59 protein-coding genes (2 of these 59 cut by a window edge) are annotated in these 57,671 nt (G+C 38.0%); 21 read left to right on the top strand and 38 right to left on the bottom strand.

Features of this window, described 5'->3' with window-relative positions:
• The 4 genes from CH354_RS12670 to asd form a co-directional block, all read right to left on the bottom strand.
• Positions 1-346: the 5' portion of a FliO/MopB family protein gene (locus tag CH354_RS12670; protein WP_243396074.1), read on the bottom strand. The gene continues 464 nt to the left of window position 1, outside the view; only the first 346 of its 810 coding nucleotides appear in the window; its start codon is at positions 344-346; the stop codon falls past the left edge of the window.
• A 17-nt stretch (positions 347-363) separates the two neighbouring features.
• Complete coding sequence (gene fliN, locus CH354_RS12665; RefSeq protein ID WP_100726960.1) at positions 364-1,434, bottom strand: flagellar motor switch protein FliN; 1,071 nt, start codon at positions 1,432-1,434, stop codon at positions 364-366.
• A gap of 96 nt (positions 1,435-1,530) precedes the next feature.
• Positions 1,531-1,851 (bottom strand): DUF971 domain-containing protein, encoded by a 321-nt coding sequence (locus tag CH354_RS12660; RefSeq protein WP_100718993.1) that lies wholly within the window; start codon positions 1,849-1,851, stop codon positions 1,531-1,533.
• A gap of 1 nt (position 1,852) precedes the next feature.
• Positions 1,853-4,099: an archaetidylserine decarboxylase gene (gene asd / locus CH354_RS12655; protein ID WP_100726961.1), complete on the bottom strand. Its 2,247-nt coding sequence runs from the start codon at positions 4,097-4,099 to the stop codon at positions 1,853-1,855.
• 35 nt (positions 4,100-4,134) lie between these two features.
• Here asd and CH354_RS12650 point away from each other — a divergent pair, with 35 nt between their 5' ends.
• From CH354_RS12650 to CH354_RS12635, 4 genes are read left to right on the top strand one after another with little or no spacing between them, the layout of a single operon-like run.
• Positions 4,135-4,959, top strand: coding sequence for an LIC_11366 family protein (locus tag CH354_RS12650; RefSeq protein WP_100726962.1), 825 nt, complete (start codon positions 4,135-4,137; stop codon positions 4,957-4,959).
• Between the two features lie 39 nt (positions 4,960-4,998).
• Entirely contained in the window at positions 4,999-5,238 is a 240-nt protein-coding gene (locus tag CH354_RS12645; RefSeq protein WP_100718990.1) for a hypothetical protein, read from the top strand.
• A complete protein-coding gene (locus CH354_RS12640; protein WP_100718989.1) occupies positions 5,235-5,582 on the top strand; it encodes an arsenate reductase family protein in 348 nt (115 codons plus the stop codon). Before CH354_RS12645 ends, CH354_RS12640 begins: the two co-directional genes overlap by 4 nt.
• The gene (locus tag CH354_RS12635) at positions 5,583-6,002 is read left to right on the top strand and encodes an SRPBCC family protein (protein WP_100726963.1); all 420 of its coding nucleotides are present in this window, start codon (positions 5,583-5,585) and stop codon (positions 6,000-6,002) included.
• Positions 6,003-6,009: 7 nt separating this feature from the next.
• Here the strand turns inward: CH354_RS12635 and lpxD are convergent, their stop codons facing one another.
• Positions 6,010-7,029: a UDP-3-O-(3-hydroxymyristoyl)glucosamine N-acyltransferase gene (gene lpxD, locus CH354_RS12630; RefSeq protein WP_100726964.1), complete on the bottom strand. Its 1,020-nt coding sequence runs from the start codon at positions 7,027-7,029 to the stop codon at positions 6,010-6,012.
• A 102-nt stretch (positions 7,030-7,131) separates the two neighbouring features.
• Here lpxD and CH354_RS12625 point away from each other — a divergent pair, with 102 nt between their 5' ends.
• Positions 7,132-7,611, top strand: a complete 480-nt coding sequence (locus CH354_RS12625; RefSeq protein ID WP_100718987.1) for an OmpA family protein — start codon at positions 7,132-7,134, stop codon at positions 7,609-7,611.
• Here CH354_RS12625 and CH354_RS12620 read toward each other — a convergent pair.
• The 5 genes from CH354_RS12620 to CH354_RS12600 are packed head-to-tail and all read right to left on the bottom strand — an operon-like array spanning position 7,601 to position 12,384.
• Entirely contained in the window at positions 7,601-8,152 is a 552-nt protein-coding gene (locus tag CH354_RS12620) for a TIGR04282 family arsenosugar biosynthesis glycosyltransferase (RefSeq protein WP_338092389.1), read from the bottom strand. The genes CH354_RS12625 and CH354_RS12620 overlap by 11 nt on opposite strands.
• Positions 8,121-9,419: an MptA/MptB family glycosyltransferase gene (locus tag CH354_RS12615; RefSeq protein WP_100726966.1), complete on the bottom strand. Its 1,299-nt coding sequence runs from the start codon at positions 9,417-9,419 to the stop codon at positions 8,121-8,123. The genes CH354_RS12620 and CH354_RS12615 overlap by 32 nt, the downstream gene beginning before the upstream one ends.
• 16 nt (positions 9,420-9,435) lie before the next feature.
• Positions 9,436-10,161, bottom strand: a complete 726-nt coding sequence (locus CH354_RS12610) for a glycosyltransferase family 2 protein (protein WP_100726967.1) — start codon at positions 10,159-10,161, stop codon at positions 9,436-9,438.
• The gene (locus CH354_RS12605; protein WP_243396073.1) at positions 10,139-11,461 is read right to left on the bottom strand and encodes a multiheme c-type cytochrome; all 1,323 of its coding nucleotides are present in this window, start codon (positions 11,459-11,461) and stop codon (positions 10,139-10,141) included. Before CH354_RS12605 ends, CH354_RS12610 begins: the two co-directional genes overlap by 23 nt.
• A gap of 2 nt (positions 11,462-11,463) precedes the next feature.
• Positions 11,464-12,384, bottom strand: coding sequence for a sulfurtransferase (locus tag CH354_RS12600; protein ID WP_100727121.1), 921 nt, complete (start codon positions 12,382-12,384; stop codon positions 11,464-11,466).
• Between the two features lie 137 nt (positions 12,385-12,521).
• On the opposite strand from CH354_RS12600, the gene CH354_RS12595 reads away from it, so the two are divergent.
• The 8 genes from CH354_RS12595 to CH354_RS12560 all read left to right on the top strand — a co-directional run bounded on the left by CH354_RS12595 (position 12,522) and on the right by CH354_RS12560 (position 20,605).
• The gene (locus CH354_RS12595; RefSeq protein WP_100726969.1) at positions 12,522-12,998 is read left to right on the top strand and encodes a DUF4395 domain-containing protein; all 477 of its coding nucleotides are present in this window, start codon (positions 12,522-12,524) and stop codon (positions 12,996-12,998) included.
• Positions 12,999-13,008: 10 nt separating this feature from the next.
• Positions 13,009-14,301: a hypothetical protein gene (locus CH354_RS12590; protein WP_243396072.1), complete on the top strand. Its 1,293-nt coding sequence runs from the start codon at positions 13,009-13,011 to the stop codon at positions 14,299-14,301.
• Between the two features lie 4 nt (positions 14,302-14,305).
• A complete protein-coding gene (locus CH354_RS12585; RefSeq protein ID WP_100718980.1) occupies positions 14,306-14,917 on the top strand; it encodes an XRE family transcriptional regulator in 612 nt (203 codons plus the stop codon).
• A gap of 222 nt (positions 14,918-15,139) precedes the next feature.
• Positions 15,140-16,495, top strand: a complete 1,356-nt coding sequence (locus tag CH354_RS12580) for a rhodanese-like domain-containing protein (RefSeq protein WP_100718979.1) — start codon at positions 15,140-15,142, stop codon at positions 16,493-16,495.
• 81 nt (positions 16,496-16,576) lie between these two features.
• On the top strand, positions 16,577-16,942 hold the full coding sequence (locus tag CH354_RS12575; RefSeq protein ID WP_100718978.1) for a hypothetical protein: 366 nt from the start codon (positions 16,577-16,579) through the stop codon (positions 16,940-16,942).
• Positions 16,939-17,895, top strand: a complete 957-nt coding sequence (locus CH354_RS12570; protein WP_100718977.1) for a hypothetical protein — start codon at positions 16,939-16,941, stop codon at positions 17,893-17,895. Before CH354_RS12575 ends, CH354_RS12570 begins: the two co-directional genes overlap by 4 nt.
• 9 nt (positions 17,896-17,904) lie before the next feature.
• Positions 17,905-19,353, top strand: coding sequence for a rhodanese (locus CH354_RS12565; protein ID WP_100718976.1), 1,449 nt, complete (start codon positions 17,905-17,907; stop codon positions 19,351-19,353).
• 190 nt (positions 19,354-19,543) lie between these two features.
• The gene (locus tag CH354_RS12560; protein ID WP_243396071.1) at positions 19,544-20,605 is read left to right on the top strand and encodes a multiheme c-type cytochrome; all 1,062 of its coding nucleotides are present in this window, start codon (positions 19,544-19,546) and stop codon (positions 20,603-20,605) included.
• On the opposite strand, the gene CH354_RS12555 is transcribed toward CH354_RS12560, so the two are convergent.
• The 11 genes from CH354_RS12555 to CH354_RS12505 all read right to left on the bottom strand — a co-directional run bounded on the left by CH354_RS12555 (position 20,565) and on the right by CH354_RS12505 (position 32,552).
• A complete protein-coding gene (locus tag CH354_RS12555) occupies positions 20,565-21,737 on the bottom strand; it encodes a trans-sulfuration enzyme family protein (protein WP_100718974.1) in 1,173 nt (390 codons plus the stop codon). The genes CH354_RS12560 and CH354_RS12555 overlap by 41 nt on opposite strands.
• 96 nt (positions 21,738-21,833) lie before the next feature.
• Positions 21,834-22,505: an ABC transporter ATP-binding protein gene (locus tag CH354_RS12550; RefSeq protein ID WP_100718973.1), complete on the bottom strand. Its 672-nt coding sequence runs from the start codon at positions 22,503-22,505 to the stop codon at positions 21,834-21,836.
• Entirely contained in the window at positions 22,502-23,755 is a 1,254-nt protein-coding gene (locus tag CH354_RS12545; protein ID WP_100718972.1) for an ABC transporter permease, read from the bottom strand. Before CH354_RS12545 ends, CH354_RS12550 begins: the two co-directional genes overlap by 4 nt.
• Entirely contained in the window at positions 23,756-24,526 is a 771-nt protein-coding gene (locus CH354_RS12540; RefSeq protein ID WP_100718971.1) for an efflux RND transporter periplasmic adaptor subunit, read from the bottom strand. It lies immediately after the preceding gene.
• A gap of 53 nt (positions 24,527-24,579) precedes the next feature.
• The gene (mtaB, locus tag CH354_RS12535) at positions 24,580-25,869 is read right to left on the bottom strand and encodes a tRNA (N(6)-L-threonylcarbamoyladenosine(37)-C(2))-methylthiotransferase MtaB (RefSeq protein WP_100718970.1); all 1,290 of its coding nucleotides are present in this window, start codon (positions 25,867-25,869) and stop codon (positions 24,580-24,582) included.
• Positions 25,866-26,645: a tetratricopeptide repeat protein gene (locus CH354_RS12530; RefSeq protein WP_100718969.1), complete on the bottom strand. Its 780-nt coding sequence runs from the start codon at positions 26,643-26,645 to the stop codon at positions 25,866-25,868. Before CH354_RS12530 ends, mtaB begins: the two co-directional genes overlap by 4 nt.
• On the bottom strand, positions 26,642-27,076 hold the full coding sequence (locus tag CH354_RS12525) for a hypothetical protein (RefSeq protein WP_100718968.1): 435 nt from the start codon (positions 27,074-27,076) through the stop codon (positions 26,642-26,644). The genes CH354_RS12530 and CH354_RS12525 overlap by 4 nt, the downstream gene beginning before the upstream one ends.
• A 25-nt stretch (positions 27,077-27,101) precedes the next feature.
• Positions 27,102-29,654 carry an ATP-dependent Clp protease ATP-binding subunit gene (locus CH354_RS12520; RefSeq protein ID WP_100718967.1) on the bottom strand — a complete coding sequence of 851 codons (2,553 nt, stop codon included), beginning with the start codon at positions 29,652-29,654 and terminating at the stop codon, positions 27,102-27,104.
• A 60-nt stretch (positions 29,655-29,714) separates the two neighbouring features.
• Positions 29,715-30,437 (bottom strand): ATP--guanido phosphotransferase, encoded by a 723-nt coding sequence (locus CH354_RS12515; protein WP_239671336.1) that lies wholly within the window; start codon positions 30,435-30,437, stop codon positions 29,715-29,717.
• 71 nt (positions 30,438-30,508) lie between these two features.
• Positions 30,509-31,207 carry an ABC transporter ATP-binding protein gene (locus CH354_RS12510; RefSeq protein ID WP_100718965.1) on the bottom strand — a complete coding sequence of 233 codons (699 nt, stop codon included), beginning with the start codon at positions 31,205-31,207 and terminating at the stop codon, positions 30,509-30,511.
• Positions 31,200-32,552, bottom strand: coding sequence for an ABC transporter permease (locus CH354_RS12505; protein ID WP_207762685.1), 1,353 nt, complete (start codon positions 32,550-32,552; stop codon positions 31,200-31,202). The genes CH354_RS12510 and CH354_RS12505 overlap by 8 nt, the downstream gene beginning before the upstream one ends.
• Positions 32,553-32,612: 60 nt before the next feature.
• On the opposite strand from CH354_RS12505, the gene CH354_RS12500 reads away from it, so the two are divergent.
• Both CH354_RS12500 and CH354_RS12495 read left to right on the top strand, forming a co-directional pair.
• Entirely contained in the window at positions 32,613-33,599 is a 987-nt protein-coding gene (locus CH354_RS12500; RefSeq protein WP_100726970.1) for a hypothetical protein, read from the top strand.
• Between the two features lie 6 nt (positions 33,600-33,605).
• A complete protein-coding gene (locus tag CH354_RS12495) occupies positions 33,606-34,625 on the top strand; it encodes an LIC_10230 family protein (RefSeq protein ID WP_100726971.1) in 1,020 nt (339 codons plus the stop codon).
• A 2-nt stretch (positions 34,626-34,627) separates the two neighbouring features.
• Here the strand turns inward: CH354_RS12495 and CH354_RS12490 are convergent, their stop codons facing one another.
• Genes CH354_RS12490 through acpP form a run of 6 tightly spaced genes read right to left on the bottom strand, consistent with a single transcriptional unit; the run spans position 34,628 to position 38,805 of the window.
• Positions 34,628-35,368: a toxin-antitoxin system YwqK family antitoxin gene (locus tag CH354_RS12490; protein WP_100726972.1), complete on the bottom strand. Its 741-nt coding sequence runs from the start codon at positions 35,366-35,368 to the stop codon at positions 34,628-34,630.
• Positions 35,343-36,239 (bottom strand): mechanosensitive ion channel family protein, encoded by an 897-nt coding sequence (locus CH354_RS12485; RefSeq protein ID WP_100718961.1) that lies wholly within the window; start codon positions 36,237-36,239, stop codon positions 35,343-35,345. Before CH354_RS12485 ends, CH354_RS12490 begins: the two co-directional genes overlap by 26 nt.
• The gene (aroB, locus tag CH354_RS12480) at positions 36,232-37,332 is read right to left on the bottom strand and encodes a 3-dehydroquinate synthase (RefSeq protein ID WP_100726973.1); all 1,101 of its coding nucleotides are present in this window, start codon (positions 37,330-37,332) and stop codon (positions 36,232-36,234) included. The genes CH354_RS12485 and aroB overlap by 8 nt, the downstream gene beginning before the upstream one ends.
• Positions 37,329-37,790, bottom strand: a complete 462-nt coding sequence (locus tag CH354_RS12475) for an NUDIX hydrolase (protein ID WP_372487286.1) — start codon at positions 37,788-37,790, stop codon at positions 37,329-37,331. Before CH354_RS12475 ends, aroB begins: the two co-directional genes overlap by 4 nt.
• Complete coding sequence (gene rnc / locus CH354_RS12470; RefSeq protein WP_100718958.1) at positions 37,790-38,518, bottom strand: ribonuclease III; 729 nt, start codon at positions 38,516-38,518, stop codon at positions 37,790-37,792. Before rnc ends, CH354_RS12475 begins: the two co-directional genes overlap by 1 nt.
• A 53-nt stretch (positions 38,519-38,571) precedes the next feature.
• On the bottom strand, positions 38,572-38,805 hold the full coding sequence (acpP, locus tag CH354_RS12465) for an acyl carrier protein (RefSeq protein WP_002974954.1): 234 nt from the start codon (positions 38,803-38,805) through the stop codon (positions 38,572-38,574).
• Positions 38,806-39,182: 377 nt separating this feature from the next.
• Here acpP and CH354_RS12460 point away from each other — a divergent pair, with 377 nt between their 5' ends.
• The 3 genes from CH354_RS12460 to CH354_RS12450 all read left to right on the top strand — a co-directional run bounded on the left by CH354_RS12460 (position 39,183) and on the right by CH354_RS12450 (position 43,899).
• Positions 39,183-40,766 (top strand): sulfurtransferase, encoded by a 1,584-nt coding sequence (locus CH354_RS12460; RefSeq protein WP_100726974.1) that lies wholly within the window; start codon positions 39,183-39,185, stop codon positions 40,764-40,766.
• A gap of 105 nt (positions 40,767-40,871) precedes the next feature.
• On the top strand, positions 40,872-42,776 hold the full coding sequence (locus tag CH354_RS12455) for a DUF1538 domain-containing protein (protein WP_100726975.1): 1,905 nt from the start codon (positions 40,872-40,874) through the stop codon (positions 42,774-42,776).
• 4 nt (positions 42,777-42,780) lie between these two features.
• A complete protein-coding gene (locus tag CH354_RS12450; protein WP_100727123.1) occupies positions 42,781-43,899 on the top strand; it encodes a hypothetical protein in 1,119 nt (372 codons plus the stop codon).
• A 251-nt stretch (positions 43,900-44,150) separates the two neighbouring features.
• Here CH354_RS12450 and fabG read toward each other — a convergent pair whose 3' ends face one another.
• The 7 genes from fabG to cmk all read right to left on the bottom strand — a co-directional run bounded on the left by fabG (position 44,151) and on the right by cmk (position 50,217).
• A complete protein-coding gene (fabG, locus tag CH354_RS12445; RefSeq protein WP_100727124.1) occupies positions 44,151-44,912 on the bottom strand; it encodes a 3-oxoacyl-ACP reductase FabG in 762 nt (253 codons plus the stop codon).
• Positions 44,913-45,078: 166 nt separating this feature from the next.
• Complete coding sequence (gene plsX, locus CH354_RS12440; RefSeq protein WP_100718955.1) at positions 45,079-46,101, bottom strand: phosphate acyltransferase PlsX; 1,023 nt, start codon at positions 46,099-46,101, stop codon at positions 45,079-45,081.
• Positions 46,102-46,106: 5 nt separating this feature from the next.
• A complete protein-coding gene (gene rpmF / locus CH354_RS12435) occupies positions 46,107-46,307 on the bottom strand; it encodes a 50S ribosomal protein L32 (RefSeq protein WP_015679024.1) in 201 nt (66 codons plus the stop codon).
• Positions 46,308-46,374: 67 nt separating this feature from the next.
• A complete protein-coding gene (gene hisG / locus CH354_RS12430; protein WP_100721702.1) occupies positions 46,375-46,989 on the bottom strand; it encodes an ATP phosphoribosyltransferase in 615 nt (204 codons plus the stop codon).
• A gap of 3 nt (positions 46,990-46,992) precedes the next feature.
• Entirely contained in the window at positions 46,993-47,739 is a 747-nt protein-coding gene (locus tag CH354_RS12425) for a tetratricopeptide repeat protein (RefSeq protein WP_100729058.1), read from the bottom strand.
• A 4-nt stretch (positions 47,740-47,743) separates the two neighbouring features.
• Positions 47,744-49,444 carry a 30S ribosomal protein S1 gene (locus tag CH354_RS12420; protein WP_100726978.1) on the bottom strand — a complete coding sequence of 567 codons (1,701 nt, stop codon included), beginning with the start codon at positions 49,442-49,444 and terminating at the stop codon, positions 47,744-47,746.
• A gap of 20 nt (positions 49,445-49,464) precedes the next feature.
• Positions 49,465-50,217 (bottom strand): (d)CMP kinase, encoded by a 753-nt coding sequence (cmk, locus tag CH354_RS12415; RefSeq protein ID WP_100717709.1) that lies wholly within the window; start codon positions 50,215-50,217, stop codon positions 49,465-49,467.
• 144 nt (positions 50,218-50,361) lie between these two features.
• On the opposite strand from cmk, the gene CH354_RS12410 reads away from it, so the two are divergent.
• Complete coding sequence (locus tag CH354_RS12410) at positions 50,362-51,897, top strand: histidine kinase dimerization/phosphoacceptor domain -containing protein (protein WP_100727125.1); 1,536 nt, start codon at positions 50,362-50,364, stop codon at positions 51,895-51,897.
• Here the strand turns inward: CH354_RS12410 and CH354_RS12405 are convergent.
• From CH354_RS12405 to CH354_RS12395, 3 genes are all read right to left on the bottom strand, one after another.
• On the bottom strand, positions 51,889-53,457 hold the full coding sequence (locus CH354_RS12405) for a hypothetical protein (RefSeq protein ID WP_243396070.1): 1,569 nt from the start codon (positions 53,455-53,457) through the stop codon (positions 51,889-51,891). The genes CH354_RS12410 and CH354_RS12405 overlap by 9 nt on opposite strands.
• A 108-nt stretch (positions 53,458-53,565) precedes the next feature.
• Entirely contained in the window at positions 53,566-54,081 is a 516-nt protein-coding gene (locus CH354_RS12400) for a hypothetical protein (protein ID WP_243396069.1), read from the bottom strand.
• 31 nt (positions 54,082-54,112) lie between these two features.
• Positions 54,113-55,246 carry a helix-turn-helix domain-containing protein gene (locus CH354_RS12395; RefSeq protein ID WP_100726980.1) on the bottom strand — a complete coding sequence of 378 codons (1,134 nt, stop codon included), beginning with the start codon at positions 55,244-55,246 and terminating at the stop codon, positions 54,113-54,115.
• A gap of 256 nt (positions 55,247-55,502) precedes the next feature.
• Between CH354_RS12395 and CH354_RS12390 the strand changes: the two genes are divergently transcribed.
• Complete coding sequence (locus CH354_RS12390; protein ID WP_207762686.1) at positions 55,503-56,147, top strand: DUF6272 family protein; 645 nt, start codon at positions 55,503-55,505, stop codon at positions 56,145-56,147.
• 59 nt (positions 56,148-56,206) lie between these two features.
• Here CH354_RS12390 and aroA read toward each other — a convergent pair whose 3' ends face one another.
• Positions 56,207-57,493 carry a 3-phosphoshikimate 1-carboxyvinyltransferase gene (gene aroA / locus CH354_RS12385; protein WP_100727126.1) on the bottom strand — a complete coding sequence of 429 codons (1,287 nt, stop codon included), beginning with the start codon at positions 57,491-57,493 and terminating at the stop codon, positions 56,207-56,209.
• 87 nt (positions 57,494-57,580) lie between these two features.
• Between aroA and CH354_RS12380 the strand changes: the two genes are divergently transcribed.
• A protein-coding gene (locus tag CH354_RS12380) for a cyclic nucleotide-binding domain-containing protein (protein ID WP_100766497.1) crosses the window boundary here: on the top strand, positions 57,581-57,671 show its start. 2,447 nt of this gene lie beyond the right edge of the window; 91 of the gene's 2,538 nt are visible here — the first part of the coding sequence; the start codon lies at positions 57,581-57,583; the stop codon falls past the right edge of the window.

Here is a 57,671-nt window from a genome sequence, read left to right as displayed (position 1 = left end):
CTAATATCCAAGTAGCTGAAGGGGAATCATCTTGGTTTTCATTATAACGTTCTTGGATTAAATTGGGTTCTTCTTGTTTTTTCCCTTCGGCCGACTGATTTGTGTTTGCCGAAGCACCGAATCCACTCCCTTGTTTCCCATTTGATTGGTTGTTTGTGTCTAAATTAGAACCTGAATTTACATTCGAACCATTATCTGGTGATCCTGGTTTAGATTTGGATTCACCTAATTCTTGGCGTAAAATCTGATCTAATTCTTTGGTTTCTGTATTTTGAGAAAACACTGGGATAAAAGAAAAAAGTAAGAGTATAGAAAAGTACATAACTTTCCCACTTCGTCTTTTCATTTTCCTTTCTGTTTGGATCATTTTTCGCCTTTGAGTCTGTCGGTAGGACTAACGATATCAGTAACACGAACACCAAAGTTTTCATCAATCACCACAACCTCACCTTTGGCGATGAGTTTTCCGTTCACAAGTAAATCCACTGGCTCACCAGCTAACTTGTCTAGTTCGATGATGGAACCTTCTCCTAAACCCAAAATGTCTTTGATGTACATTTTGGTTCTTCCGAGTTCCACGGTAAGAGCCATTTGAACATCCATGAGAAGATTGAGATTGGTTTGACCTGGTCCACCACCAGCCGTAGCAAGAGAAGGGAAATTCACACCTTTAATGCCAACGGAACTCTGTCCACCCCCCATTCCCATGTTTGGTTGCATATTGACATTCATGCCACCAGACTGCTGTTGTTGTTTTTGGCCTCCACCCTTTTGGATATCAAGGATTGAGTTTGCCATCGATAATGCGATTACATAGTATACTTTAAAAGAGCCAACTCCATCGATGTTTAAACTGAGTGATGTTTTCACCAAACTACTGTCATCTGGAAGTTGTAAATCACGCCCTGAATTCACAAGGGAAATCTCTGGTGGGCTACCAGACATGGTTCCACCAAGTTTCATACCAATTTGCGCTGTTACGGTTCCAAGGATTGGAGCTAATGAGTCTTTTAGTGTTTGGAGTTGTGCGTTATCGAGTTGGCCTGGAGGGGCCATTCCACCCATCATCACACCTGCAATTTTTGCAGCATTTTCTTGCGCCATGACAAGACAAACTCGCCCCGCCAAACTGCCGCTAATTGTAGAATATAAACTTACCGACTTGGAGCCCAACTCTTTTTGGATGTCAGCAGAGGAGCTCGATTCGGTGGCAGGGTTCATAAAACGAGTGTTTTTTGCCAAGATCGTGCCAAGTGTGTTCCCCGCCACCTGGAATGCAGAGCCGATCACATCAGAAATAATGTCGCGGTCAATAGGAGATAGGTTGTCCGATGACGAACTGGATGCGCCACTTAAGGAAGAGAGGTCGAATGTATCATCCGCACCTTGTAGTAATGCGTCTATCTCGTCTTGTGAGAGTGAACCTTCACCCATGCCCTTTTATCTCCGGAAAAACTTAGGATAATGAGACATAATACGAATGTTTTTGTCACTCAGTTTTTTTCCGAATTGACAAAAAGTAACCAAACCTCAGTCAAAGGCGCCGGAATTTCCCTCAGCGTAGGCTCGTAAATGGTCATAGGAATAAATTCCCGTATTGTGGTAGTCACTCCATACGATAGAAATCGCATACCGACCTACTTTGGTCCAAGAGATGAGTTTGATGGAGTCTATATGGCCAGTGGCTTGCCCCACTTTCCCGCCATGACCACCCCGGCAAGTCGCACAGGGACATTTTTTACGTAGGTCTAACAACGAGTATTTGCTTCCATGCCCATCTTTCCACTCGATATAGAGGTAGTCGTCGTCGAAAGAAATTTCTTTTGGGAAGGTAGCAAGTTGTGAATTCATATTAGAATTTGACCGGTAGGCTTGTTTTTTTGGATTTAAAATGTCCGACAGTAGTTCCGTATTGGATTTTATCTCCGAGTTGGATGTTTGTCAAATCAATCGTATCGTTTTCGAACACTAAGATCACAGTGGAACCCATTTCAAAACGACCCATCTCGGAACCTTTCTCAATCATGATGGAGACGTCTTTGTAGTGGTGTTCCTTGGCAAAACGAATCCAATTATTGGTCACAATTTTATTGTCGTAAGTGACTCGGATTTTACCCACATTGGATGCCCCTACTTTGATCACGGCAATTTTCCCGTATTCGGTTTGTAAGAAGGTGATTAACCTTTCATTTTTTGGAAAAAGACCTCGGATATTGAGAACTGCTAAGTCGTTTACAGGGAATAATTTTCCTGGTTCATAATAATATCCTAAAATTTGTCCAGCAAATGGGCTGTGGATTCTATGATAATCTTGCGGGGAAAGATAAAAGGTAATGTATTTACCGTTCGTAAAATGTGGGTAAAACTTCTCAGAACCTAACAACTCTTTTACGGAATAATCAATTCCTTTTGCTTGGATGATGGTAGATTGGTTGATATTTCCGAAACTTGTGATTTTTGAATCTGTTGGAGAAACAACTGCATTGGGTGCAGAGTCAATGATACGGGCTTCGGCACGAAGAGCACGAGTGAAAAACTGATTGAGGGAAGCATACTCTTTGATTTCCAGTTCCGCTTCACTTAAATTGATCTTATAGGCTTTTGCAAATGCCTTTAGGATCGGGATCATCATAAATCTTGGCAGTTTGAGAGTCGAAAAATACCCAAAAATTTTGGAGATTAGGTTTTTAGGAAGTAAGGTTAAAAAGAGTAAATAAATATCTTTGAAAATTTCATACCTTGCCCCTGATTCAGAGAGGTATTTTTTGAGTTCCAGATTAGCAGATTTGCCAAGTAACATGAGAGACACTAGCAGTGGAACACTTGTGATGACAGCTGCCACATACCCCCAATGCATTACAAAGGATAAAACATCTACTCCAAACTTTACATATAAATATGCAAAACCAAGTGTTGACCCAATGAATAACATTCTAAAGAAGTTTGAAAACTTTTCACCAAACACATAAAAGGCGTTCTGTTCACCACTGTAAAACCAACCAGCCAAACTCAAAATTCCAAAACAAAGAAAGGATACAACAAACAAGATGACTGGAAGGGAATCTTTTTGTTCCAGAATTCGATTTGGGAACATTAGAATGGTTTCAAGGTTCACGGCACCATAAGAGTATAAAACATACCCAACCATTGTCGCCATGATAAATCCTTCAAAGAAAGATGCAAGCATACTCACTAATCCTTGTTTGGCGGCATAGTCAGTTCTAACAACTCCAGCAATCCCTGAGGACTTTCCAACGGCAGTTTCTGTTGATAAAAAGAAAGTACTTAAGGAAACAGAAAGAGCCCTTAATACCCCAAATGCTCCTCCACCCTGTAAGGCCTTAATTGAAAACGCCTCTTTGGTAACATCTGACAAAAACCCGAGAAAGGAAATCATCCCATTTGAAAAAAGGGAAATGTATCCAAATAGAAATAATAAAATTCCGATTGGTGCAAGGATACTTGCAGCTTTTCCAACTCGCCTAACACCACCTATCACGATGAATAATAAAATGACAGAGAGTGAAATGGGGCCCGATAATCCCGATAAACTGAGTCCTTCTTTTGTTAAGTAAGTGAGTCCAACAAAAGGGAATATCCCCCCAAATACAAGAACTGTCACAAGACTTGCCAAGGAAAAGGCAACAGCGAGCCACTTCGCACGAAGGGCTTTTTCGATGAAGTACATGGGACCTGAAAGGTAACGACCACTCGGAAGTTGGTTTCTAAATTTGACTGCTAAGGTAGAAGAAACAAACCGAATCGGCATCACAAAAAGGCTCATGACCCATATCCAAAAAAGAACACCAATCCCACCGTAGGCGATGGCAAGAGCAGTTCCGATGACCGAACCTGCAAGTAACGAGGAACCTATACCTGCAAAAAAAGCTTGGGAATGTACAAGTTGCCCTTTGGACCCTTTAAAATCCATGTTTCCAGTTAGAATTTTGAGGGATAAAAAGAGGAATCGGATCTGAGGGAATCCCAATCGAATGCTTAAGTACACTGATGCGATGAGGATGAGGTAAAAATATGGGCTTAGGATGTCTGATCCTAAAATGAGATTAAACTTAGATCCGTTTTGAAAGAGTGTTTCCATATAGGTTCTTCCTCACGAAATTGGATGAAATTGTTATGTCAAGATGTATTGTAATCCTTTCGTTTCCCGTTTTTCTATTTTCCTTTCTGACAAGTGGGGGTCTTACTGCAGAACCTTCTGGAATCGAAGTGGGGATGCGTTATGGTGCAGGCGAAAGAATTCCTGGAAGGTTTGATGGTGACTTAAGGCAATTTTCTTCCACGTTTAACCCTCTTGTTTTTTCCGATGTAAACCTCAAAGGTGGAAAAACAACCAACCTATACGAAGGATTTATACGATTTTTATTAGATTCGAGAAATCGAGTTGGTTTTTATATCGGCAGGAATGATTGGCAAATCCTACAACTAACTGAAGTTACAAGTGATTTATACTACACAAAATTAAATTCCGAAATTTATTCCTATCATGTCCTTGGGATGTATCATTTTTCAATGCCAATCTCGCGAAATTTTGAGTGGGAAAATGGAGTGGGAATGGGTTTTGCTTCTGCAGATTGGAATATTCGAGGGTATTCCATTGGAGAACCACTACCCAATACACAGTATTTTAACCAAAGAGGTAGGCTTAGAGGGAGCGGACTTGTTTACCGTGTGGAAACTGCCATCAATCGCAGGTTATACGAAAATACTTTTTTCCAAATAGGAATTGGATACCATCACATCGCTATTGATAAATTTAGTGGGAATTATAACGGAGAAACATCAAGTTTTTACATTCGGGCAGACGGTCGAGTGGGTGTCATTGATGATACAAGAATTATCGATGCGACTGTGAGCACTGCACAAACATTTCGGAGGTTAGATATGAACACAGGTGCATGGACATTGTATTTTTCAGCCTTCCAAAGGTTTTTGGATTGACGATCCGAAAGAAAGGATGAAATTCTTTAAGAAAATTACATGAAATCCCCAAAAATCATTACCATCGGTATCAAAGAATTGGCCCACCAAAAGGTCATATTGGCTGCTTGGTATAACTTTCTAAAAGAAAACTTCGATGCAAAAAAAGTTTCCGCAGATGAGTTTACTTTGTTTTTACAAGCACATGTTATGTATGATTTAGATAAAGATCAAATTGAATTGATGTTATCTGGATCTGAACCATTACTCGAAGAATTCAAAAAGTCTATCTTTGGATGAACCTCCAGATCTTCGGCACAAAAAAATGCAAAGATTCTAAAAAGGCACAACTCTTCTTTCAGGAGAGACGTATTCCTTTTCAATTTATCAACTTACAAGAAAAAGAAATGAGCAAAGGGGAACTCAGATCCATACTTGGAAGTGTCAGTTTAGATGATTTGATTGATACCGAATCTAAAGTTTATGAAGACAAAAACTTAAAATACATGTTATACGATAAGGAAGAGGCTTTATTAACAAATCCCCTTCTTTTTAAAACACCTATTGTTAGAGATGGTAAAAAAGCAACGATTGGATTTGTACCTGATGTTTGGAAACAGTGGTTGAACGATTCCAAAAAATAAATGATAGAAACAAAAGTAGAAACAATCATTCAAAAACCGGTTGCCGAAGTATTTGCATATGTTCGCAACATGGAAAATCAAATTTATTATAACAATAGCATACACGAAGCAAAGGCAACAAATCAAGACGCTACAGAATACAAAATCCAAATTGATTTGGGAATCTTCAAATTAAACGAAACTTATAAAATTAACGAAGTTGTGGAAAACAAATTGATTGTGGCAAGTTGCACAGCAAATGGTATGAAATTCACTGATCGATATGAATTTTCTGAGAATGGTACTTTTTGTTCAGTCAGTGTAACAGACAGGATGGAACTAAAAGGCCTATTCCAATTGAGTGAAGGCCTTGTCAAAATGAATCTTAAATCACAAATGATAGAGAATCTAAAGTCTTTAAAAAAAATTTTAGAATCTTAATTCCTTCTCACTTTTCAGAGTTTTTACGTTTTGCATGGTCTTTTACAAGTTCTGGTAATAAAGGTAATGAACTATGAATCCTATGCATTTCAAGGGCGGGCCTTGCAGGAATTCCGAAATATGCAGTTTTTTCCTTTGAATCTTCCGTTAGTCCAGATAACCCCAAAAGAATAGATCCTTTTTTCATCGTTAGGTGTTCTGCGACTGCGGATTGTCCTGCCAAAAAACATCCATCTTCGATAGTAACAGATCCAGCTAACACTGTTGCACCTGCAATATAAACATAATTCCCAACTCGGCAATTATGACCAACATGAACATGGTCATCAAATTTGGTAAAATTACCTATGGTTGTGGATTCTAAGGCAGCTCTATCTACCGTACAGTGTGCACCCATCTCCACATCATCACCTATAATTACATTTCCAATTTGAGGAACTTTGTAACGAACACCCGCATAATCATAAAACCCAAATCCATCGGCGCCAATGACAGTATTTGAATGAATCAAATTTCTTTTTCCTATTTTGCAATTATAATAAATGACAACACCAGACTTGATAACTGTATCATCTCCAACTTCTACATTTGGTTCTAATACAACATTTGGATACAATACAACATTATCTCCGACAATAACATTCTCTTGGATGACAACAAAATCCATGATCGTTACATTTTTCCCAATCTTAGCACTTGGATGGATACTTGCTTTGCCAGAAACAGAAGATTGAATACTGGGTTTTTTCTCAAATAATGAAATCACTTGAATGAATTTTACTTTAGATCCTTCTTCGGGAACAATGATAGTATTGGGAAATGTTGATGCTAACGAATCAATCGTCAGAGCAATTTTAACATCACTTGCTTTTTGATGTTTATTTAAATACTTTTTTGAGGCCACATAATAGATGCTATTCGGATCAACTGCCGTATGATGTTCTAAGTCTTTTATGCCATTTACTTCCAATTCACCATTACCAGTGAATTTGGCATTTAAACGTTCTGCTAACTCTTTCAGTTTCATATTCAACCTTTAGATGAGAAAAATTATGAGAAGGGACATATTTCAATCAAAATTTTTTATCACTATCTTCTGAAAAATTAGAAACTTACCGAAATTAACTATATGCATCTTCATAAAATCAACAAAGTACTAATTTGCATTTTGTTAACTTACACTGTTCAATACTTAACGTTGCCATTTCCAGATTTATTAGCAGAAGAAGGTGTCATTTTCGAAAATCCATATAAAAAAACTGAAAAACAAACAGATGTTACTCAGTTCACTATCTATTTTACTAAAAAATCTCATCTGATTCCTAAACAAGACCAAGTTCGATTGCAATCAGTTGCAGATTTTTTATACAGAAATCGAAACTTTGAGATTTTGATCAGTGCGCATGCAGTGGAAGGAAAAACAAACAAAGAGAATGTTTTGATCAGCGAAAAACGATCATTAGAAGTGGAACGTTTTTTACTCATCCACTCTGTAGAACCGAACCAAATTAGGCGACTTTTCTATGGAAACTCCAAATCTCCAAACCTAACAAAAGAACACGAAGCTCTTAATCGAAGAGTAGAGATCTTACTCCAACCTATTGGTTAATTTTCGCTACCCATTCTGACCAATCTTTCTCAGTATCAATATCATTTAATGCTGGTAAAACTGAGAAAGTAAGATTGAGTTCCTTTATTTTTTTGATGGTCAAATCGAACACCAATTCCGTACTCCAAGGAATTCCTTCAAACAAAGAGGGATAGAACCGATTCATACCCAATAAATAATATCCTCCATCTTTTGCTGGACCTATGACAATATTAGACTTTTCTAATGCACGGTATGCATCTTCAAAAATTTCTTTTGTTAAATAGGGACAATCTGTTCCAATGATCAAAATTTTACCAAATGACTCATCAAACTCTTCCCGAAAAGCATCCTTCATTTTTTTACCAAGGTCACCTTGGGATTGTACCTTGAAGGAATACCCATCCTGAAAATATATATTTGTATGATTTGGAATTTGGTCCCAATAAACTGTTTTCGAAATGTTTAGTTTGGATGTGATGTCCTGAGTGATTTGTAATAAATTTTGATAGATATTTAAGGTAGTTTGATCACCAAGTGTCCTCGCTAAGCGAGTTTTCACTTGCCCTTGGATTGGTTGTTTTGCGAAAATAATCAATTTCTTTAATTCCATATAAACCTATCACAAAAAAAGATAAAACCCAATATACGTAAAAATAATTTTCAGAAACATAAATCAGATACGATAAGAAAGTAAGTAATACAAGAAAGGACTGCCATATTAGACGTATCCGATTTACCACTCCCAGTAGAATGAATAAAATCCAATACCAAGGGTGTATGACGGGCGACCATAACAAAAAACAAAAGTATAAAACAAACAATTTTTTTTCCACAGGGAAATACCGAAAATTTTGGTGAAAGATTAGATAGTTAAATAGGAAACCACATATGCATAACGAAACAAATCCTGATAGGTATGCATGCCCCAGCTGATTCAATATCAAATAAAGGAAGGGTTCCAATAGTCCAGCAAAACGGAAGGAATGAAAAAACAACCCAATCCCCTTACTCCCTTGTGATTCTAAATTTGAAAATACAGTCAATTTCCAGAGGAAACAGGAAAACAGAATTCCAGCTAATATGGTTAAAATTTTTCGTTTCTCTTTTATGTAACCAAATACAAATATTAAAGTGTTAAACTTTAATTGTGTTAGGATTGATAAAACAATTCCTTGTTTCCAATTGTTATTGGTTTGAAGTAAGATTAGGATCCAAGGAACAAGTAAAATCTCAGGATGCATTTGGGAGATCCCTTCAATGAGTATGATCGGATTCGCAAAATAGATCCAATAAAACTCCATTGATTCTTTTGGATAAAAACGTCGTATCAGAGACAGATTTACCAAATCAACAAAAACAAAAACGATCTGAACTCCTAAGAACATCGAATGTAAAAATGAATTTAAGATAGACCCAATCATAAAAAACAAAAGTAAAAACAAAGGATACACCGAGTAATAATGAGAACTGTTCATATTCGAGTATAACCAGTTTAATTCATCGTCGGCATTGGTATGAAAGTTCATCCACTCAGTTGGAGTGAATTCATAAGGGAATTGGCCATTCAAAAGTATTTTTGCATCAAAAAGATACCGGTAAACATCATCACTAAAATGAGGAGTTGAACCAATGACAAAAAAGCGGAGTAAAAGATTGTATAAAAAAAACAACAGAAACTGATTTTTGAAAACGTGTAGTTTTTTTCCTAAAACAAAAAAATAAAAACTTAGGCTGAATGCTGAAATGATAATAATAAAAAATGAATTTCGATCAAATGCATTTACCACAAAAAACAAAAGAAGAGGATAAATGAAAAAGAGTAACATTTTCCTCCCAAGTTTTTCACTTACCAAAAATTAGTAATTTAAAAAATGTAAAAAGAATTTTACTCCCGACTCTAAGTGACATAGAGAGAGTCCCTGAGATTTTGGAAACTCCAGCAATCCGTTTTCGATACTGTACAGGGATTTCTATTACCTTCATATTTTTTTGTAAGGCTTTGATATGCATCTCAATGTTCCAACCCCAAGTTCTATCTTTCATTCCAAGTGTTTGTAAGGATTGGTATTTGATGATCCTAAGTGGTCCCATATCTGTGTAACGCCTCCTAAAAAACACTCGAATGAGAAAACATGTTAAGGCATTGCCAAAAATTTGAATGGGAGAAAGGGATCCTACCTCTGCATTTCCGATTGTCCTTGAACCAATCACTAAATCAGAATTTGTTTCGCTGATAGTCTGGATGAGGGTTTGGATGTCATTTGGATCATCTGATCCATCTGCATCACAAAAAAGAATATATTTTGGATGTAATTGATTTTTTTGGATCCAATCTAAAGCAAGAAGACAAGCATTTCCATATCCGATTTGAGGACAGTCCAAAACTTTGATACCCATTCGATTGACGATGGAGGATGTTCCATCCTTTGAGGCGTTGTTCACAACAAGAAAACTTTTGGATGATAATCCTGAATTTTGGATCAGACCAACTAATGCCCGCTCAATCCCTTCCTCTTCATCCCGTGCTGGAATGATACAAAGTAAATTATTCTCCTCTTCGTTCTGCATTTCGTTTGAATAAAATTTCCAAAGGTGTATCTTTCCTTAATTTACTTTTAACATCATAAACACTTTCGATCACAATGGAACTATGAGGGTATATCTCCTTAATTTGTTTTACTTTGTTTCGATAGGTTTCGGGGACATCGTTTGCAGATTGAACCATATAATCAGAAGTGATACCTTTCAGACGTACATGGATTGCTTGGAACCGAAACTTGGTGATTAAATTTGATTTTGGGATAGAAGGTAATTCCCATTTAAATGTCTCACCAAATGGGATACGTGAGTCGCTGATTTTTTTTGCTTTGGGAGACCACTCCCATTCTTGGCCAATTTTTGATTCGTTCTTGTAAATTACGTTTCCAAACTGATCGATTCCTTCTATCACAAAACGATAAAATCGTTCTGGATCACCTGAGGTAACATGATGGTTTGCATTTTGATTTTGTAATCGTAAGTGAATGTTGCCATTTTGCCATTTAAAATCAGAAAGGACAAGCCCTGGTTTGTAACCCAGCCGAATTTGTTCTTTGTACAAATCAAAACGTTTGGGAACTCCACCACCGATAAAACCATGTCTGTGGGCTACTCGCACAGGACGATGGAGAGAATGTTTTACGAAAGATCGTTTTACCTCAGGTAAGTGGCAAGATACACAAGACTTGTCTGAACCATTATTTTTTAGTTCTGTCCCAGTTTGAAAGGAACAAACCAAACTTTGATTCAGTGTATAAGTTTCATTATGACAATCATTACATCTGTTTTTTAAAAACTCAGGATTAATTTGAACTGGATGAGGAGGAGATGTGCCACCTGATCCTCCTATCACATAACTTTGATTTGATTTTTCATCAACTCGAACATGGCATGTAGCACAGGTAATGGCTTCTTCCTTCATCTCAGGATTAAAATTAGGATTAGGGACTTCTATTGGTTTAAAATAATTCCCTCCACGTAAAGCGATGGTAATCATTTCTCTTTGGTTTTGGACTGGAATATGACAATTAAGGCAAATCCATTTGGGAGAACTAGATTTTGCTAATTCAGATTGAAATTGGACATCACTCAGAGCATTTGCATGTGTGGAAAGTTTCCACTCTTCATAAATTTCTGTATGGCAATTACCACAGTTCTTCGCAGTTGGTGCACCTACTCCTTTAAGATCGGGAAGTGTAAGAATTGGTTTTGCCCAATTTTTCCCAGGAAATACTTCTTCTATTGGTACTTCCCTTTGAATTTCATAAAGATAATATCCAATGATAATGGTTACCGAAATGAATAAGAATAGTTTGAAATACTGTTTCAAAATTATTTTTCCAACGGTAAGTCTTTGTAGGAAGACCATTCCCACATTGAACCTGAATAATTATATGCGTTATAACCATAAGATCGTAAGATACCAACAACAAATGCAGATCTTACACCACCTGTACAATAGGCAATGATTGGTTTTGACTTTGTAATACCTAACTGTGTCAGTGTGTTTTCCACTTCCTCTTTTGTTTTGATTTTGGCATGGTCATCAAATAAATTTTGATAAAAAAATGATTTTGCGCCTGGGATATGGCCTCCTCTGAATTCTCCATAAGGTGTAGATCCAGAAAATTCTCTCGGTTCTCTTGTATCCAAAATTTGGTAAGACCCTTGGCTTAATTGTTTGGTGATTTGATCCTTTGTGATATCTGTATGGAATTGGATTTCTTTTTGTGCTAATAGTAAAAACTGATTCGTTTTATCTTGGGAAACCATTTTATCTTTTCTTTGATTTATAACTTCTTTGAAATTAGACACGTCTCCATCAAACCAAAACGTCTTTGGATATCCAACTTCTCGTAAACTCCAAACAATCCTACCTTCTTCTCCCCATCCATTTTTTCCATCACCTAACACGATGATGATGTCCGATGATTCCAATCCTAAACTAGAAAGTTTTTTATGTAGGGTTTTTGTCTCGAGTAATTTTCCGCGATTTGGGGTTTCCTTCTGTGATAAGTCTTCCCAGTTAAGGACAATTGAATTTGGCAATTTTTCTTTTACCCGAGAAGGAAAAGACCTAGTGTCAATTGTTTTGAATTCGGGTAGCGTTAGGGTCTCGTTCGCTCTCAGGAACCAAGTTTCCACCTTGGCTTTGGGATGAGGATTGGATGGACCTGCCGTTAATTGTAACCAAAGGGCCCAAAATAAAGAAATGGCAAAGAGATAAATTCCATACGTTTTCTGGATTTTCATACAATTCCCCTCCAAATTGAATAATAAGACTCTTTTAAGACGAAATTCCGTCAATAAAATAAACATTTCCTCCAAGAAAGCGAATTTTTCTTGTCATTTTCAGCCCAATCTATAGGTTCATATTTAGGAGGATTCTTATGAAACTCGGGTTTTATCCAGATGTCGTCAATGAAAATGTCACAAGGATTGTCGCATCTACGGTTGTTGTCTTAGGGGTCATTGCCATCTTATTTCCGAATCTCGTTGTGTTAGGATTACTGCTTTTGGGATTTTTACTCCGTGTGAGTTATGGGCCTAAATGGGAACCATTTGCTTTTTTAACCTCTCGGTATTTAGTTCCTTGGCTCGGGATCTCATTTGTTCCAAGCGCCGGACCACCAAAACGTTTTGCCCAACTCATCGGATTTTCGTTTAGTCTAACAGCGATTATATTGTTTGTGAATGGTCTCTTTTTTTCTTACCAAATTGTCCTCGCAACCCTCGTGTTTTTTGCATCACTTGAATCATTTTTAGGTTGGTGTGCTGGTTGTTTTATGTTTGGACTACTCATGAAAGCAGGAATCATCCCAGAAGAAGTTTGTGAACGTTGTAACAATTTAAACTTTAATAAATAGTGACAGTCATTTGATTGATTGGTTTTACTTTTCTGCTACAATTGTGGTTACTGCTTTTTTTTTAAAAGTAGTAACCTTACCAAACCAATTTTTTAAAATTCATATTAAATCTTTATTTTTGATAGGTCTCGGATTTAGAATCCTTTGTTTATTTTTAAATCCGATTTGGGAAGATGATTGGGCACGGTACCTTTGGGAAGGGCAACTCATACGAAACTTAATTTCGCCTTATGAGGTTTCTCCTTCTCAATTTTTTTCAGTTGATTCAATTGATTCATTCTCATCGGAAATTCTCTCTACAATCAATCATCCAGATTGGACAACGATTTATAGTCCTTTTGTATTATTTTATTTTTCCCTCTTTACCTATGGAAAATCAACATTTCTACTTAAAACTAGTTATTTCATTTTAGAAACGATTACCTTTTGGTATTTCAATCGATCGCATTGGAAAAAACCCATTCTTCTCTTCTGGTTATATCCAATTTATACCAAAGAAGTGTATGCCAATATGCATTTTGAAGTTTTGGTAATCACATTCTTTTGGATGTATTGGTATTTCTTAAAGAATAAAAAATACAAACAGAGTGGTATTGTTTTTGGGTTACTTTTACATACAAAATTATTAGCAGTCATCTATGGGATATTTTTAGTCCCTTACCTTTTTATCCAAAAGAAAAAACGATTCTTAAATCAATCTTTAAGTTTCCTTTTTTCATTTTTGATTGGATTTTTTAGTTTTTACCTTATTTACCTTCTCGTATTTCCAAAAATTACAGATTTTGGTATCATCAACTTGCAAAGATTTGGTGATTCATTTACCTTTAACCAAATTTATGAACCAATTTGGAGGTTTTGTTTTTCAATAAACTTGAGAAGTGTTCCCTTTTTCTTTCAATTTCTTCTTTTGTATATTTATCTTTACTTACTCATCCCTCAAAACAATCGAAACAGAAGGTTCATTTTGTTATGTAGGAAATACCATTTTGTTTTTTACTTGGGGTACTTTTTACTTACCCTACTTCCTGTTTACAACCCTTGGTATTTTTTAATCCTGATCCCTCTCATCACCATTTCTCGTAGTCAATCTGTAATCCCTTGGATTTTAATTTCCGTTCTCCAGTTTTCTTACCTAACAAACATTCGATTACAAATACCCTTCCAATTTTTTTACGAAATCTCAGACCAAATCCTCCTCCTCCAAGCACTGATTTCCATTATTTGCCTATTCTACTATTTCTACCAAATATTCATTTTACTTTACAATTTATCCAATATATCGAACATGACTAAGAAAGGATGATGTCATGGAAGGACAATACGAGGAAAAAACAGAACGAAACGAATCGGACCAAACGGTGGAAGAGGTCTTAACAGTCGTACTTGGCGAAACTTTAAAACGAAGAAGGCTCGAACTTGGACTTTCCATGGAAAAACTTTCACAATTATCAACTGTCAGCCGGGGTATGCTTGGGCTTATTGAATCTGGAAAAACCACGCCAAGTATTGGAATTTTATGGAAACTTTCCAAAACTCTGAGAATCCCAATTGGTGAAATGATTCCTGACTTGTTTTCACAATCCCCTCGTTTTCTTGCATCCAATGAAGGAAAAGTTTGGGCATCTCAAAAAAACCCAATAAAATCAAGGGTTTTATACCAAGAAGAAAGGGAACGATTCAATTTAGTGGAATGGATTTTAGAACAAGGAAAATTAACCCAATTCCAACACCTCCCACAAGCCCATGATATCAAAATTTACCAAGTCAGTGGAACTTCTAAAATCAAACTGAAAAACAAATCCTTTCAATTAGAGGTTGGAGATAGTCTTTTTTTTCCCATATCAGAACTTGATTCGATTGAAAATGGTTCTAACATTCCAGTGAAATTTTTATGGATCTCAACTAAGAAATTTCGATAAAATATTTAGATCGTTCCTTTCCCAACAATCTCCTTTGATACTCTGCTCTAATCTTTGGAAATTTGTCCAAAATAATATACGCTATTGCAGAGTTTTCCTCTGTTAAATCAAATTCAAACTTTTTCCTTCACCCCCTGTTTTTAACTTTGGGTAACCAATCTCCTCATTCTTTGGTGCAAGCCCCTACAGAGAAAGGATTGGAATTCAAATGAAGGATTCAATATGAAAACAAGTCTTCAACATCAGTTGGTAGCACTTTTTACCGCGGGGTTTCTCGGAGCCTGCGGTGGAAACAACCAAAATGATGATCAAAAAAACCTACTCTTAGCGGCATTAGCGCTTTCGAATGGGATCAAAGTAAATACAGCAGTAGATCTTGCCAAAGAGTCTAACGACGATTATAACTTAAATGAATATGGACTTATCACTCCACAAACCTTAGGTAAGTGGGTTAATAATTGGTCATCTACTAAACCGAATGGAATCACAGGTAAACTTGTCATTTTACAAAATGGTCCGAGTGCCACTGTTGGAAAAGAATACATAGCAGGGAATGGAAACGATGTCGTTGTGTATTCCTTTACCTTCTCAGATGGTGCTAACGCGTTAGACGGCGGAGATGGCTTTAGTCAAAAACGAAATAGTGGTCTCAGCGATACTGTCTCCATCATTGCCAATGGACCTAAAATCGATGCAATTCTAAATCGATTTGGGATTGATCCTGTTAATGATTTAGTTGTCTTTGTTTCCTCAGCAAATGCATCAAGCCATGTCCAAGGAACACTTCGTGGTTTTTATTCCTTTCGGTATTGGGGATTTGATCATAAAAATCTAGCATTCTTAAATGGAACACTACCTCGACTAGCTGTTACTGATGGAAATTTTGTTCCATTTAGTACAACAACAAACACTCCACCTAACTTAAATAACCGATACAGTGTCAAAAGTCTAAGGGTAGACAATACTATCCTTATGTTACCAGTTGAAGATGTAATTAAGGCTGTAAAAGATCCAAACAACGTCAATATAGCGGGGATCACATCGAGTGTATTTGTCTCTGATGCAAGGTCTTCATCAGGGAGTAGCAACGAATACAATGGTGTGATTCGAAGCACAACTTCAGAAGTCTCTGGAAAATACGTAGGATTTGAAGGTCATATCAAAGGAGCGAAAGACGTACCTTGGACAGGTTTATTGGACACTGAATTTCGATTCAAACCTAAATCGGATCTCAAAGCATATTATGATGCAAGAGGGTACCAAAAGGGACAAACAGCAATCCAACTTTGCAGAACCAATAATCGATCCCAAGTTACTGGGTTTTCCTACATAGCGATATTAGGTTATCCTTCTACTTATTATGATGGTAGTTGGATTGAATGGGGTAGTTTAACAGGTGGTGGACCAGCGCCAAAACTCCCACCAGATTCACCCTATAGAACCGATATTCCAGAATTATCGGATATTATCACTTACAATGTGGCTGGTGACGTTGATCCAAACTTACCAACTAACTTAAATTCGTTTGCAACTACATCTCGAAAAATCATCGAAGAAGACAAAGCTTACAAACGATAAACCAACATAACCACCAAGTGAATGTATCCGCTATTCTCTTGGTGGTTTTAAACGAATTTATAAAGAAATAGGGAAAGTTTTATGAAATATATAATCCAATTTTTAATCGGAAGTTTATTGCTGACAAATATTATATTTGCATCAGGAGGTATCGGTGGTGGTGGGATCGCCAATATTCCGCAAGGCCAAGATCGTGAGAAATACCATCTAGGGAAAGCAATCTTTAACCAAGAGCTTAGTCTTGAAAAACAATTAAATGTTAACTCAAATGATCAAGACGAAAGATTGGAATACTTACAAGGCAGTCTACCCAATACAGAAAAACGTAGGGTCAACTTACCAGACTTATCTGGTAAACTCACTGAAGAACAATTACAAGCATTGGAATACTTTGTCCAAGTCCGATTTAACATTAAGTTACCGGAAAAAAAGAAGGATAAAGAATGAAAATACTTTTTCCATTATTAAGAATATCCTTACTTGTATTTTTTCTTTCTATAACGAGTTTGTATTCCCAACAAGCTTGGGCACCGTATGAAAGGCAACTTTGGGTTCGTCCCGTATTCATTCATTCCGAATATGACAGTGCTTTTCTTGCCGGACAAAAGGCAAAATATGATGACAATGTTAGAATCTCCGTTGCGAATTTAGCCTTGGAATATGGAATTACAGATCGCCTAACTGCTGACCTAACGATAGGTTTTGGTAAACTTGGAAGGCATAGAATTTTTAATCGTTATTTCGGATTACAACAAACTCCAGAAGTACCCGACAAATACGGTTTTATGGATACACGGTTTGGATTACGTTACAAACTAGTCGATGAGTTTGATTCAAAATACAGATGGATGCCAACGATATCCTTACGTGTAGGAGGCATCAAACGAGGTGATTATGACCGCAACCCTCAATCATTGGGAGATGGAGCTAGTGGTGGTGAGGTCAATTTGTATCTGGCAAAAGACTTTGGAGTTTGGGGAATGGGTGGACTTGGAGAATTGTCTTACCGAAAAAGAGAAAACCCTGTTCCAGATGATATCCTCTATTATTCAGCCCTTTACAAACGATTTTTTGAATCCTTATTTCTAACAATTGGTATGCGAGGACAAATCGGGCAAGGAGGTTATGCGTATGCTGATCCAAGACAACAACCTCCTTGGAACTTAGTACGTTACCCACAACCGAGTGTTTATGGTATCAATCCTTACGATGTTTACGTACAAAATGAACGACCAGCATGGGGAAGGAAAGAGATTTATCATAATGCAGAAATAGGTTTTAGTTACGTTGATAGTTTTGGAAACTTCTACACGCTATTTTATTCAGAAACCATTGCAGGTTATAACACAGCAAGGTTACAAACTGTTGGTTTCGCCATCACTTTACCTTATAACTTATAGGAGGAAACAATGCGATATTCAAAACATAAACTACTGGTACTTTTTTTATTTTCTATTCTAAGTTGCAAAGGCCAACCTGAGTATGCTTTTTTACCTCAGAGTCTTAAAATTGATCTAACACCTTTTCTTTTTAAAAATTATACACCGTTAGAACTTGCGACTCTTTCCAATTACGATTACAACCAGAACCAAAGTGGGCTCATCACAGGGACAAAACTTTCGAGGTTTTTATCTAATTGGTCAACAAACAAACCTAATACTGTTTTTGGAAATCTAATTGTATTCCAAATCCAGTCATCAGGTTCAAGCGGAAGGTTTGTATTTTTTGATGGGAAACAAACATATGCATACCCTGTTACGAATTTAAATGATTTGTTAACTGATACAAGAGATGATGGTGTTTTGTCTGTAGATGGAATTGTTGGAAAGGGCAAAAAAGTCTCTGATTTTTTCGCTATTTATGGAATAGATCCGGCGATTGATTATGTTGTGTTTGCCCAAGACACTTCAAATCTCTCAAATTTATCATCAGCTACTTTCGCCTACTATGCGTTATTGTATTGGGGATTCCCAAAGGAAAGATTGGCGGTTCTGAATGGATCGATTGCAGATTTAACTGCTTCCAATACTCTTTTTACGACACCTACATATAATTACGCAAATAGCAATAGAGCTGGTCTTACCAAAACTTTGTTACGTGATCATACATCGATACAACTCACGATTGGAGATCTCATTCATTCCATAAAGAATGGAAATTCTAACCTAGAAGAAGTAGATCCCGTGCCCGTTGAAGGTTATTACTTAATTGATGGCAGACCAAATGCTGCATTCACTGGTACAACTAACTCTACAGCATCAGGTACAAAATACACAAACTGTACAGCGAAAACAAATGCTAGTTTTGTTTCCAATTCCTGTGTAACTACGTATGAAGGAAGAATAAAATCAGCATCAAATTTGATTCCAACTGATTTGTATGACGGTACTAGTTTTCAATTCAAGTCCTTTTCACAACTTGGAACTTACTTAACTAATACTGGTTATATTGACCAGAAATTAATCTATTTGTACGGGGAAGAAGGAATTCGCACTTCGGTTGTATGGTTTGCCCTACACCAGATTCTAGGAAAACCAACTCGATTTTATGAAGCAGGTTGGAAACAATTCGGTGCTCTAGGTTTACGTTCACCAAGTTCTGGCTCTAGCCCTAGTGCCATCACCCAACCCGCATCCTATTGGAGAACGGACTTATCTGCACTTGCAGAATCCATTACAACAAATGCAGATGCCAATGTACCTAACTATCAATTGGACTTTACCAGACAATTTACAAAATCTTCGAATAAAATTAGGTCAGAAGATAAATTGTTTTTACGTGGTAATAGTTCAAGTGGAGGAACGAGTGGTGGAGGTGGTGCTCCCTCAGGAGGTGGAGGAAATGCTTGCGGTGGATAATCATTCGTAAATAACATCCAAAGAAATGAAGTTTCTTACTTTACAACTGTCGTTATTGTTTTGTTTTTCAATCAATTTATCCAGTTGTAAAGAGAATTCATTTCTTGTTGAACATTGGAATCATCCCTTACCTCTGTTAAATGGTTCCAACCAGGGAAAACAATTACAACTTTCCTCTATGGAATCCAACATGGATCCAAAACAATGTGCCACTTGCCACGAAATCCAATGGAAATCATGGAAAAGTAGTTTCCATGCAAAGTCCATTGGGAATGGACTTCTCTGGCAAAAAACAAATTTAGAATCAAAAGAATATAATAATTGTTTAAACTGCCATTCTCCCTTACAAGAAACCAAGGCAGAACTATCCGAAACTTTTCGAACAAAAGAAATCATACAGTCTCAAAAAGAACATTTCCCAAAAGGAATTTCGAATCCATCCATCCAATGTGCAAGTTGTCATATCCGAAATCAAACTTGGTATGGACCTCAAAGAAAAAATTTTAATCGAAATGAAACAGAAAATGATTCCTTTCCACATAACGGATTCAAAGCGATATATGATTTTGAATCTTCACTCTTTTGTAAATCCTGTCATGAAAGTCCAGAGAATGGTGTGTATTTAAATGGAAAACAACTGATGGAAGTTTACAAAGAATGGGAAAATTCATCATTTGCCAAACAAGGGATCCAATGCCAAAATTGCCATATGCCAGACCGGGAACATTCTTGGAAAGGAATCCATGATCCTGATTTCGTGAGGAACTCAGTAGAACCTTCCTGGAAACTAGAGACAATATCCAATGGTGAAATTCGTATCTATGCAGAACTTAAATCTATCGCCGTTGGTCACAAATTTCCAACTTACTTGGTTCCAAAAATTTATTTACGATTTTATACAATCGAGGCAAACGGAAAAAAAATATTAATCGAAGAATCGATTATTGGAAGACTTGTCAACACAAACCTTTCAGAAGAATACTATGATACAAGAATTTCACCTAACGATAAACATACACTAGATTTTACATACAAACTGAACAATAGAAGGGTAGAAAAAATAGTATGGGAAACGATAGTAGATCCAGATGAACACTATGTTCGTAGTTTCGAAGAGAGTTTACAGATAAAGAGTAAGTTTCTATCAGAGGAAACCAAAAAACAATTAACACTTTCTCTTTCCGAAAAAAGAGAAAGTGAATTCAAATTGTTTACTTTGAGTTTGCCAATGCCTGTTTTACTTCGGCAATGATATCGTCTATGTGTTCCAGTCCCACTGACACTCGGATGAGACCTGGTTTAATCCCCACTGCCAACCTTTCCTCTTCCGTCAGTTTGGAATGTGTGGTTGTAGTTGGATGAGTCACAGTGGTTCTTGTATCTCCCAAATTTGCAGTTAAAGAAAACCATTTGAGTGCATCCAAAAATTTTTTAGCCCTATCGACCCCACCTTTGATCACAAAGGAGACAATTCCTCCTCCAGATCGCATTTGTTTTTTTGCAATCGCATAACCAGGGTCATTTGGTAAAAATGGATACCTTACTAGTTCCACATCTGGTGATTCTTGTAAGAATGTAGCAAGTTTCATCGCATTTTCTGCATGGCGGTCCATTCGAACTGCCAAAGTTTCCAAACTTTTAGAAATGATCCAAGCATTCATAGGTGAGAGGGAAGGACCTGTGTTTCTAGCCATATAGCGGATCGGTTGGATGAGTTCCTTTTTACCTAAAATGACACCTGCTATCACTCTACCTTGTCCATCTAAGTATTTTGTTGCAGAATGGATCACAATGTCAGCTCCGAAGTCTGCTGGTCTTTGCACATAGGGAGAACAAAAACAATTGTCAACAATGAGAATGACCTTTTTCTTTTTACATAAAGCACCTACCCATTCCAAATCCACAATATCAAGCCCTGGATTAGAAGGTGTTTCAATGTAAAGGATCTTGGTATTTTCTTTAATTGCGGATTCCCAATCCTTTGGTTTATCCATGTCAACATAAGTTGTCGTTACACCAAACCGTGGTAATATGTTCGCAAAAATTTGATGAGTGGATCCAAAAATTGCTCTTGCAGATACGATGTGATCCCCTGATTTTACAAGTCCAAAGATAGAGGTAAAGACAGCAGACATACCAGACGCAGTGGCGATTCCATCTTCTGTGTGCTCTAACGCACATAATTTTTCAATAAGTTCGGTTGTATTGGGATTGGAAAACCTTGTGTATTGGTTCCCTGTTACTTCTTCTGCAAAAAGTGCCCTCGCATGTTCGGCATCATCAAACACAAAGCTAGATGTCAAAAATAAGGGAGTTGAATGTTCTTTTTCCCCAGTACGTTTCGTTTGGATGCGGATGGCTTCGGTTTCAAAATGTTCAAACATGTCTGTTACCAAACTGATTGAAGAGCTTACGAATTCATCATTTTTTTTGGAAAATATCTGCTATAGAATCAGATTTAGACTACTATAGCAGAATTTCTATGAAATTTCAGCAATTTTTCCATCCACCATGTGGATCCTTTGGCGAGCAATTGCCGCATAATCGGGGTCATGCGTAACAAATAGAATCGTTGTTCCATCTTCTTTGTTGATGCGTTTAAAGATCTCCATCACCTTGTCTCCGTTAGCCGTATCTAAATTCCCAGTGGGTTCATCAGCAAACAAAAACTTAGGTTTTTGGACAAGAGCACGTGCAATCGCAACCCTTTGCCCTTCACCACCTGACATCTGACTTGGAAACTTATCCTTACAATGAGAAACAGAAAAACTTTCCATCAAATGAAGAGCATACTCTTCTACTAATTTTTGTTTCCCAGTTTTACGGGCAGGCATCGTGATATTTTCTAATCCTGTTAATTCTGGTAACAGATAATGGAATTGAAAGACAAAACCAATGGATAAATTTCTAAGTTCATGAAGGGCTTTACTATCCATCTGCAATAAAGATGTACCTCCCAGTTTCACATCACCGCTTGTCGGAAAATCAAGTCCACTCACAATGTACAAAAGTGTAGACTTACCGGAACCAGACTTCCCTGTGAGAGCAACAAAGTCACCTTCTTTGATCTGTAAGGATACATCTTGTAATACAACCTGAGGAGGTTCACCAAATGATTTATAAATTTGGTTTGCTTCTATTCCCAGACTCATGTAGCACCTCTGATGATGTCTACGGGAGACAAACGACTTGCCATACGGGCGGGAATATAACTTGCAATAGATGCACTAAGAACTGCAATTGAAAATCCTTTAACATAAATCATCACATCCCAAGAAATCATCATTGTTTTCATGAGTGCTTTTGAGTTTTGTTTGGGATCGCCAATGGGAATTCCATCTATATAATAACATCCAAGTATTCCTACAAAAATCCCAATGATGGCACCCATTGTACCGAGAAACAATCCTTGAAAGATAAACAATTGGATGGTATCCTTTTCATCAAAACCAATGGATCGCAAAATGGCGACTTCTTTCTTTTTTTGATTTACCACCATATTGAGTATATTATAAATTCCGAAAGCTACAACAAGGATGATGGTAAATGTTGTTGAGTTCCTAACAATATCTTGTGTGCGAAACACTTGTAAGATACTCGCGTTCACTTCGTCCCAACTTTCAACCTTGTCTTTACTAAAGTATCTCCAATCTTCAGCAATTTCTTTTGCCATTCGAATGTCTTTAATTTTGACAATGATCTGTGAAATTTCACCACTGGACTTTGTAATACTTTGAACAGAGGATAATGAGGAATAAACTGTCACTTCATCTATCATTCGATTCCCCGTACTTAATATACCAACAATTTTGATCGGGATGAGATCTGTTCCAGGGATATAAACAAAAATAGTATCATCTAATTTAGCACCGAGTTTATTCAGAACTCCTTCTCCCGCAATGGCAAGAGAAGTTCCTCGTGATAGATCCGCCAATTTTCCTTCCACAATGTAATCACTGAGATTGGTGACCTTTGGTTGGATATTCGGATCCACACCCACAAACCTTGCAGGTGCAGTTGATTTTCCGTTCACAAAAATAACTTCTTTTGTGAGTTGAGGAGCATAGGATATCACCCTATGGTCATTGGACAATTTATCCATCCACCCAAGAACATTCGTTAACCTTGAGTTATCGGTTCTTCCAGAAGGCGGTGAGAGCCATCTAACTTCTTTCCCTTGAAAAAATACATCATCAAATGTACGTTCGGTGACAAGCTCATCTTTAGGAGAAATTTTGATTTGACCATCTGAATTCACAAGTTGGTCAGTAATGACTGCTTGGAAACCAAGCATAATTCCAGAAAATACAATATATCCAGCAGTCCCAAGAACAATCCCAATCAGAGTCAAAATAGATTGTTGGGGTCTCGATAAAATTTGGCGAATCGCAAGGAATAACATTTAATTTTTGACTAGGACCTCATCCCCTTCGATTAAATCCCCTTGGATGAGCTCACCAAACTCTGAATTAATGGCACCAATTCGAATTTCGATTTTTTCGCGTTTCCCATTTCGATAACGTGTAAGTTTCCCTCTTTCCACAGCAACGAGAGGCACAAGGATCACATTGTCTTTGGAAGAAACTTCGATGGCAACATCTGTTGTCATTTCAGGCAAAATTCCTTGGGGCAATTCATGTGGTTTAATTCTCACAAGAAACTGACCGTTCGATGGATAAATTCGTTCAACTTCGCCTTTGTAAACATTCCCTCGGATGGACTCAAAACTGAGTTGGGCATGTTGTCCTGGTTTCACTCGTAATGCTGATTCTTGGTCGAGAGAAACTGAGATGTACACTTCTTTTAGATTTTGGATTTCCAATATAGGTAACCCAGGCATTGCCGTTTCGTTTTTTGCAATGCTGAGTTTGGTTATGGTGCCACTAAACGGTGAACGGAAAGTAATTCCTGAATCATTCACTAGGAGTGGATCTCCTTTTTTGACTGATTGTCCTTCTTCCGCATAAATCTCTCGGACCGATGCTGCGATTCCAAACTTTAAGATAAAACTATCCACTGGTTTCACAGTGCCCAGTGCATAGACAGCTTCCACTAACGAACCTTTTTTGATGACAATCAGATTGGACTTTGAACCTCGAAAGAAAAAAACAAGGGACAAAATTAGAATGATCACAATTAAGGATACGAACCCGTAGAGTTTTTTACGATTCATGATGACCCCATCATGATCACTTCGATTGATTTGGAAATCTTTTTTCTTGTGAATTAACGAGCAAAGGTAAAGAGAAATTCACCTTCTTTGTCTTTGGCGGGGAAATATTCTTCACACCTAACATCAACAAACTGCCCTTTTTGTAAGGTATCAATTGGGAATGATTCAGGAAGACGTCCCTTCAAATAATGATCCGTCACAAGCCTTCCATCGTTTTCTAAAATTGCTTCAAAGGTTTTGCCAATAGCTGTTTTTGCATAGGTTTCGTGTAACTTAGAGCTGAGTGCCATAAGGTCCAAAACACGACGTTTTTTTTCATCCCCAGGGATAGGATCTCCTAAACTTTCAGCAGAAGTTCCTTTTCTTACAGAATAAGGGAATACATGTAATTTGGCAAACCCAAGTTCAACTAACAATCGCTTGGTTTCTTGAAATTCCACCTCGGTTTCAGATGGAAAACCCACAATTACATCAGTTCCTAAAAATAAATTGGGAAGTTTTGATTTTGCAAGTTCGATACGTGTTCGAAACGCATCGGGGTGGTAGGTTCGTCTCATATCTTTTAAAATTTTACGACTTCCACTTTGGATGGGAACATGTAAAAATTTACAAAACCTTGGGTGTTGCATCAGATCGAGTAAACCAGATCCTACATCAGGAGGTTCAATGGAAGACAAACGAATCCTTGAGTATTCTAAAACTTTTAAGATATCTTCCACTAAATTGAGAAAACCCTTTTCTCCATTTTCCAATCGGTACCAACCCAAATTAACGCCTGTTAATTGGATCTCACCTACTCCATTGTCTTGTAAGTATTTAACTTGGTCGATAATGTCCCCGTAGTTTCGGCTGACTCCAAGTCCCCTCGCTGCGGGGATTTTACAATAAGAACATTTACGGTTACAACCATCTTGGATTTTTAAATAAGCTCTGGTATGTCCTTCCGGCAAAACATCTGAATAGGAAAAACGATCTAAGTTTTGCGGTTGTGAATAGGTTTTCCCTTCCCAATCCGCCAAAATTTGGTAAGGAAGGCTACTCTTTTCGGTATTCCCAAAAACACCAAACACCCCAGGGATATTTTGTAATACTTCTTTATCTGTCTCCGCATAACAGCCTGTAACATATACTTTTGCCCCAGGGTTTGTGCGAATCGCATTACGGATAATGTTTCTGTTTTTAACATCAGCTTTGTTTGTAACCGTACAAGTATTGACAACGATGTATTCAGCGTTTTCATCTGCCGTCGCAAGAGTAAACCCTTTGTCTTTTAGGACAGTGTACATTCCATCTGTCTCAAAAAAATTGAGACGGCAACCAAGAGTATGGAACTTAATTTTCACAGGGCCGCGAGTGCAGTAATCCTTTTCGAATTTTCTTTGATGGTATTACTTTCACCATTGAGAGAAGATGCCTTTTCTATACATGTTTTAGCTTCTTCCAAATAGGTATTGGCCTGATTTTTTTTGCCTAATTTTTTATTCGTTCTGTATAATGACTCTTGAACAAGCGCTAGGTTATTCCAAATTTCTGCAGAGTTTTGGTTGATACTTGATGCCCAACGTAAACTCATATCAGCCTTATCATAGTTTTTTAATTGGTAATAAATTTTACCTTCTAACTCTAACATACGGACATCACTCGGACTTCCGGCTTTTGCTTTTTCAATTTGAGAAAGAGCTGTTTTGGAAGCTCCCTTTTCAGAAAGTGCTAAAGCATAATAATATCGAATCTCTGGATTTTGAGGGTACATGGGAATCGCTTTTTCAGCGAGCTCAATCGCAGGTTTCCATTTTTTATGTCGAGTTAAGATGGCAAGGCTTCCTTGTAGGAGATCTTCATCATCTGGTTTTCGTTTTCTAGCTTCCAACATGTTTTTATAAGAATTATCAAAGTCGTTTAACTTATCATAGTTGTAAGCAAGTAATGCATAAAATTCGTAGGAAGACTTACCATCAACGAGTAGGCTTTTGACTAGTTCGATCGATTTAGAGTAGTTTTTGGTTTTGTATTCATCTACCGCTTGGAAATAAGCAGAACCAACTTGTTCCTTCTCTTGCGCATATAGTGAGGATACAAGTAGACAAATAACAGCAGTGATGTGAAAAAAATGTTTCATAGTAAATCCGAGGGAACCGTAATGGAGTTCAAATTGACCGTATCGATCCTGGAATGGTATGGTTCAATAGGGTCCAGGTATAGGAAAACGCTTCCCCCTTTGGAAAGCAAGTAATGTTCGATATGTTCTTCCGTAATGATTTCCAAATCTCCTACATAGAGGATTGGATTTTCCCCAGGACCCAAATGTAGATGGAATTCTTCCGTAGGCAAAAAATCTGATAAACCCAAATACCCAGAACCATAATACAAACCCGATTGGAAGTAGTATTTGTAATGAACTTTGGCTTCAGGCAGGATTAAATTCGGGCGAATGTAACCGAGTTCGATGCGCTCAATCGTTCCCACAGTGCGAATTTTACGAAGTTGGAACCAGATTTTACGAATGAAAAAATAAGAAAATAGGAAGACGAGGGGAATGAGAATTGCCATTTCCTTTCGCCTTCCTTCTCACTCTCTATACGAGAGCTAAGTCTTTTTCCTCAGTGTTTGGAGAAGAACCGTCGTCTTTTTTCGGTACTTCTTTGTAGTCGGACCAAGGAGTTTCGGAATACACGAGTTTTCCATCTGCCAAATCTACCAAAATTTTGGTAGGGTTGTCATATACCCCTTTTAGAGACTGCACTGCCATATAATCTTCCAACTCTCTCTGGAACACACGTCTGAGAGGTCGTGCCCCGTAGTTTTGGTCGTATCCAATGGTGGCAAAATGTTCTTTTGCACCTAACGTGAGTTCCACAAGAACCTTTTTCTCCGTCAAACGTTTGTTAAAATCTTTTAACATGATATCCACGATGCTAACGATTTCTTCTTTTTTGAGAGGAGCAAAATAAACCACTTCATCCACACGGTTGAGAAACTCTGGATTAAAATGTTTTTTCAATTGTTCTCTTGCTTGTTCTGCTTTGTAAGTTTCTCTTTCTTCCGCAAAATCTTCAAAACCCAATCGTCCACCTTTGGAAATTTCCTTAGCAGCGATATTAGATGTCATGATGATAATGGTATCTCGGAAATTGACCTTACGACCTTTGGTGTCTGTTAAATTTCCCTCTTCCATAATTTGGAGTAGGATATTAAACAAATCATGGTGAGCCTTTTCAATCTCATCGAGTAACACGAGGCTATATGGTTTTCTCCTCACAAATTCAGTGAGTTGGCCACCATCATCATACCCAACATACCCTGGAGGGGCTCCAATGAGTCGTGAAACTGCATGAGGTTCCATATATTCGGACATATCAATACGAAGCATATTGTCCTCAGAACCAAACAACTGCTCTGCGAGAGCTTTTGCCAGTTCTGTTTTTCCCACACCTGTTGGTCCAAGGAAAATAAAAGAACCCGTAGGCCTTTTTTCACTTTTGAGACCTGTGCGAGAACGTCTGACAGCTCGTGCCACCTTTTCGATGGCTTCTGTTTGGCCAACAATACGAGATTTGATGTCCTCTTCCAAATTGAGAAGTTTGGTGTTTTCGGACTGTTCCATTTTTTTCAAAGGAATCCCTGTCCATAAACTGACCACAGAAAGGATGTCTTCTTCTTCGATCGAAACAGCATAGCCTTCCATACGTTCTTGCCATTGTTTGGTTTTTTCTTCCAATTGGCTTTTTTTACGATTCACTTCATCTCGAACTGCTGCGGCCTTTTCATACTCTTGGCTACGTACTAGATCTTCTTTTTTGACAGATAGTGCTTTGATCTCTTCTTCAATCTCTTTGATTTCATTGGGTCGTTGGCAATTCGCAAGACGTGCCTTCGCTCCCGCTTCATCAATGATATCAATCGCCTTGTCTGGTAAAAAACGATCATTGATATAACGATGAGATAATTTCACAGCTTGTTCGATTGCTTTTTCCGAATAACGCACCTTATGGTGAGCTTCGTATGCTTTTTTCAATCCATCTAAAATGAGAACCGCATCATCCACAGAAGGTTCGAGAACCTTCACCATTTGGAATCTTCTTTCCAAAGCAGAATCTTTTTCAATGTACTTACGGTATTCGTTATTGGTGGTGGCACCAATACATTGTAGTTCCCCACGAGCGAGTGCAGGTTTTAAAATGTTGGCTGCATCCACTGCCCCTTCTGCCGCACCTGCTCCAATGAGAGTGTGTAACTCATCGATGAAGATGATGATGTTTTGTGAAGTGACGATCTCTTTCATGATCTTTTTCAATCGTTCTTCGAACTCACCACGGTATTTGGTTCCTGCAATAAGGCTTGCCAAATCCAAAGATAACACTCGTTTATCGAAAAGTAAATCGGGAACTAATTTTTCCACTACCGCTTGCGCAAGACCTTCTACAATTGCAGTTTTACCCACACCTGATTCTCCTACGAGGACTGGGTTATTTTTTGTCTTACGAGATAAAATTTGAATCACTCGTTCGATCTCTTTTGACCTTCCGATGACTGGATCCAATTTTTTTTCACGAGCGAGTTGTGTTAGATCACGCGCAAATTCGTCAAGGATCGGAGTTTTACTTTTTTCTTGTCTAGGAGTTGCCGTTTGTGTTTGGCTTTGTCCTGTGGTTTGAGAACCAGTTGTTCCACCACCCACAGCACCCGAAGGTGGTGCTCCGAGTAGACGTAAAATTTCCGATTTGATGACATTATAGTTCACACTGAAGGAAGATAAAGATCCGCCAGCGATGTTATTATTATCACGGAGTAATGCGAGTAAAATGTGTTCGGTTCCCACATAATTATGTTTGAGGCGTTTTGCCTCTTCTTTGGAAACTTCGATCATTTTTTGGTACTTGTCTTGCCCTTGGCTGACATCGAGTAACAAAGCACCCGAACCCTCACGGGTACGTTTCTCCACTTCTTTACGGAGTTCGTTTAAATTGATGTTTAGATTCGTTAGAATCTTTATCGCGACAGAGTCCTCCTCCCGGAGAAGCCCAAGTAGAATGTGTTCAGGACCGATAAAATCGGAACCTAAACGTTTAGCCTCATCTTGGGCGATTTCGTTGATGACTCTTTTTGCTCTTTTGGTGAATTCCAACATGCCGCACCCTGCCTTTAGTAATTAGACGAACGTCCTTGTTCCCATCATGACCGTACTGGTTCAAAGGGAGCCTCGTAAACCAAGAATTTTGTAAAACTGACGTTTTTGGACCGCGAATGCGTTCTTCCACGAGATTTTTACGACAAGTCCGCGGAAGTTTCCCAGGGACTCTCTTCTATGATCGGTGGAAGGAGCAATTTCTATACCAAATTCAGAAAGTTTCTCGAAAAGTGAAAAGAACCTGGGATCCACTCCCTCTTTGATTCCGAGAAGGAGAGAATCCCTCCTTCCTTTCCCCAAATTGGTAGGACAAGAGGAAATAAACCCAATCCCCTGGCGGTAAGCCCAATGTTTCCGACTGTAGAACAAACGTAGGAGGGACCTTTTTTCTTTCGAAAGCCTTGCCTGTAAGGTTTTCTTGGCGTTTTGCAATTGTCCGTAGTTTAGATCCAAAATGCGAAGGATTTCCAAACGTACATGGTCTTCCGCACCTAAATACAAATGGTAAATTGGACTGATTCCTTCTTTTGAGACAGTAAAACTGTTTGGTCCCTCTTTTGGATCTTTCCAAAACCCACTCTCGGCTAACAGGCGTCTTGCCTCCATTTCCTTTGGTTCATAAAAGGGAAACAAAGAATGGGCCAAATTCCTTGTGATCCGAGTTCGATACGACAGGAATTGGATTTTGGATTGGCTATTCGAAAAAATTTCCTCAATTTCTGTTAAAAGAGAATTGGGTATCCACAATCGACGAGATTGTTTGGGAACAGGAAACACTGTCACACAATGTTCACACCCATATTTACCAGAAATTTGAAATTGCGAATCCTTTGTGCCACAAATCCGGCAATACATTACAGGCTAACAGGCGATAGTTTACCGGAAACAATTCGATTCCTCTTATGTGCCATGGAAGCAAGTTCCAAGTCATGAGTCACAAGGATGAGAGAAAACTTAAATTCGTTTTGTAAATCTTTGATGAGATCCATGAGATGACGTGAATTGTCCCGATCTAAGTTCCCTGTTGGTTCATCTGCAAGGATGAGTTGCCTTCTTCCCACAAGGGCACGCGCCACACCCACACGAGCACTTTCTCCCCCTGAAAGTTGGGAAGGAAAACTTTCGGTTCGTTCACCAAGACCTACTTTTTTTAAAATTTCAATGGCTTCCGCCTTTGCTTGTGATGGATTCATCCTAGCAATGAGAAGTGGCATCATCACATTTTCTAAGGCAGTAAAATCGGGAAGTAGTAAATGTTGTTGGAAGATAAACGAGATTTTTTCAGCACGAAAACTCTCTCTTTGTTTTTCGCTGAGGTTTTTTAGTGAAACTCCACAGACTTCCACCTCACCGTCGTCAAACGAATCCATGGCGCCGAGGATATTCAGGAGAGTGGATTTTCCAACACCAGATGCACCTTCCACAGAAACGATTTCACCAGGTAACACTTCAAAGTCGAGACCTGAAATGATATGGTATCTTTTGTCCACAACTTGGTAGTACTTTTCTAATTTACGAACAGAAACAGTTGGTTTGATTTCAGAATTAGTCATTGCGAATGGTATCCACTGGGTTTAGATTTGCAGCCATACGTGCAGGGAAATACCCAGCAAGGCCTGAGAGAATGGTAGCAGCCGTTGTCACCATAAAGATAAAGGAAATATCAATATCGACAGGGATGTGATCAAAGTAATAAATATCTTTTGGAACCAGTTCCACAGGATCCCAATCCCCAGGATTTAATAGACTTCCCACTCCATTGATGATTTCCGAAATCGCGTTGATGATGACTTCTAACTTTGTCGCAATAAAAATCCCAGTCATCCCTCCCACTAACGAAGACAAGATGCCCACAATCATTGCATTCAGTGTGAAAATGAGAAGGATATCATTGGAAGCAAGTCCAAGTGCTTTTAAGGTTCCTATGGATCTACGTTTCGCGCGAATGAGAGAGTGGACAGTTGCCACCATTCCAAGTGCCGCAAGGACAATGAAAAGAAACACAATGATGGAGATGATGGTTTTTTCCAACCTGAGGGCAGCAAGGAAGTTCTCTTGTTCTTCCGCGATGGTCCTTACCGACCAAGATGTATCATCTTGGATTTTTTGGTTCCAATTTTCTTCGTTTAACCGAGATAAGATTCTATGTTTGGTGAGTTTTAAATCATCCAGAGAACGAACCTTAATGGCGATTTGGTTCACAGCACCTTTCATCTTAAAAAACTCTTGGGCCTGGGGGAGAGATAAAAAGACAAACTTAGAATCGTAATTATAATAACCAGTTTTGAAAAGTCCCACCAATCGAAAGGATTGTACGTTCACTTGTACTCCCCGTTCGACCGTGAACCTGCCACCAGGAACTGCCATCGTGATCTCACGTCCAATCCCGTACCCATAAATGGCACTCATTTCCTTTCCAACAACTACGAGTTTTTTTGTATTGATCGCAGGGATTTCGTCACGGTTGTACTGCAAAATGCGAGGGAAGTTCGGGAGTCCGTTTTCTACTAATTTTTCAATCGAGTCAATGGGAACCGCACGGATCATAATCGGGTTAAAATTATTATTACTTTGGATGAGACCGTGGCTTGTGATATTCCCTTCCACAGAAACAAAGGATTCTGCGAGTTTCGGATCGGATTTCAAATGATTGATGACTGTTTCATAATCATAAATGGCCCCTGAACCGTAGGAATTTTCGATGGTGATGTGTGGACCACCTTGCCAAAGGGATTCTTTCACTTGTTTTTGGAACCCATTAAAAATGGAAAGAACGACAACAAGAAGCCCCACTCCCACTGCCATCACGATGAACGATAGTCTGGATTTAATGGAGAGGAATCCCAAAACGCGGGACCCTCGGATGTAACGAATAGTGATTAAAGAGACGATTCCCATGATGACCTAATCTTTTTGACAGCTTTCTTCGAAAGATGGATACTGTCAAAAAAGAACCTTATGCCTGAAACACCAAACTATTATTCTGTCAAAGTCAATCTTCGAGACGAAGCCAATATGGTGTACACCATGGTTTCTGCCATCATTGACCCGGTTGAAATCAAATCGGTGAAATTTGAGGGTGTTTCGTGTACAAGTCCCCTCTCACTTCTGCCCGTTCGGTCCACCTTCCAAGACTTCTATAACCGAATGCAAAGGGTGATCTACAAAGGGGAACAACAAAAAAACATTACAAAGTCCTTACAGGAACTCATCAAAACCAAGTTTGGTTCCGAAAGTTTTTTAGAAGAGATCCTCCATTACATGGATCACAATTTGACTGACCGATTGGACTTTGTTTTCAGTGAAATTCACAAACGAACTGCTGGAAATTCAGAACCAAAAGTGGAAGTTCATTTTGAACTGATTGATCCAAACGACATGACAAAAACCACTGTGGACGAAGAGGAAATTGCCAAAAAAGAAGCACCTCCCGTCACACCGGTTCCACAAGCATCTGGATTTCTCATCCCTGCTGACAAACAAATTGTTCAGTTTAAATTCCAACTCTCACCAGTGAATGGTGTGCCTCTCGTAGAACTGAAAGCAGGTGACAATGTATATGTACGATTAGTGCCTGGAGATTCTATCACAGATTCCATCATCAATACTTTGGAACTCAAAGAAGAGTCGGGTGCGATCAAACAAATCCCAGCCAAAATTGTAAACATTTCGAATAACAAAAACTTTTCGGAAGTTGTGATCAAAATCAATGAACAAATCTATGGAAAAATCATAGAAGAAGAAAACTCAGTAAAAATTAAAACCACTGATAGCAATATGGGTGCTGCCAATATTATGAACTCTGTTGCCTCTCCAACAGCCAAAATAACGAAAGCAAAACAAAATCCTAATTTGGCCGCTGATGAAAGTTTCCATTTGATGCCTTATATCATCATGCTTGTTGTACTTGCAATCGGTATGATGACAATTTTTGTAATTCTCTAAACTCTAATGACCCAATTCAGAAAAAAATTACCAATTCTATCTCCATTCTTCATCGCACTGGTTGTCCTCCATTCGCTTTTTGTGGACTATACAGTGCAATTCCCCGATTTTATCTCTTCTGAATCATCGGAAACCAATTTGGAAACGATAAAACCCAAGGTTATCGCCGAAAATGGTGTGATCGGGAGAATCTCTTATCTTGAATCTTTTTTAGTCGAAATCGAATCAAAAGAATTACCAATTGATACAGATTTAGAGGACACAAAAGATAATGTCAAACGAGTGCTAATCGGCCAAAAACTATTACTTGGCCTTTTATTGTTTTATCTTTTTTTAACCTTTTCAACTGCAATGACTTATATGTTCCGAGTTTGGTTTCACAAATCAATGGCACATGTTTTGTATCCAGTTTCACTCGTTGTATTATTGCCAAAAATATTTTTCCAACTGAACTTAATGGTTCAAAAAGATATTTTTTCCTATTTTTATTTTCTCTTCCTACTTTGTACCTATATCTTTACAATCTTAGCGTATCGTACCATCATCAAAGACAAGGAACCATATGAAGGATTTCAATCCTTACAATTTTCCTCTTCTTTGGAAGAAGAAGGAAGATCTCCTAACCAAACCAAAACGGGAACCTATTTTGTCCCCATTTTCCATGTTCTTGTGATCATACTGATTGGAATTCTAATTGGGAATTTAATTTATATCCCACTGTTTCTCTTACAAAAACACTATGTAAGTGAATTTAGTTACTTTATATTCTTTTTAATTGGACTCTTGTCTGTATTTTATATCTTCAATTATAACAAAGTGGGTGGTGAGTCCCAAAACAAAAATTGGCAAAACCTTTCTGTCAGTTTTGCCTACTTACAGTATCGTTTTTTACGAAATGGATTTTTTTCCATCTTCACAACGATACTCATCATTTTGTTTGTAACATTTTTGTTTAGTTTATTACTCTTTAATATTGATCTCATCCAAAACAATTTAGGATTATTCGGGAAAACAACAGAGTTTTAAAATCAATTACATTCAGGTGTTTTGTTTTGTTTTACAATACACCATGGGTTCCCATTCGGATAATACGTGTTACGTGAAATAAGCTCCCCAGAATCGGAATACACTTCGGATGCTTCTTTAACACCCGTTGGGTAATAATAAAACCACTCACCAATTTTTTTGTCTTCTGAATAACTGCCCTTAGCTTCTACTTTTGTATCTGGGTAATACCTCACCCAATCACCTGTTCGAAGTCCTCCGTCATAAAATCCCTTTTCATTCAAACGTCCATTGCGGTAATAACGAAAGTAAGCTCCGTTTTCATTTCCAATTTCAGCAGTTTGGATCCAAAGTTGTTTTTTTCGATAACCAGCTTTATAGTTTTGTTCTATATAAATTTTGCCATCTGAGAAATAGAATTTCCAAAGTCCATCTCTCTCTCCATTCACCATCTTTCCTTCCATAATGGTGGTTCCATCGATATAGTTTAATTTTTTACCAATCCCTTCTGGTTTTCCAAGTGCATTTACTGGGACAATTGTTATCAAATTTCCGTTTTCATACCATTCACGAAAATAACCTTCTCCAATCATTTGGTAGTGATTTGTTTTTTTATCAAAACTTGCATCTTTTGGAACTGTATTTGGTCTTTCACTTTTTCCTTTGCATGGTCCAAATAAATATCCACCAAGGAAAATTACTAAGAGAAGGGAAATAAAAATCCAAACAGGACTGTCTTTAATGGGTGTAGATGTAGATGTCATTTTCTTCTCTAAATTTTGTTAAGATTTCTTTTGAGATTAAGATTCGATTCAATCGTTTGGAACGAATTGGTGTAAGATAACGCAAACACATTAAAATGGTTCCTTCTGGTTCCAATGATGTGTAAACAATCGGTGTTGTTTTGCCAAGTCTGACGAGATAGTTTTTTGACATTTCTCGAATTTTGGATTCTACTAGTTCCGGAGCGAGCACCAACTCTTCATGTAAAATTTGAGAACAAATTTTTTCTGCTTTTTCCCAGTTGGATCTAAGTTCCAAGTATACACGAAATTCATCCCAAACAAAATCCATAGTTTCGGATACGATGAAAAAACGGTGTAATACAATATTATAATTTGGGAAATGAATCAGACGATTTGTCGATTGTTCAAATCTTGGGTCTTGTGCAATTTCAAGTAAGGTAAACTTAAAAAATCCAATATTAACAACATCACCCTTGATTGAATCAATTTCGATCCGATCACCCACTTTAAATCCATTGGCACCCATGATCATAAACCAACCAACCATGTTGAGCCATACTTCTTTCAGTGAGATCACAATCCCTGCACCAGCTAGACCAAGTACTGTTGGAAGGAGTGATAAACTCGAAAAAATGATAGGTAAATAGGCTATCGCAAAAACGAGTAAAAAACCCATCCTAGCTACTTTTCTACGATTGTATTCATGTACTGGATCGAGAGCAGGTTTAATTCTCTCGACAAGGAACATTGTGATTTTGTAACAAATCACTGCAAACACAACCATATAGGCAAATAAAATGAGTGTTTCAGCAAATTCTCTATTATTGCTTCTCAATAGAGTTAATGGATTTAGATCTAAATAAAATTCTTTTATACTTCCACTACCCATTGAGTTTGATTCCTTTGTGGCGTTTCAATATATCTAGAATTAGTTTTCTTTCGACCGGAACACCAAACTTTGGTTTACCGAAGTCTTCCAACAGAACAAACTTTAAAGTATTCCCATCCTTTTTTTTATCATGTTCCATGTGTTTTAAAACCAAATCCGGTTTTTCTTCCAAAACAGTTGGTAATTCTAATTGGGACATGAGTGATATGGCTTTTTGGAAGTTGGATTCAGAAAAACCAACTAATTCTTTTGATAATAACAATGCAGTCACAAGACCTACAGAAACTGCTTCTCCATGTGAATATTTTTTGTAAAGTGTGAGTGATTCAATTGCATGGCCAGTTGTGTGTCCTAAATTGAGGACGGCACGTAATCCCGATTCTTTTTCATCTTGGGAAACAATTGATGACTTTACTCTTACGGATTCTTCGATCGCATAACGCAGAATATCTGACTTTTCAAAAAAATCAGAACGTTTGGACTTGGAAATTGTTTCAAAAAAATTCCCACCATCCAAAAAAGAATGTTTTACCACCTCTGCAAGACCACAACTCCATTCTTTTTTTGGTAAGGTTGAAAGTGTAAAGAGTGGAGCAAAAACAAATTGAGGTTGGTAAAAAGCACCCACCATATTTTTGCCTGAATCAACATTTACCGCGACCTTTCCACCAACAGAAGAATCCACACAAGCAAGTAAGGTTGTAGGGACTTGGATGAACCGAATGCCTCTCTGGTAAGTAGCAGCGATAAAACCAGCAAAATCTCCCACCACTCCGCCACCAAAGGCAATGATCACCGCATTTCGATCGGCATCAGCTTCAATGAGTTGGTGGTATACTTTTTTGACACGGTCAATGTGTTTGTTTTTTTCACCTGACTTTAAGTAAATAAAGGAAAATGGAAGAGAACTGTTTTTGAGTTCTCTAATGATATACTTTTCATAAATGCCTGCGATTTCACGGCTTGTGAGAACAAAGACATGTGATATTTTTTTGAGGTTGTTCAGTTTTTCAGAAAGACCAACAAAGTCTTCATGTAACTCGACAGGGTAAACAAATCCTGAACCGACGACTTCTCGTTCTGATAACTTCATGGTTCATTCACCCATGGGCTTGAAATATATCTAGGTTTATTTGTGCTTTTGGTCCGAAAGAAATGTTTTATATCAGGTCTTAAATCCATAGATAGAATTTCTTTTGGTGTGAAATAACCAAATCCTGATATTGCTTTTTCTTTCGCATTGAGTACTGGCAAAAGTTCTTTTACCTTTGTTAAAAATACAATTTGTATCAGGTGTCTTTTTTTGTTGGGATCAATGGATTCATTTAATAATAAAAATTCAGTGTGACTTACTTCGAGAGACAGTTCTTCTCTTAGTTCTCGTTTGAGAGCTTCTTCACCCGATTCACCAAATTCAATTCCCCCACCAGGAAGTAACCAATACCCAGATTGTTTTTTCTGTTGTTGGACGAGTAAAATTTTGCCTTTGGGATCTTGGATGAGTGCCGCGACCCGGACTCTCATGGATTTTGATTTGAGTAAAAAATCGATCATAATAAGTTCAAAACACGCAGAGCTGCTTTTGCGGCCATTTGTTCGGCTCTCCGTTTATTCTTTCCATCACCCGTCGTTTGAAAATGATTTTCACAGGAAACTGATACAGAAAATTCTTTATCGTGGTCAGGCCCTTCTTCTTTCAATAAAACATACTCTGGTAATTTTTTCCATTTTTTTTGGCAATATTCCTGTAAAATGGTTTTGTAATCTTTTGTTTCTTCCGCCGACTCTACTTTTTTTTCCATCGATTGGAAATGTGGGGTTAAAAAGATCCGACAACTGTTTAAACCTTGGTCCAGATACAAAGCACCTAAGAAGGCTTCAAAACAGTCTGCTTGTAGATTTAAGTTCACTTCCCCTTTTTCTTTTTCACCCTTTCCCAATAACAAAAAATCAGGGAACCGGTAGACACGTGCCAATTTTGCAATCGCAGGTGCTGATACCATTTTGCTCTTGAGTTTCGCCAAGATCCCTTCTTTGCCTTTGGGTAATGATTTATAAAGGTATTCAGCAGCAAGGATCCCAAGGACCGAGTCACCTAAAAATTCCAATCTTTCATTGTCAGATAGATACCGATCTGAGTCTTCATTGGCAAAGGACCTATGAACAAAAGCTAGGTGGAGAAGAGAAACATCCTTAAAACTAGTATTCGTAAGGGATTGTAGTTCTTTTAGAGAGTTGATTCTTTCAGGAGAAAGTTTGATGCGAATGGAATGGGACAAGGGAAAAAGATCCGGGTTCCTCTATTCGGGGAACCCGGTTTTTGGATTGGGAATTACCCCTTAAGTTTATCGATGAATTTAATTACATCGCCTACGGTTTGGATTTTTTCTGCGTCTTCATCAGAAATTTCCACACCAAACTCTTCTTCAAGAGCCATCACGAGTTCAACTGTGTCAAGAGAGTCAGCACCAAGATCATTGATGAAGTGAGCTTCAGGTGTAACTTCTGATTCATCAACACCAAGTTGTTCTACGATGATTGACTTAATTTTTTCGAAATCTGCCATTTTATATCCTCCAGGCCACTGTGAACAGTGGGGCAAGTGTTAAATCGTTTTCCGCCAGGTATATATGTACGCCTAGCGTTTTTTTAAAATGAAATTGTCGGAATTTTTGGCAAGTCTAAATAGATTATTTTCCTCTTGAAACCTTTGACATCGTTCTAACATCACCTAACATATATTAATAGGGACTTCTATCACGAGAATGGTGGAAAAAAGAACCATCCTGTCCTAGTTTCCAAGAGATGGCAATATCTTGCCCTGATTTCCAGCCAATTGCTCCATTTTAACAGAATTATACTCCACTATAATGGAACTTACTTCCCGAACCAGGAGGGGAATCCGAAATCAAGCCTAAGAAATAACTTTTTTAGGAGACTTCCATGATTCGGAAATGGACAAAAACTCTCACATCTCTTTTCCTACTTTCTTCTTTCGTTTTTTGCACAGAAAAAAAAGAAGAGAATAATGATTCATTACTCGCAGGCCTACTCGTATTAGTTGCCAATCAGATCCGCGTAAACACTGTAACTGATCTCACAAATGAATCTTCTGCTGATTATAATGAGAACAAATGGGGACTCATCACAGGATCCACTTTAAATTCTTGGGTGAGCAACTGGCAATCCAATCGACCATCTGGGATTACAGGGAAACTTGTGGTCTTACAAACAGATGCCGCAAACCGTGTTTCAGGTGATGGTCATAATGCATACATCAAATCAGATCCATCTTCAGGTGTTTATGTTTATTTGTTAAATGATTACACAACACCAGACCTTCCCTCTGGTGGATTTCGATTTAACCAAACTCGTGATTCTGGTTTATTCAATAATTCCATACGGTACCAAGCCAATGGAACATTTGTGGATGATTGGTTAAACACTTACAATATTGATCCTACGAAAGATTTAGTTGTGTTCGCTGCTGGTACGGGGAATGGAACCACTGTCAGTGCGGATCCAGGGGCAGCGACTGCCACAGTTGCGGGTGCCATCCAAGACATTACGAGAGGATTTTATTGGTTACGGTATTGGGGAGTGGATGTAAAACATTTAGCGATTTTGAATGGAAATTTACGTTACAATATCACAAACAATTTCGTTCAAACTGCACAAACCAGCACTACAAAATCGACAATACCAACAACCAAAGGAACTTTCAGTGTACGCCAATTACGTGTGGACAATACTGCAATTACACTTGGTTTAGAAGATGTCTATGAAATCGCAAAAAACAATCTTACAACTTCCAATGTATTTGGGATTACAAATACTCAATTTCTGATTGATGCAAGGCCCTCTACACAATTTGGATCTGGTAGGTCTGCTGGAGTGAATGGTGATACCTCTCAGTACATTACAACAGGTTATGATTCAGCGGGTGCTCCTGTTGTTTGGGGAGCAAGTGGGGATACAAATTCTGCAAACACAGCTGGGAAAACCTATGTGCCATTTGAAGGGAATATCAAAGGAGCAGTCAGTTTTCCATGGCTTGCCCTATTTGAAGGGATCCCTGATTCTGGGAATACTTCAGGTGTAACCGCGACAGCATTTAACAATGGTTACCGATACAAGTCAAAATCGGCATTGGTAAACATTTTTGCAAACAAAGGGTATGTTGCAGGTTCCACTGTCATCAGCCAATGTAGAACTAATTTTGAAGCACAAGTGAATGGTTTTGCCTCACTCAATATCCTTGGATACCCTACAGCTTATTATGATGGATCACTCGTGGAATGGACGGCTCTCGTTTCTTCTCATCCAGACAATAACACCAACCAAGTGCCAAGTGATTTTAAGTGGAGAACAGATTTGGCAACAGTCAGTGTCTTTGGTTACAATCCTCAAATTTCAAATTCTGGAAACGTTGGAAGTACAATTAGTAGAGTAAAACCTGCTCCAGTCAATTTACAAGCAACCACTTCAAAAAAATTCATCCAAGAAGATAAAGCTTACAAGTATTAAAATCTTTCCCAGTTTACACTTTCGTCTCTTGGCTCAAACCAAGAGACATTCTTTTCTCACTTAAATTCCCTTTGCAAAAAAGTTTTTGTCTGACAGTTTGTCTTTATGGCAAGGAATGAAAAGGAAGAAGCAATACATATTGGATTTCGTGAAGCACTCGCTTTAATACTACCTTACCTCCAAAAAAAAATTTGGAATCAATTTAAATCAGTCATTTGGATTGTTTTATACCTTTCCGTTTTCCAATTATTGGTCTTACGAATCCCAATTAAAGAAGCTGGGATCATCAGTTTTGGAATTTGCGCTGTCATCTTAGGTCTTACTTTTTTTCTCGAAGGATTATTTTTAGGACTGATGCCCCTAGGAGAAGCCTTGGGATTAAAATTGCCGCAAAAATTAGGTATGTTTAGCATTTTGATTTTTTCGGTTCTTTTGGGTATGGGGGCAACCTTAGCAGAACCAGCGATTGCCATTTTAAAAGCATGTGGAAGTAAAGTTGCCCCTTGGGATGCACCACTGCTCTATTATCTCCTCAATGGAGGTTCAGACACTCTTTATTTATCCATCGCGATTGGAGTTGGTATCTCTGTTGTCATTGGGATGTTTCGTTTTTTATATGGTTTTTCACTTTCGAAAATTTTAGTCCCTTCCGTTTTACTTTTGTTAGCCGTTAGTATTTACGCATTTTTTGATGAAAACTTACAACATATTTCTGGCCTTGCTTGGGATTCAGGTGCTGTAACAACAGGCCCTGTAACCGTACCACTGGTTGTCGCATTGGGAATTGGAATCTCCAAAGTATCTGAAAAAAACGAACAAAGTAGTGCTTATGGTGTTGTGACCTTAGCATCCCTATTCCCAATTTTAGCGGTGTTTTTGGTTGGGATCTATTTTTCTAACAAAGTACCAAAACCGATGACAGAAATGGAATTTTTCAAACATGGCATCCACACAGAACAATCCAATTTTTTGTTAGGAAATAATGCCAAACAGTACAAACGACAAACATTAGAAAGTAAAACTCAATTCAAACAAAATACAACCTTCAAAGAATTTCCAACAAAAATGGTGGTTGCATTCCAATTGGCACTTCGCGCCATTTTACCATTATCCATTTTTTTGATTTTGTTTTTATACTTCATCCTCAAAGAAAAAATTGCTTATCCGGAAGAAGTGCAACTAGGGATTGTCTTTTCCATTTTAGGTCTTACCATTTTTAATTTTGGGATCATGTTTGGTTTGAATCAATTGGGAGACCAAGTGGGTGGAAAACTTCCTTCCACATTTCGTTCAATTGAACTCACAGACTCAATCAAGTTCATCAAAAACTTTAATCCAAAATCTGTATACACGGCAGTGAATGAAGAAGGAAAAGAGGAAAAATTCTTTTATTTAAAAGAAAGAAAATTATATTCTGGAATTCCATACCACGAAGAAAATTGGAATCCAACTAACAAGGTATATGAGTATATACCTATCCACGGTCCTATTTTTGGTAAAGAAGACAACCTTCTTGGTTATGTCATCGTATTGGCATTTGCTTTTGTATTGGGATATAGTGCAACACTAGCAGAACCTGCTTTATCAGCATTAGGAAATGCAGTGGAAGAAACAACAGTTGGAACGTTTCGAAAATCCTTACTCATCCAATCTGTGGCAATTGGTGTTGGTTTTGGTACACTAACAGGTATTTTAAAAATTGTATTAGAAATCCCACTGATTTGGATTTTGGTTCCAATCTATATTTTTTTACTAATTTTAAATACAGTGAGTAAATCAGAGTTTATCGAAATTGCATGGGATAGTGCGGGAGTTACGACCGGACCCATTACAGTCCCTCTCATCATTGCAATGGGTCTTGGGATTGGAAATCAATTGGGAACAATTGATGGATTTGGTATTTTAGCATGTGCCTCTGCATTTCCTATTTTATCGGTACTCATTATGGGTATCATCGTAGAAAACTCACGTAAACTTTCACTCAATGATTCAGAATCAAAAACAAAATAAGATCATGAAACGTAAAACATCACGAATCACAACGATTGTTCATCGAGACCTAACAGAATCAGTTGTCACATCATTAAAAAACCAAGGTGTCTTATACTATCAAATTGAAGCTGGTAGATACCCTGTTCTCGCCAAACGAGGTTTATGGTTTTTTGATTTTTACCAGAATCATGCCATTATTGATATGCCAGTTTCTATTTTGGAAATCATATGCGAAGAGAGTTCTGAAAATTTTTTAATTTCAATGATTCGTGATGCTGCTGAACTAAACATACCTGGTCATGGAAGTGTATATTCAGAATCCATCGAACTCATTTCGGCCAATCAAAATTTTTACATTCATTCTTCGAAAGAAATCAAAAAACCGATTGGATTCACTGGACTTACAGGGATCTTTTGTGTTTTGCCCAGAGGGTCTGCAGAACCCATTGCTAAATTGCTTTTACAAAACGGGATTGCTGTTCCCACCATCAGTTATGGTACGGGAACTGGGTTACGAGACCGATTGGGATTACTTCGGATTACAATCCCAAAAGAAAAGGAAATCCTTAAACTCATAGTCCACTCTTCCGATATCGAACATGTTTTAGATTTTATGATAGAAGTTGGTCGTTTGGATTTGCCAGGTAGGGGTTTTATTTTTGAATTCCCAGTTGGTCATGGATTACTCAATACCAAGGTAAGTTTAGAAGGTCCAAAACAAGCAGCAAGTATGGACCAAATTATTTCCGCATTGGATCAGTTATATGGCAATATGGAATGGAGAAAAAAATCGAATCAATTTAGAATTTCACTTCGGCATCGAAACTATTTTGAGGGAGTAAACCTCGTTTTGAATTGTAAAGAAGAATCAATGGAATTTGTAACAAGTGCTCTGCGAAAAGTGGGTGTCACAAGTTCTACAATTTCACTCAAACGTATGGCACATACAGGAAATACAGACAGTATGTTTACTCCTGCGAGGGAAGTTGCGAATTTACTGATCCCTAAAAAAAACTTACCTGAAGTCATTGAGGTTTTGAATGAACTAGAATTTTTTGATGAAAAATTTGAAGGGATAGCGTATACGATGGAAATCCCAAGAGCTTTCTCTTACCAATCAAAAAAGTCAAACCAAAAGTAGAGAACTCAATCAAACGAATTCCAGTAACAATCTGATCGTTCAACGGAACAATCGTTCATAAATTTGCAAAACAATAACACCTAAACCACCAATCGTTGCCCCCACGATAGGGATTTGGTATAGTTTTTGGTCTGTTCTTATTTATTTCTCATCTGAAGAGGAGAAATATTTTGAAATTGGTTCTAAATTTGATGAATCAGACACCACTTGAGATTGAAAGAAAATCCCAAGTGGAAGTGAAGGATTGTTTTTTAGTGACCGCCACCTGGTAAAAATCCGCCACCATTGATATCAAGGATATGACCTGTGATAAAGGAAGATGCATCGGAAGCGAGGAAGGCAATTCCGTTTGCAATGTCTTCAGGAAGACCAGCACGTTTTAATGGGATCGCTTGTACCATACCATGTCTGATATTTTCTGGAATTGCTTCTGTCATTTCTGTTGCAATAAAACCTGGAGCAATTGCATTACAACGAACTTTTCTAGATGCCATCTCAAGAGCCACAGCTTTTGTGAAACCAATCACACCTGCTTTAGAAGCAGAGTAGTTTGTTTGTCCAATGTTTCCATTTTCACCAGAGATAGAAGATAAATTAATGATGGATCCACCATTTTCTTGTTTCATCATCACTTTAATCGCAGCTTGTGTACAAAGATAAGTCCCTGTTAGGTTAACAGCAATCACCGCATCCCACTGCTCTTTTTTCATTCTCATAAGGAGAGTATCTCGAGTGATACCTGCGTTATTCACAAGGATGTCTACAGATCCAAATTCTTTTTTTGCTGTATCAATTAATTTTTGAGCATCTTCTTCCACAGATACGTTGGCAACGACTGCAATCGCTTTGTAACCTTTGGATTTAAGTTCTTCCGCAGTTGCATTGGTTGCTTCTGGGTTCATATCTGCGACAACAATGTTTGCACCTAGAGATGCGAGTTTCAAACAAGTTGCCTTTCCGATTCCTCTTGCACCACCTGTGACGATGGCTGTTTTCCCTGATAAACTGATCATTTTTTGTTCCTCTTTTTTTCTAATTCCTAAACAATATACTAAACAAATCAAATAAATGATAACAAACGAATTCAAAGCCACATTGCCAAATCACCTAACTTTCGTTTAAAGGTAATTCTTCGCAAATGATCTAAATTCCAGATTCTCTTCTATCTCTAGTATCGTTTTAGTGAGAATCTCCTAAAATATTTTTGTATTCTCCCAAACGTTCTCGAATCCTTTCATTGATACCATGTTTGGCACACTCTGAAATGACTCTCACTGCATTTTTGACTGCAAGTGCATTGGAAGAACCATGTCCAATCATACAAATCCCTTCCACACCTAACAGAAGTGCTCCACCGTATTCAGCATAATCTAAACGTTTTTTCACTGCAGTAAATGTAGATTTTAAAAGGAGTGCACCTGTTTGGGCAAGACTAGATTGTCTAATCGAATTTCGTAAGACATTAAATATCGATTTTGCAAGTCCTTCAGTGGCTTTCAGAACTATGTTTCCAATAAAACCATCGCATACGACAACATCTACTTCTCTTCCACTGCCATATAAATCACGGCCTTCCACATTACCGACAAAGTTAAAGGGAATTTTTTTTAGGAGATCAAAGGTTTTGACAGAAACTGTATTTCCTTTTTTGTCTTCTTCCCCGTTGGATAGGATTCCGACTTTTGGACTTTTGATTCCAAAGAGTTCTTTTGCATAAATCTCACCCATTACTGCGAATTGTGCTAAGTATTCTGGTTTGCAGTCAACATTTGCACCAGCATCTAACAGAAGTACGGGGGGGCCTTCCTCTCTTGGGATATGAGCTGCAATGGGAGGTCGTAAAACTCCGGGTAGGCGACCAAGGTGTAATAATGCAGCGGCCATAGTAGCGCCAGTGTTTCCTGGAGAAAACACACCGATACATTCTTTATCTGCTACTAAACGAACTGCTTTTACTACGGAAGAATCCTCCATAGCGCGGACTGCTATGGATGGAGAATCATTCATACCGATGATCTCAGTAGAATGTATGACACGGATTTTTTCAGTGTCATAATCGAATTTTAACAGGATATCAAGTAACTCTTGTTCATCGCCAACGAGCGAAACAGACAGTCCGAATTCTCGTACTGCCAGTACCGCGCCCTCGACGATACCTTCAGGGCCGTAATCTCCGCTCATCGCGTCCACGGCGACCCACATGACGGTTAGTTATCTTCGGTCGTTTTTTTAACTTTTTGAGCGACTACGAGTTTACCCTTATAAAAACCGCAATAAGGGCATACACGGTGGGACAGAACAAATGATCCACAATTGGAACACGGGTTTAAGTTAGGTTTGCCAATCGCATGATGGGCTCTTTTTGTTCTAACTTTCGATTTTGATTTACGTCTCTTTGGGACTGCCATGGCTATCCTCTATGGAATTATAACTGGTTTTTACTATGTTTTGGAAATCCGATGTGAAAACAATATTTTAATTTTCTAGGCTCTCGATAAGAGACCGTAATTCGGCGTGTTTGTGATAAAAAGAGGAACGATTGCTGACCAAACGGGCTGTACTATACAAAATGGACTCAAATTCTTTGAGTCCATTGGCTTTTAGGGTGCCACCAGTGGACACTAGGTCGACAATACAATCGGAAAGTCCAACAATGGGCGCAAGTTCTATCGACCCATATAATTTGATGATTTCGCAGGAAATACCTTTGGAAAAAAAATACTCCCGTGTGAGATTCGGGTATTTGGTTGCCACTCGCACTTTGGAACGTTTGGCAAATAAGTCAAAGTCGGGGAAGGAAGCAAGAGATAACCTACAAGCACCTAATTTGAGATCCACAGGTGCAATTAAGTCAAATCCACCTTCCCTTAAAATGTCCCAACCAACAATCCCAGCATCCGCTGCGGCTTCTTCCACATAGGTGCAGACATCTTGTGATCTAACAAATAATAGACGGATTCTTTTGTCTTCAGAGACGTAGGTAAGTTCTTTAGAACCCTCAGATGGCAGGTTTTTTAGCCATCCTTTGGATTTCAAAAGAAGAGCAGTTTCTTCGGCAAGCCTACCTTTCGGGAGAGCCAAAGTTAACATAGGTTAGTTTTTCCCGAGTTTAAGGAGTAAATAACTTGCAAGGAGTTTTACATCTTCACCAGATTCTGCACCATCAAGTTTGAGTGCTTTTTCTAGGAATTGTTTTGCTCCTTGTTTGTCTCCAGTTAGATAAGACAATCTACCTGCTTGGTAATAAGACCATGCTTTAAAGCCATTGAGTTCACGAGCAGGTTCCACTACTGTTGCAGCGATTTTATAATTTTCTAAAGACTTTGCGTTGTTTTTTTCCCGTTCCCGGTAGTTACCAGCAATATAGAAATAGAGTGCTTTGATTTCTTTAGGAGTGTCGATTTTTTTCGCCGCATCTTCTAAATAAGCACCTGCCTTACCAAACTCACCTTTTTCTGCATACAGTTTGGAAAGGTCTTTCCAAACTCGAAGTTCCATTCTACCGGTACTTTGGTTTTGTAAAAATACTTCCAAACTTTGGATTTGTGCATCCAAACTAACATTTGCTTTTTGGTGCGTGAGTTTGAGGTCTTCTAAGGTAACCGTTTCTTTTTCAAAAAGATATTGTCTGTACTCAAAAAAACCAATCACACCAGCTAACACAATGATAGCAGATGCGAGGCTGATAAAAACAGACTTACGATTTTTAGATAAAAAATGTGTGAACTTTAAAAAAACAAGTTCCGCTTTTGAACCTTCAAAATCAGCGAACTCATCCTTTTCGATGAGTTCGGCTTGTTTTTTTTGTTCGATGATGTTCTTCTTATGAAACTTATCCATAGACCTATCGGTTTTGGTTTAAATTCATAAAAGATCCGATGGATTCACGTGAAGGTTGGTTGTCTTCCTTCATGTATTTAGCCATCTCTTCTCTTTCTACAGCTTTATCAAAGTCTTTGATCGAGAGGGAGATCTTTTTGTTGTTAGGTTCAATTTTTACCACAACAGTGCGAACAGAATCACCTACTTTGTAAAGGTCTTCTAACTTGATGTTACGACCATCTGGGATTTCAGAGATGTGAACAAGACCTTCATAACCAGGTTCTACTTCCACAAACACCCCAAAACTAACGATGGATTTCACACGACCTTCCACAAGAGTACCTGGTGGGTATTTTTTGCGAAGAGCTTCATAAGGATGCTCAGAAAGTTGTTTTAATCCACAGCTAATGCGTTGTGCATCTAGGTTTACATCTAGGATTTTGTATTGAACCGATTGGCCTTTTTTGAGGAGGTTTAACGGGTTCTTTTCTTTTTCATCCCAAGTGATGTCAGAGATATGAATCAGTCCTTCAATTCCACTTTCTACTTCTACGAAAGCACCGTATTTTGTGATACCAGTGATTTTACCTTCGAGAACATTTCCTGCACGAACATTCGCAGAAAGAGCTTCCCAAGGGTTAGGAAGGAGTTGTTTGAGTCCGAGGGACAAACGTCTAGCTTCGAAATCAATGTCTAAAATTTCAGAGTCAACTTCTTGGCCTTTTTTCAAAACATCTTTTGGATGTGGTGGTTTTTTAGCCCAAGAAAGTTCAGTTGTATGGATAAGACCTTCTAAACCTTCTTTGAGTTCTACGAAAGCACCGAAGTTCGTAAGAGAAGTAACGATCCCTCGTACCACCATACCTTTTTCGAGTTCTTTTTTCGCCCAAGCCCATGGATCTTCATACAATTGTTTGATGCCAAGGGAGAGTTTGTTGTTTTCCTTATCAATCTCAAGGACAATCACTTCGACTTCTGCACCGATGTTGAAGTATTGTTTGAAAGGAGCAAATTTTTTATAAGAGATATCGTTTTGGCGAAGAAGTCCTACTACATCGTAAACCGAGAGGAAAACACCAAAGTTTGCTATTTTCACAACCTTTCCTGTTACCTTGTCTCCCACTTTTACTTTGCCAAGGAGTTCTTCCCACTTTTCGCCGTTGATTTCGTCGAGGAGGGTTTTACGAGACACAACACCTGTTCTCGTTTTCTCATTGAGTTCGATGATTTTGAATGAAAACTCTTTTCCACCTTCCGTGGATTCCTTAAATCGAACTCCTACATGAGAAGCTGGTAGGAATAATTGAATTCCTTCACTTTCTACGAGGTAACCTTTGTTTTTCACTTCACCGACAATTTTGCCGGAGAGTGGGTATCCGTTTTGGCTTGCATCTTTGATGGTTTCCCAACCAACTCTTTGGTCCGCCTCTTTTTTGGAGAGGACACAATATCCATCGACCCGCTTTTTGATGATCGCACTGACTTTCTCACCACGTTTTGGCGTTTCAGAGAAGTCTTCACGAGAAACACGAGCTTCTAATTTTTCTCCAATATCTAGGAAAACAGTGTCACCGATGACATCGACTACAGTCCCTTCAATCAGGGTGCCTTTTCCTGCGGAGTTCTCTTGTTCTTGTGCTTGTGACTGCGATTCCCACTTCTCTAATAATTCGCCGAAGGAAGTGGTCTCATTTTTGGGGGAGGATGGGTTGGTTGAATTCAATGGTTACCGGGATACAAAACTTAGATTTGCCCAGAGGGTGAAACCTTGGACAGGATAGTATTTAGGACAGTTTCTGTGTCGAGGGTGCTCGTGTCAATCAGGATTGCGTCCGAAGCTTGTTTCAGTGGAGCAACAGTACGGGTGGTGTCACTTTCGTCCCTTGCCACAATTTCCTCTTTGATGTGGTTTAAGTCGGCTTTGAAGCCCTTAGCAACTAATTCATCGTATCGGCGTTTGGCCCTGACTTCCACAGAGGCAGTGAGAAAAAATTTAAATTTGGACTTTGGGAACACTTCGGTCCCAATGTCCCGCCCATCCATCACAAGTTTGTGAGTTCTGGCAAATTCACGGATATGGCGGTTTAGGATTTCCCGGAACGCACGCCTAGGGGCAATGTAACGGATTTTTTTTGTGATCTCGGGATCACGGATTTCATGGCTTATGTCCCTTTCTCCGAGGAACATGACGTTTTCGCCTTGGGCAGAGAGTTCACAATGTACGGGGATTTGGGACACGGAGAATCCGAATTCTACTTCGTCCTTTTCCAAGAGGCAGGCATCAGCTAGTTTCTCTGTGAAAAATGGAAATTTAGATTCGTCTTCACCAGTCGTTTGGAATTTTTCCCAAATAGCAAAGGTTAGCGCACGGTAGAATGCCCCTGAATCTAAATAATGGTATCCCAATTTGGTGGCGATCATTCGGGCAAGGGTACTTTTTCCGGAACCTGCTGGCCCATCAATCGCGATTACATTTTCAATCGATTGTAAACTCATAAGTAGATAGGCAAATTCTAAGAATGGATTTGATTTCGTCTAGAGGAATTCTTCTGCCTGAACATAGGCTAACCAAGAGTATACGTATTAAGATTGACATGTTTTTTTTCGTCAGAAGGATCATGGGCAAAAGGTGGGGTTTTCGTGAAAGTTCGAAATCGTAATCTGGATCCAGAACGAATTGCTGACTTTGAAAGTTTCCGGAGTGGCATTCTGGAAAAAATTGTCAAAAATTCACCCTTACAAAAAATTTTAAACGAAATCGTCTCAGGGATTGAGACACTGAACCCTTCTCTCATTTGTACCATTGTTCTCATTGAAAATTCAAAAATTAAAATTGGTGCCGCCCCTTCTCTTCCCAAAATTTATAACGATGCAATTGAAGGGCTTTCGATTGGTCCTGAAGTTGGGTCTTGTGGTACAGCAGCTTACACTGGAAAACGAATCATTGTAGAAGATATTAGTAAAAGCCCTCTTTGGAAAAATTACAAGGACATTGCACTGAGTGTTGGACTTTGTTCCTGTTGGTCTGAACCAATTCGATCTCACACAGAGGAAGTTGTGGGAACGTTTGCTATGTACCATCGAGAGATTGTTAGCCCCACCGAATTTGATATTTTTATCATTTCGGAAACGGCTGATTTAGTAAGTATCGCAATTGAAAAATCTATCACTTCCACAAAACTTTTGGAAAGTGAAAAACGATTCCGTGACTTCTTTGAAAAAAATTCATCGGTGATCCTAATCATTGATCCAGTTTCAGGAAAGATATTAAATGCAAATGAGTCTGCGACTTCTTTTTATGGTTATTCTCACGATACACTCATCCAAATGAATTTGGGTGACTTAAATTTTACAAACCACAATCATTCCGAAGAAAAAAACATCAATTTGTTTGACCAAAACAAAAGTGCTTCCTCTTTCTCTCACCAATTAGCATCTGGCAAAATCAAACAAGTTGAGATTTTTTCAACTCCGATTGAATCCAACCACCGCACTGTTTTATTTTCTATCATACATGATGTCACAGAACGAAAAATTGCAGAAGAAAAAGTAAATGCATTACTTTCAGAAAAAGAAATGATACTACGTGAAGTTCATCACCGTATCAAAAACAATATGACTATTTTGAACAATTTATTAGAGTTACAAGCAAACTCCCATGAAAATGAAACTGTCAAAACATCTCTGAAAGAAGCAACAAGCCGAATTAAAACAATGTCTGTTTTATATGATAAACTTTATACGGAAAAAGATAACAATGAATTACCATTAAAGGAATACTTAGAACCACTCACAAACGAAATCATATCCTTGTTCCCTTATCCCGTACAATTAAATCTAAATATCGCAAATCTCAAATTGACCACAGACCAACTACGTGCGATAGGGATCATCACAAATGAATTATTAACCAATAGTATGAAATATTCCAGGAATACGGAAAACAAACTCGAAATTCAAATCAAAGTATGGCAGGAAGAAGATTATTTTTATTTGTTCATTGGCGATAACGGTAATGGATTTAATTTTCAACTAGCCAATTCCGAAAACCAAGGGTTTGGTCTCAGTTTAGTCACCATGTTAACAAAACAAATCCATGGAGATCTATCATTTAATGGTGACAAACACACTGAGTACAAATTCAAATTTCCATACCAAAAACCAGGATCAGTTTGATTCAAACTGGTATTTAAATTTATTTTTGGCATTCCCTAAATAAGCAAATTCTAATACAAACTGCCTTTTCTCAAAAGAATCCGATGGATCATTCCAGGACAATCGCATCTCTTTTTCCATTGTTTTCCAATAGAAATAATTTTCTCTCGCATAATTACAAATTTGTAAGTATAATTTTTCATCCATACCTGTTCGACTCACATCCGGATTACAGGCATTCGGGCTTGCAAACTTCATTTTACCATTTAAGGAATGTAAATCCTTTGATATTAAATAATTGCGTGAGTTTGATTGGTCAAATTGGATTAGCATTGGTAGTTTTACTTGGTCACATTTCCAATAAAAACGCAAAGTAGGATCATTCACATTCACATCTTGCCAAAAAAACTCGAATTCGTTTTGATTCTGACAAAATTCAAATGTTTTAGCATCTGCATTAGTTAGCCGAAGATTCTTTTTTGGCAAAAGCGAAAAAACAGATTTCTGAAAACCATAATTCGTAAACACTCTTTTTGGAATCCAAATTTCTGTTTCTACCTGGTTCACTAATTCTTTGGCTCTCTCTTCACCAAATTGTTTTTTGGATTCTAGATACAATGAGTTTGATAACGTGTTAGTAAATTCAGGAAAAAATCGATCACCAACATTTGTTTTGGTAATCGCTTGGAAAATCGTAAGATCTGCCAATTCTTTGCCTACCACTGACCTGTACTTCCACAAAATGGAAGGGATGAATGTAAAATTCTTTTTAAAATCACTTTCCATGTTTGAATCATAAAAACCAATTTCTCTGTCCAAACGAAAGGAACTAACAAGCAATTGTTGTTTCACTCCTTCGCAGGTCTTATGAGAATATAACTCGGGATAATCAATCATGGAAGCAGCATAATAATCAGAAATTCCTTCCGCGAGAGAACGTCCAATTGCATTGTTTCCTAAATATTTTCCTGTGATAAGGTGTGTATATTCGTGGTAAATGGCATCAGGACAAGCAGCAGTATCAATGATTCGATCAAAAACAAATCGATCTACGATCGGGAAATCCCATTTGGGAGCAAACCACATCTCGTTATTCCATTGCCCTTGTTTTTCGGAAGGAGGGATTGTGAGTGCAGTGTTCTTTAGTTTTACCTTGGGATCATAGTACAATAATGGGGAATACACAAAAGGGGCATCCACTCGGATGATGATTTTCTCATTCGAAGTTGTTTTACTATTTTTGAATCCGGCCTGTTTATAGATATGATGAAATCTAGATTCAATTTTTTGGAGTTGGTAACCCAATGTGAGTAGTTTACGATTTCCAAATACTTGTTCCAAAAGAATTGGATCTTTTTCGAACTGGGAATGAATGGAAAAGTTTTCTAAAACATAGTGAGATGTTGACTTAAGATTTAAGTCGTCTCTTGGTATTTTTTTTTGAACAAATTGTTTTTGATTTTGATCCCAATCCAAAACTTGATCTTCCACTTGGGAAATACCAACAATGTTTGTTGTCAAAAACAGTAAGAAGATTGAAGAGAAACCAAAAAATCGTTTCTTCATTTGATTCAAATTCATGGATTTCCTCCGTAAGATACATATTGGTTAGAAAAGAATCTCGCTTTTCCACTGGATTCATTTGGAAAAGCAAGATTTGGTTGATTCAGGAAAGGTTATGAGAATCGATTAGATTCCAAGTCCTACAGAGTCATACATACCACCAGTCACAACTGTTCCAAAACCACCAGCATGTACTAATATACCAACGATGGCTACAACAGTAACAGAAGCTAAAACATTCTCCATGATTTTAAAGTTGTTTCCATGTAGGTAGTTACCAGTCGCTTCTTTCAATTGAATGGAAGAAACAATGTGATCCAAATCTTGGTCTAGTGTTCCTGCGAATTCAGCATTTTTAATTGCTCTTTTGATTCTTACAAATTCACTTGGAGTGATATGTGCTTTTAAGTATTCATGAGCTTCTTTGTTGGTCATACCATTGCTCACTAAAATTTTTGCTGCTTCTTTTACGTTCATTTGGTTTGCTTCAGTTGCAAACATGGTTTGGGAAGCAAATACAATCGCTATTAATAAACTAATTTTCTTTTTCATGGCTTTGTCCTTGTAACAAATTTGTTTTGAGAGAAGTTTCACACTCACTCTCACAAACTTGACTCCATCATACAGCGTTTGGTTTTCCAAATCGTCTGACTGGATCGGATTGGGCGGAAAACTACGTCCGACTGGATCGAATAGGATGTTTTTTTAGTATTTTTTCTCTGTATTCTCTTGGTGTGGTGCCAGTTTCTTTTTTGAAGGCTTCATTAAAGGTAGATTTGGATCCAAAACCAACATCATAAGCAATGGCAAGTAGTGACCTTTCTGGTTCATTTTGTATCCGGTCTTTGGCTTCGTTGATTCTGTATGAGTTAGTGAACTGATAAAAACTTTTTTTCATCTCTGAATTCAAAAACTCAGAGAGTTGGTGTGAACTTAAGTCCATTTTTTCTGCTAGATCACGAAGGTTAAGTGATTCATCTCGGTAAATCTTATCCACTTCAAATAATTGTTTTAGATTATCACGGATGAGATTATGATCTAATTTTGAGATCTGAGAGATTTTTGCTTTTTTTTCATCCTCTACAATCTTACGAACTTCCAAAAAGAAATCGGGGAAACTCTGGCGAATCACATATAAAATGCATAAAAAAATTCCAATCGCAAGCCCTGAAATTTGGAAAGAAGTGTGATCCCCAGTGGCGATTGTATTGAGTCCATATAATGATAGAGCAAAACAAAAACTTACAATTGTTGTTCCAATACGAAGTGTGTAGTTTTTGCGAAACGTACTCCATCGAATTTTTTTAGAAATACGCCAGACAATACGAATCATACACCATAAATAAATCAAAATGGTAACTAGAACCAAGGCAATTGGTCTCTCTAAGTATGGATTTTCTCCATGACTTTGCCTGAGCAAATCATTGGTGTGGTTCCAAAGATTCCAGCCAATGATCAAAAGAAAGGATATCAAAATGGGTACGAGGCGATACGACAATCGCCTGAACGAACGAAACTTTCCTTCCAATACGATGAGAAAATATTCATCTAATAAAACACCCAAACAAGCAATCATGGGTAAATTGGTTAGATACATAGGATAAAAAGAATCAATGTGCCCAGAAGAAACCAGGTATAAATTGAATAAATGGTAACTAGTTCCTAAAAATATAATCCCTAGTAAGATTTGTTTTCGATTTTTATGATAACTGAAAAACTCCCCTACCGCATAAAGAAAGGCAAGTAAGGTTGAAAATAAGAGAAAAAAGTTCAATGATTCAAAATGTGTCTGAAAAAATAAATCCATTCATTTACCAACTGGTTCCGTTTCATTCCTGAATTAGTGACCTTTAGACTCAAGATGCAAGAGAGCCATCTGTTATGACCATTCCTTTTTTTTGGAGTGACATTGCTTTTCCATCGGAATCGAAAAAAAGATATGGCAAAGACCAACACAATTTGTCCGATTCGATCGAAACGGAGGAATATACGAGTATGAATTGATCCATTTTGACGACGATTCGTTTGGATTGTTATATCCTTAGAACATAAAGAGGTGTCCTATGTCATTTGTTTGTTTACCCAATCCAATATTTCAAACTAACGTTCTTACCGATTTCTCACCCATTCATTTGAATTCTCAATCGAATTCCAATCAAACAAATGATGAGAAAAATTTATTATTACAAGGAAACATTTATTACCATAGCCAACTTTCCATTTCAGTTTCTGCAGCTGACATGGTATTTTACTGGAAACGATGTGATGTTTTGTCCAATTTCATTTCTCAATTTTACTTTCACTCTTTCGAATCAAAACAACTTGATAAAAATACGATTTCAACGGTGATCAATGAACTAGTTGAAAATGCTGCAAAATATTCCGACAAAGAAGAAAGTAAAATCCAAATAGAGGTTAAGGACTTAGGAAACCAACTGAGGATCGAAGTAAAAAATAAAATCACTCCATGGATGAAGGCAATTTTTGAAAACAAAATTCAGACTATCCAAACACATGATATCAATGATTTATATTTCGAAGCACTCGAAGCACATCATAAAGGGATTCCAAATTTTGGATTAGGATTGTTACGTTTGCTTAAGGATTACAAGCTCCCTCTCGCTTATGAGTTTACAAAACTAGAAAGGAATGAATTTGAAATCACAATGAGAGCTCATCTTTTCATTTCTGAAACGCATACTCATTAAAGACCATTTTTGTTAATGGTTTCAACAATAGGATACAAGTTTCTCACGTGAGACTTACTTTACATGGATTTTAGTATTTCAAAAAATCCTGGGAAACTTGTGTCAACCCAACTTGTATCATCAAATGTCAAATCTACACCAGTAAGTTTAGAAAGGATCGCAAAACTCATCGCTATGCGGTGGTCCATAAAGGTTTCGATTTTTGTTTTTTGGATGGAGGTAACTTCACCAAACTCGTATCCATCCTTTACTTCATTCACATGGATACCTAACTTTTCCAAATTGGAAACCATAGAATGAATCCGGTCTGATTCTTTAGCTCTCAGTTCTTCTGCATGAGAAATTTGAAATCCACCTTCTGAAAAAAGCCCAGCAACGGTTAAAATGGGAATTTCATCAATGATGGAAGGAATTAAATCTTCAGTAATCACTGTACGTTTGAGTTTTGATGGGAAAATGAGTAAGTCACCTATTTCTTCCCCACATTCCACTCGTTTGGCGACAATTTCAATTTTACCACCCATGTTTTGTAAAACTGTGATGATTCCAATCCGAGATGGATTGAGTCCTATATTTTTGATGAGAAGAGGTTCACTCCCTCCCCCACATAAACCAAACACAATGAAAAATGCAGCACTCGAAATATCACCAGGGATCACATACTTTGCCCCTTCAAAAACATAGGGAGGTTTGACTGTAAAGTGAATCGGGGAATGGTGGATGATGTTTCCGCCAAGGAAACGAATCATATTTTCAGTATGGTCTCTCGATACTTCTGATTCTTGATAATCAATCGAGATACCAGAAGATAAAGCGGCAAGGACAAGAGCACTTTTAATTTGTGCCGAAGCAATAGGACTCTTATAGGAATAGTCTTTTAGTTGTTTTCCTTGGATAAAAAGTGGTGCCTTATCGTTTCCTTCAACAGAACGAATGTCAGCTCCCATCTCTTTTAATGGGTTCATGATCCGAGCCATAGGTCGTTTGCAAAGAGAGGCATCTCCTGTCAGTGTTGCTTGTATTTGTGGGAGACCTGATAGCAAACCTGCAGAGAGTCGAATCCCTGTCCCCGCATTCCCAAAATCCAAAACCCCTTGGGGAGACTGGAGATTCTCTTTGCCAGGGCTTATGACTGTGTAACTTCCCTTTCCGAGGGAAGAGACAGAAAGTCCCATCGATTCAAAACAATGTAAGGTATGAAGAGGGTCTTCCCCTTCTAAAAAGCCATGGATTTCGGATTTCCCTTGGGAGAGGGCGCAAAAAAGCACAGAACGATGTGAGATCGACTTATCACCTGGGACATAAATTTCTTTTTTCGCATTTAATTTGAATTGTGGCTGCAACATGTTGTATTTTTCTAAAAAGTATTTTGCAATTTGGCGCTTCTTTATTAGCGTTTGTCGGAAACCTAAGTTTCCTTTACGAACAACCAAATGCCTCTAGATACCAGTAAAAATAACCAAAAGATCCCAGTCAATCCAGGTGAAGTCCTTTTCATCGGTGGTAAGGCCTCAACTTCCATGA

The sequence above is a fragment of the Leptospira levettii genome, assembly GCF_002812085.1.
Lineage (GTDB): Bacteria > Spirochaetota > Leptospiria > Leptospirales > Leptospiraceae > Leptospira_A > Leptospira_A levettii.
The sequence above is the reverse complement of the archived record's forward strand: the minus strand, read 5'-3'. Positions and strand labels throughout refer to the sequence as shown.

What these genes read in the sequence shown, in the direction of transcription:
- fliN (WP_100726960.1), bottom strand. Translation starts at nt 1,434, where the DNA reads ATGGGTGAAGGTTCACTCTCACAAGACGAGATAGACGCATTACTACAA.
- CH354_RS12660 (WP_100718993.1), bottom strand. Translation starts at nt 1,851, where the DNA reads ATGAATTCACAACTTGCTACCTTCCCAAAAGAAATTTCTTTCGACGAC.
- asd (WP_100726961.1), bottom strand. Translation starts at nt 4,099, where the DNA reads ATGGAAACACTCTTTCAAAACGGATCTAAGTTTAATCTCATTTTAGGA.
- CH354_RS12650 (WP_100726962.1), top strand. Translation starts at nt 4,135, where the DNA reads ATGTCAAGATGTATTGTAATCCTTTCGTTTCCCGTTTTTCTATTTTCC.
- CH354_RS12645 (WP_100718990.1), top strand. Translation starts at nt 4,999, where the DNA reads ATGAAATCCCCAAAAATCATTACCATCGGTATCAAAGAATTGGCCCAC.
- CH354_RS12640 (WP_100718989.1), top strand. Translation starts at nt 5,235, where the DNA reads ATGAACCTCCAGATCTTCGGCACAAAAAAATGCAAAGATTCTAAAAAG.
- CH354_RS12635 (WP_100726963.1), top strand. Translation starts at nt 5,583, where the DNA reads ATGATAGAAACAAAAGTAGAAACAATCATTCAAAAACCGGTTGCCGAA.
- lpxD (WP_100726964.1), bottom strand. Translation starts at nt 7,029, where the DNA reads ATGAAACTGAAAGAGTTAGCAGAACGTTTAAATGCCAAATTCACTGGT.
- CH354_RS12625 (WP_100718987.1), top strand. Translation starts at nt 7,132, where the DNA reads ATGCATCTTCATAAAATCAACAAAGTACTAATTTGCATTTTGTTAACT.
- CH354_RS12615 (WP_100726966.1), bottom strand. Translation starts at nt 9,419, where the DNA reads ATGTTACTCTTTTTCATTTATCCTCTTCTTTTGTTTTTTGTGGTAAAT.
- CH354_RS12610 (WP_100726967.1), bottom strand. Translation starts at nt 10,161, where the DNA reads ATGCAGAACGAAGAGGAGAATAATTTACTTTGTATCATTCCAGCACGG.
- CH354_RS12600 (WP_100727121.1), bottom strand. Translation starts at nt 12,384, where the DNA reads ATGAAAATCCAGAAAACGTATGGAATTTATCTCTTTGCCATTTCTTTA.
- CH354_RS12595 (WP_100726969.1), top strand. Translation starts at nt 12,522, where the DNA reads ATGAAACTCGGGTTTTATCCAGATGTCGTCAATGAAAATGTCACAAGG.
- CH354_RS12585 (WP_100718980.1), top strand. Translation starts at nt 14,306, where the DNA reads ATGGAAGGACAATACGAGGAAAAAACAGAACGAAACGAATCGGACCAA.
- CH354_RS12580 (WP_100718979.1), top strand. Translation starts at nt 15,140, where the DNA reads ATGAAAACAAGTCTTCAACATCAGTTGGTAGCACTTTTTACCGCGGGG.
- CH354_RS12575 (WP_100718978.1), top strand. Translation starts at nt 16,577, where the DNA reads ATGAAATATATAATCCAATTTTTAATCGGAAGTTTATTGCTGACAAAT.
- CH354_RS12570 (WP_100718977.1), top strand. Translation starts at nt 16,939, where the DNA reads ATGAAAATACTTTTTCCATTATTAAGAATATCCTTACTTGTATTTTTT.
- CH354_RS12565 (WP_100718976.1), top strand. Translation starts at nt 17,905, where the DNA reads ATGCGATATTCAAAACATAAACTACTGGTACTTTTTTTATTTTCTATT.
- CH354_RS12560 (WP_243396071.1), top strand. Translation starts at nt 19,544, where the DNA reads ATGGATCCAAAACAATGTGCCACTTGCCACGAAATCCAATGGAAATCA.
- CH354_RS12555 (WP_100718974.1), bottom strand. Translation starts at nt 21,737, where the DNA reads ATGTTTGAACATTTTGAAACCGAAGCCATCCGCATCCAAACGAAACGT.
- CH354_RS12550 (WP_100718973.1), bottom strand. Translation starts at nt 22,505, where the DNA reads ATGAGTCTGGGAATAGAAGCAAACCAAATTTATAAATCATTTGGTGAA.
- CH354_RS12545 (WP_100718972.1), bottom strand. Translation starts at nt 23,755, where the DNA reads ATGTTATTCCTTGCGATTCGCCAAATTTTATCGAGACCCCAACAATCT.
- CH354_RS12540 (WP_100718971.1), bottom strand. Translation starts at nt 24,526, where the DNA reads ATGAATCGTAAAAAACTCTACGGGTTCGTATCCTTAATTGTGATCATT.
- CH354_RS12530 (WP_100718969.1), bottom strand. Translation starts at nt 26,645, where the DNA reads ATGAAACATTTTTTTCACATCACTGCTGTTATTTGTCTACTTGTATCC.
- CH354_RS12525 (WP_100718968.1), bottom strand. Translation starts at nt 27,076, where the DNA reads ATGGCAATTCTCATTCCCCTCGTCTTCCTATTTTCTTATTTTTTCATT.
- CH354_RS12520 (WP_100718967.1), bottom strand. Translation starts at nt 29,654, where the DNA reads ATGTTGGAATTCACCAAAAGAGCAAAAAGAGTCATCAACGAAATCGCC.
- CH354_RS12510 (WP_100718965.1), bottom strand. Translation starts at nt 31,207, where the DNA reads ATGACTAATTCTGAAATCAAACCAACTGTTTCTGTTCGTAAATTAGAA.
- CH354_RS12505 (WP_207762685.1), bottom strand. Translation starts at nt 32,552, where the DNA reads ATGGGAATCGTCTCTTTAATCACTATTCGTTACATCCGAGGGTCCCGC.
- CH354_RS12500 (WP_100726970.1), top strand. Translation starts at nt 32,613, where the DNA reads ATGCCTGAAACACCAAACTATTATTCTGTCAAAGTCAATCTTCGAGAC.
- CH354_RS12495 (WP_100726971.1), top strand. Translation starts at nt 33,606, where the DNA reads ATGACCCAATTCAGAAAAAAATTACCAATTCTATCTCCATTCTTCATC.
- CH354_RS12490 (WP_100726972.1), bottom strand. Translation starts at nt 35,368, where the DNA reads ATGACATCTACATCTACACCCATTAAAGACAGTCCTGTTTGGATTTTT.
- CH354_RS12485 (WP_100718961.1), bottom strand. Translation starts at nt 36,239, where the DNA reads ATGGGTAGTGGAAGTATAAAAGAATTTTATTTAGATCTAAATCCATTA.
- aroB (WP_100726973.1), bottom strand. Translation starts at nt 37,332, where the DNA reads ATGAAGTTATCAGAACGAGAAGTCGTCGGTTCAGGATTTGTTTACCCT.
- acpP (WP_002974954.1), bottom strand. Translation starts at nt 38,805, where the DNA reads ATGGCAGATTTCGAAAAAATTAAGTCAATCATCGTAGAACAACTTGGT.
- CH354_RS12460 (WP_100726974.1), top strand. Translation starts at nt 39,183, where the DNA reads ATGATTCGGAAATGGACAAAAACTCTCACATCTCTTTTCCTACTTTCT.
- CH354_RS12455 (WP_100726975.1), top strand. Translation starts at nt 40,872, where the DNA reads ATGGCAAGGAATGAAAAGGAAGAAGCAATACATATTGGATTTCGTGAA.
- CH354_RS12450 (WP_100727123.1), top strand. Translation starts at nt 42,781, where the DNA reads ATGAAACGTAAAACATCACGAATCACAACGATTGTTCATCGAGACCTA.
- fabG (WP_100727124.1), bottom strand. Translation starts at nt 44,912, where the DNA reads ATGATCAGTTTATCAGGGAAAACAGCCATCGTCACAGGTGGTGCAAGA.
- plsX (WP_100718955.1), bottom strand. Translation starts at nt 46,101, where the DNA reads ATGTGGGTCGCCGTGGACGCGATGAGCGGAGATTACGGCCCTGAAGGT.
- rpmF (WP_015679024.1), bottom strand. Translation starts at nt 46,307, where the DNA reads ATGGCAGTCCCAAAGAGACGTAAATCAAAATCGAAAGTTAGAACAAAA.
- hisG (WP_100721702.1), bottom strand. Translation starts at nt 46,989, where the DNA reads ATGTTAACTTTGGCTCTCCCGAAAGGTAGGCTTGCCGAAGAAACTGCT.
- CH354_RS12425 (WP_100729058.1), bottom strand. Translation starts at nt 47,739, where the DNA reads ATGGATAAGTTTCATAAGAAGAACATCATCGAACAAAAAAAACAAGCC.
- cmk (WP_100717709.1), bottom strand. Translation starts at nt 50,217, where the DNA reads ATGAGTTTACAATCGATTGAAAATGTAATCGCGATTGATGGGCCAGCA.
- CH354_RS12405 (WP_243396070.1), bottom strand. Translation starts at nt 53,457, where the DNA reads ATGAATTTGAATCAAATGAAGAAACGATTTTTTGGTTTCTCTTCAATC.
- CH354_RS12395 (WP_100726980.1), bottom strand. Translation starts at nt 55,246, where the DNA reads ATGGATTTATTTTTTCAGACACATTTTGAATCATTGAACTTTTTTCTC.
- CH354_RS12390 (WP_207762686.1), top strand. Translation starts at nt 55,503, where the DNA reads ATGTCATTTGTTTGTTTACCCAATCCAATATTTCAAACTAACGTTCTT.
- aroA (WP_100727126.1), bottom strand. Translation starts at nt 57,493, where the DNA reads ATGTTGCAGCCACAATTCAAATTAAATGCGAAAAAAGAAATTTATGTC.